Genomic DNA, 57671 nt, shown 5'->3' with positions numbered 1-57671 from the left:
CTGCGCTATAAATCCGATGTGGAGATTCCGGAGCATATGTCCGATGATTTGAAGAAGTGTGCGGATGTTATTGCGGAGACCGATCAGGAGATGCAGCGCATCGCAAAAGAACTGAAAGTGCTGTAAAAGGAGAAATTATGCAATACATACCCATTATAACCCTGGTTCTGGTGGTAATCCTGCTGGGACTGGTCATTGCTCTGCTGACCCGCAAGCCGGAAAAGCCGGAGCTTCCGCAGCAGATTGACCCAACCGCATCCATTACTGCGCTCGGCACGCTCGTGACGCAAAACCTGCGCGAAGGCCGGGAAGCACAAAGCAATCAGCTTTCCGCGATGGACAAGAGCCTTGGCGACAAAATGAGCGGTCTGACCGATCAACTCGGTCGGTTTGAGACGCGTCTGCAGGGCTTTACGGCGGAAACAACGCAGAATCTGACCAATATCCGCGAAACCGTGGACAAAAACCTGCACACCTTCACGGGTGAGACTAAACAGAATCTGGAAATCATCCGCAGCACGATGGACAAGAATCTGCACACGTTCACCGGCGAAACCAAACAGGATTTGGAAACTATCCGCGAAACGGTAGATAAAAACCTGCACACCTTCACGGGTGAGACCAAGCAGGATTTGGAAAACATTCGCGTTACAGTGGATAAAAATCTGCGCGCCATGCAGGAGGACAACAACAAAAAGCTGGACGATATGCGCCAGATTGTAGACGAAAAGCTGCAGAAAACACTGTCTGAGCGCATGAACGAGTCGTTTAAGCTGGTCAACGAGCGTTTGGAGCAGGTTTACAAGGGTCTCGGTGAGATGCAGACGCTGGCACAGGGTGTCGGTGATTTGAAGAAGGTGCTCACCAATGTCAAAACCCGCGGCATTGTGGGCGAGATTCAGCTAGGCGCGATCCTCGAGGACATTCTCGCGCCCGAGCAGTACGAAACCAACGTGGCGACCGTGCCGAACAGCCGCAATGTGGTCGAGTACGCGGTCAAGCTGCCCGTTGAGGACGGCAGCTTTGTCTGGCTGCCGATTGACTCCAAGTTCCCGGGAGACACCTACGGGGCGCTCCGTGATGCGTACGAGGAAGGCTCGCGCGAGCAGATTGACGCATGCGTCAAGCAGCTGATTGCCACTCTGAAATCCGAGGCAAAGGACATTCACGACAAGTATCTCGCACCGCCGCATACGACCGAGTTCGGCATCATGTTCCTGCCCTTCGAGGGACTGTATGCCGAAGCTGTCAGCCGCGGCATGGTGGAGATTCTACAGCGGGACTACCATGTTAATCTGGCAGGTCCGAGCACGATGGCAGCGCTGCTGAACAGCCTGCAGATGTCGTTCCGCACGATTGCGATTCAGAAGCGCTCGGGTGAGGTCTGGAGCGTTCTGGGTGCGGTCAAGACCGAGTTTGACAAGTTTGAAGCCTGCCTGACGCAGACGCAGAACCGACTCGATCAGGCGAGCCGCGAGCTGGATAAGCTGGTCGGTACGCGCACGCGCGCTATCCGCCGCAAGCTGAAGGGCGTTACCGAACTCAGCGAGAGCGAAACGCAGAAGGTTCTGGATATCGGCACCGATTCGGAAGAAGAGTGAGCGCTGAGCGGAAAGAGATTCTCAACCGCTTTCTCGGCAAAAGAAAACACCGCAGAGCAAGGCTTAATAGTGATAAAGTACTATTTAGCTTTGCGAGGGGCAGAGAACGGTGTGACCACAATGGTCACGCCGTTTTTCTGCGTCCAGGGGTAGATTTCGCAACGACTCCATCCCAAATTTTGTGTGTCCACAATCTCTACTACGCCGCAATCTAATTTCCCTCGCTCTATCATTTTGCATTACCTATTTCATTTACCTCATATACGAGAAAAAGCCCAGCTTTTGCTGAGCTTTTCGACTCTCGTACTTCGTGCGGCAGCACGCATAAAATAGAATTTGCGGAGCAAATTCATAAATTCCGAGAGCATGTATCTCGGAATTTATACAAGGGAAGAAAAAATGTGCCTGCAAGGCGCGGTTTTTCTTCGGAATTCGATCGAAAGCGTGGTTTCGATCGAGAGGCTGCTCGGAAAACGTTAGTTTTTCGACAGCCTCCGGTTATTTCGTTTGAAATAACCGGTTTTTCTTATTTTCCGATTCTGTTAAAAGTTTTTGTTCCGATTTGCGAGGGGCAATATACAGATACTGCCGCCGTATCGGCGTATGAGCCGAATATCTGACTTTAACCCCCAAAGAAACCCTATCTGTCCAACAACAGACAGGGTTTTCTCACTGTTACAGCACCTTTTTTTGCCGCCCGGAAGCTTTGACAGATTGAGCGTAGTCGCGGCCAAGCACGGCGCTGCACAGCTCTACCACGGCTGCGACCGGTGCATAGCAGAATACATCGTCGAAGCCGGTGCCGCCCTTTTCAATACCCATTTCGCGGTGATAAACACCTATCTTGGTGTGATAAGCGGCGTTAAACGCACCGACCGAGCAACTCATCGTCTCCGCAAGAGACACCTCGTAGTAAGCGCAGGCTGCAGCGTGAACTTCATGCCCGGCTTGAATTTATCCTGATGCTTCGCGCCAACCTTGACGATATCGCCCGCGAACTCGTGACCCATGACGGCCGGATGCTCAGCTACATCGGGATGCACGCGCTTGTGCTCGGTGCCGAGGATGGCACACTTGTAGGTGGACATACAGATGCTGTCGGATACGACCTTGACCAGAATCTCATCATCGCGGATTTCCGGCAGTTCAAAGGCATCCAGACGCAGGATCATTCGCAGCATGCAGACGTACATCCCTTGCTTTCATAATAAAACTCTCCTTCACCATATCTTAAAACACGATAGATTTCAACAATTACAGCTTGGAAAAGCGTACCTTCGGAAGCAGCGCCTCGATAACCGAGCGCTCGGCGGCCTGTGTGCCGCTGCACATGACATTCGCGGCTCCGGTTGCAGTCGAGAGACGGACCGCGTTCTCCTCGCTCATATCCTGCGACTCGGCATACGCCAGCGCGGCCACCACGCTGTCACCCGCACCGACCGTACTGCCGACCGGAACCTTGAGTCCCTCAGCGTAAATCGTGCTGCCCTTGCGCAGATACAGCGCACCGCGGCCGCCCAGCGAGATAACCACCCGTTCGATACCGCTCTCCAGCAGCTTTTGACCTTCTGCGGTCAGTTCTTCGATGGTTTCCAGTTTTCTGCCCGCCAGACGCGACAGTTCATCATCATTCGGCTTGATGAGGTACGGCGCGGCCTTTAAGCCTTCCGCCAGTAAAGCGCCGTCCGCATCGAGGAACACCCGCGCACCTGCGTTTTTGCATGCGCTCGTCCACACGCGGTAGGTATCCTGCGGTGCGCCCTTCGGCAAGCTGCCCGCCAGCACCACAATGTCGCCTGCATGCACCTCAGCCAGAAGGTCGTTCAGCAGCGCATCTAAATCTGCATTCGTGACGGTCAGACCCGGCTCGTTGATGTCGGTATTCGTGTGGCCGATCCGGTCGATGATTTTGATATTCGTGCGGGTCTGCCCCTCAACGAACCGGAACTGCGTGGTGAAATTCTCGTTTTCGAGCAGCTTTTCAAGCGCTCTGCCGCTCTCACCGCCCAGAATGCCGACGGCGCGGCTCTCGCCGCCCAGCTTGGCAATCACTTTGCTCACGTTAATGCCCTTGCCGCCGGGATCCGTGCGCATTTCCGTGATGCGGTTGACCGTGTCAAGCGCAATACTCGGAATTTCTACCGTTTTATCCAATGCGGGGTTGAGTGTTACCGTATAGATCATGGAATGACCCCTTCCATATATTTGAAACTATTGAAACAAAAGCTATACTCAAAATAGCAACAGTCCGTATAAGCGTCAATCTGTTATTTCAACAAATAATCCCTTTCGTTTTTGTAAGGAATCACAAGAGCACATTCTCTCTGTAAATTCTGTTCTGCGTGCAAAAGGAACGGCAATGCAGATGAAGTGCCCCAAAAAGTTAGACAATCTTTTGAAGTAAAAATTGTTCAAGCTGCCGAAAGGGCTTGTTGGCTGTGAACCGCAGGCAGCAAGCCCTTCGATTTTGCCTTGATTCTGCGGTTGTTGTAGTAGTCCGGATAGTCAATGAGTTCCTGCTTGAAGTGCTCCATGGACTGAAATTTTTGCAAATACAGCAGTTTGCTCTTGAGCAGCCCGAAAAAATTCTCAATCACAGCGTTGTCTAAACAGTTGCCCTTCCGGCTCATGCTTTAACGGATACCCTTTTTCACGAAGCATCCATTGGTATTGCTTGTGCTGGTACTGCCAACCCTGATCCGAGTGCAGGATTAGATTTGTGTTGTCCGGAATTTTTGCAAATGCCTTGTCCAACATCGTTGTCGCCATGCTTAACACAGGTCGATCCGAAATCGTATAACTGACCAAATCACTGCTGTGCAAGTCAAGAATGGGCGACAAATACTGCTTTTCCCCGAACAGGCTGAACTCCGTCACATCCGTTACCCATTTCAGATTTGGCTTCCGCTGTGATACGGCGATAGCTGTACCTCGAGCATCGTTTCGACCACCAGTTTCTTGAATTCTGGTGTGTATCGTTTGTTCGGTACTCCTTTTGACATTAAAATCACCCCATCTATTAGATAGTATATCACACTGTCTAACAAATGGGGTGCTGTTCAATAACCTCTCCTGACTTTTCCTGTTCTGAACGCAAAGGGTCTCCCGCCAAATGGCGGGAGACCCTTTCTCATTTTATCGGCTTATTTACCGGTCTTTTCACACAGCTTCTGCATGATAACAGCTACCTGTGCACGGGTGGCCGTCCCCTGCGGGTCAAAACGGTTGCCCGATTTGCCGCTCAGCAGACCAGCCTTCTGCATTCTGGTTACAGCGTCCTTCGCATAAGCGCGGATGCTTGCGCTGTCGGCAAATGCAGCTGCACTGCCGGTTTCCTCTACCTTGGTGCCGGTGGCGGTCAGGTAATTGTCCATGATAACCGCAGCCTGCTCACGGGTGATGAGCGCATTCGGATTGAAATGCGAAGCGTCCACGCCGGAAACGATCTTATTGGCTGCTGCCCAGTTGACGTATGCGTTGTAGTACATTTTGCTGTCTACGTCGGCAAACTGGCTCTGGGTGTTGTACGCGGAGATATCTGCGCCTGCCATACGGCCAAGTACGGTGACAAACATGCCGCGGGTCATGCCCTCGTTCGGGGAGAAGGTGGTTGCGGTCGTGCCGTTGAACAGCGCCTTATCGGTCACATATTCGATGGCATCCTTTGCCCAGTGGCCCGCGATGTCGGTAAAGGTGCTTACCGTACCCTCAACGACCTTAACATTCTTGCCCACGGTGCCGTAGTCGTCGTAATCCACAGAGTAATCGTTGAATACATCATCGGATTCGTAGCCTACTGCATCGGTGAAGGTGCCCTCGTTCCAGTCTGCCAGCGTTGCCCAAGTATTGGCATTGCCAGCCTTGATGGAATACGAGTTGATAACCGGAATATCGGTGGACTTCTCTGCAACAGAAGAGTTCAGTACGGTAGTAACGCGAACATACTTTGCACTGCCCAGTGCGGAAATATCAACCGTGTTCTTGCCGTTCTTCAGCTCTGCGGACTGGGAAGCCTTTACGGTCTTGCCGTCGTCCGAGGTCTCAACGGTTGCGGTTGCAGAAGCCGCGCCGGTGATCTCTGCGTTATAGGTAAACTGTGCTGCACTGCCGGTCATTGCGCGCCACTCAGTGGTGTGCGTGCCCTTGGTGACGATATTCTCCGGTGCGTAATCCAGCCATACGACCAGCTTGTCGCTTTCCGGACCCTTTGCAGTCGGATTTGCGTAAATCTGCTTGTTCTCCTCTGCGGTCAGCTTGGTGGTGTAGAAGCGGAGCTGGCCGATGTCGCCCGTCAGCATGGTGTGCGTCTTGCCGCGGCCGCGGTCTGTCAGCAGATGACGGTGGAATGCAAAGCCGGAGTACATGGACTTGCCTTCCCAGTTGCGGATCTCAGAATCAAAATTCGGTGCATCGGTGTGACCGCTTGCCTTGGTATCCTCGTAGCTGTCGCCGCCGGTTGCACGATCAAAGCCGCCGGTGTACTGTACCCACTTGCCGAGGGTAACGCCGCCGCCCATATTCTCGTCGTCGTTCCAGAAGTACTCGCCGTTATCGTTGTTGAAGCCAATGCCATAAGTAACCATGCCGGTCTTGCGGACTGCCATGCGGAACAGGTAGTTGGTGCCGTAGCTGATGGAAGCGCCCTTCATCAGCAGCGGGTTGTGGTCCCACTCATCGCCCGTTGCCAGACGATCGATGTTTGCCCAAACCATGCCGGTAACGCCGTTGTCTACCACATAGTTCTTGTTATCCGGAATTTCCACATAATCGTCCACGCCGTCCAGAGACAGACCCCAGCCGCCGTTGTACTTAACGAGCGTCGGATTGCCGCGGATGATGCCGTCGTTGCCCTTGCCGGACTTATCCTTTACGATCGGGGTGCCCTGCATGGAGCCGAGCACGGCAACGGTCTTCTCTGCCGAGTTGCCGACCTTGACGGTATAGCTGCCGCCTGCCGGTGCCTTGTAGGCAAACTCAACCGTGCGGGTCTCGCCTGCCTTGAGCGCAGTCTTCTGCGAGGTAACGGCTGCGCCGTTGATGTACAGCACTGCCTCTGCGGTGCCGTCCTCATTGCCGATGTTCTGCACATCCGCCTTGGTGTAGATGACATCGCTGGTCGGCTCGCTTACCGTGCCGCTGCCAAGCTGCAGGCGCAGGTTGCTGTAGGTGTAGGTTGCCTTGCGGAAGGTAACATTGACGGTCTTGGTGTAGCTGTCCAGCTTGAGGGTATGCGTGCCGAGTGCGGAAAGCGTCAGCGGTGCGCTCAGCGTTGCGGACTCGCCGGGATTCAGACCGACAACACGCTCCTTGCCGCTCTTGCCGAACTCATACAGCCAACGGTCGGTGCCGTTGTCCTTGACACACATGGAGGCGGTTGCCAGACCCTTGCCGACATTGGTCACCTTTGCGGATACCGTGACAGTGCCGTTGGACTGAACGGTGTCCGGGGTGATGGAAATATCGCTGTACGCCAGCTTGGCGCCGTCCTTGGACAGCGTAACCGTCTCAAATACCTTCTCGCCGTCGCTGCTCAGACCCAGGTTCTTATAGGTCAGCAGACCGTCCTTGACGGTTACTTCGAGCATATCGCCCTTGCCGGTTGCAAGCAGGTTGGGATAGTTGTCGTTTAGGCGCTGATCCGGCTTGCCGGTGTCGATCTTGCCGTCGCCGATGCGGGCATCGCCCTGGGTTACATACAGGGTATCCGCGCCGCGCTTCGGGTCAGCAGAAGCATAGCGGGAATACAGATGGGTATGGCCGCTGAACATGATATTCACGTTGCCGTTCTCCACGATGGAGGGAACGTACTTGCGGGTCAGGTCATCCTCGAACGGATGGTGCATGGTAACAACGCGGAAGTCAGCCTTCTTGGCATTGTCGGTTGCAAGATCAGCCTTGAGCCAGTCGAGCGACTCGTTTACAACGGCCTTGGTTGCCGCATCTGCCTCGCCGCCGCCCGCAGTGGAGTTCAGCTCGAACAGGGACCACGGGTTGCTGTCCAGCATATCGAAATGCACCGGACCGCAGTCAAACGCTACGTTGCGTCCGGTCTCGTTGGACTTATACTGCTCCTTCTGCACCTTGGTGACATACTCATCAAAGTAGACACCGTAATCGTGGTTGCCGCTGTTGTAGATGACCGGCACATTGTGCAGGAACGAGCCGACATTCTGGAACCAGTACGGGAACTGATCCTTCTGAGAGCCGGTGCCCTCTACCATATCGCCGGTATGCAGGATAAAGTCCGGATCGAACTGTGCGATCACGTCGGAAACCTTAGTTGCCGTTTCAAAGCGATGGCTGTCGCTGACAACCACAAAGCGGATCTCATTCGAATTTTCGGGCAGCGTGCGGAAGTGACCATCCATAGTCTGTCCGTCCTCGGTCTCAACCTTGTAGGTATAGGTCGTACCCGGAGTCAGATCGGTCAGGCGGGCACGATACATGTGCATGCTCTCACCCTTAAACTTTTCGCCCTCCTCTACCGGAACCTCGAGCGTTTTCTTGTCCGCATCGCTCGTACCGTAGGTAATGGTGGACTTCATCGGTTTATCCAGTTCCCAAACGACAACCATGCCGTTTGTTTTCGGGGTCATCAGGTACGGACCCGTCAGGAAGGAGCCGGTATCCGTCCTTCCGATTGCGAAAGCAGTGCTCGGCACCAGTGTTGCCAGCATCACGGCCGACAGCACACCGCTGAGCAGCCGCCGCATACGCGAAGATTTTTTAGCCATTTTCTTTTCTCCTTTCTCTTCACGGTACGGCTGCCGCCATACCGCCGCGTCTATGTTAAACCTTTTAAGTTAAGGCAATACCGCATAATTGAACAAGAGTGATTTGCGAGTAAATTTTGCGTACTGACGAGGCCCAGTTTTGCGGTAATACTTGATGTATTACCGTGAAACTGCAACAAAGTCAGGACACAAAATTTCCGCAAAGCACCGCGGCAGTGCGACCGGAGCCTGCACAAGGAGCCGCCGCTTTAATTGTGCGGTGTTGCCTTAAGGTTCGCGCGCTGTAAATATGCGTGTCGAAGTACGAAATCAGCCGCGTGCGGTTCTCGCCTGCCCACTCCAGATCGTAGGTGATGAGCTTGACCTCGTCCAGCGACGGCAGTCCGTCCGCTGCGCGGGCGGTGCTGTTTGCCGGAAGACGGCAGCTTTTCGCTTCGATGTAGCATTCCTCTCCGCGGGAAGAGGTCAGCCAGTCGATAAAGGTGCGGGCGTTTTCGCGCTCCTGCTCCGGTGCACCACGCACAAGCGCGCACGCGCCGATCTCATAGCCGGTGCCGTCTGCCGGACTGCGCACCTCAATGGGATAGCCATCCAGCGCCGCACGGAAGGCGTCGTGCGAGAACACGATACCGACGGCGTATTCGCCGTTTTTTACCCGCTCTGCCGGCTCCACACCCGAACGGGTGTACAAACCGACGTTTTGGTCTAATTTTTGAAGATACTCCCACGCCTTGTCCTCGCCGCGCATCTGCACAAGCGTTGCCAGCGTGGTATACGAGGTACCCGAGCTTTTCGGAGTTGCCATCACAATCTGCCCTGCCAGTGCAGGCGACAGCAAATCGTCCCAGCAGGTCGGCATCGGCGTTCCCGTCCGTGCAAACCAGTCGGTGTTGCAGGCGAAGCACAGCGTGCCGATGTAGATCGGATTCCAAACGCCCTGCTCATCCTGATAGGCTTCGGGCACATCGGTCAGCTCGGGACTTTGATACGCCTCCAGCAGACCGGCCTCTCGCAGCTGAATATAGTTATCCGCCGATCCGCCCAGCAGCACAGAAGCCTGCGGGTTGTCCCGCTCCTGCTCGAGCCGCGCGGTCATTTCTCCGGCAGGAAGATGAATACAGTCCACGGTGATGCCGGTCTCCTTGCGGAAGGCACTGCAGTACAGCAGCGTTTCCGACTCCGGCAGCGGACTGTAAACGGTAAGATGGTCATATTTCGGTGTTTCTGTCCCCTCCTCCATCGCATGATTGTGCTCCTGCGGTGAGGGATCGTTCTGCTGCTGACCCGTACAGCCGCAGAGCAGTCCGGTCAGCAGCAGAACAACAGGAAGAAAACATATTCTTTTCATAGTTTCCACCTCGATACAAAAGGCGGGCAGCTTTTCTCTGCCCCTATACTATAACAGTTTAAGCGGCTTCGCTCTACCGTCCATCATCCGATAAAATTTTACCATTCAAGAAGGCCGTTCCTGAACGGTGAATTTCTTACGATATTATTTTAGGCAGTACCGCATAATTAAGCAAGAGCGATTTGCGAGTAAATTTTACGGACTGACGAGGCGTGGTTTTGCGGTAATACTTGATGTATTACCGCAAAATCACAACAAAGTCAGGGCACAAAATTTCCGCAAAGCGCCGCAGCTTTAATTGTGCGGTATTGCCTCATCTCTCTTCCGACCGGCTGCGGTACTCGCGCGGCGAAACACCGACGTGCTTTTTGAACAGATAGCTGAAATAGTGCGAATCCTGATAACCGACGTCGAACGCAATATCGCTCATGCGGCTGTTGCCCTTGGTCAGCAGATGCTTTGCCGCCTCGATGCGGACAGCGGTCAGATATTCGACAAAGGTCTGACCGGTCTCCTGCGAAAACACGGTGGAAAAATGGTTCGGACTGAACCCGACCTCTGCCGCCACCATGTGCAACGAAATACCGCTGTCCGCATAATTTTCGCGGATAAACTCCTTTGCACGGCTGATCTCCGCGCTGTATCGCACATTCTGATGGCGATAACACAGACGAGTCATGCGGCCGAGCACCTCGGCGGCACAGGCCTTTGTGCCCTCGAGCGTCGCCGCCTGACTGAGCACCGCCTGCGGATCCTCCGGAGGCGGAATGCTGCCTGCCTGCACCTCATCAGCCAGCTGAGAGGCCGTGACGAGCAGATTCATCAGCAGATAATACCGGTACAGCACGCTCTGCATGTCCTGCGCCGCAGAGTCGCCGAAATAACCCTCGACAATACGCGGCACGTCCTCGGGAGCGGCATGCCGCAGCTTGTCCGCCAGTGAGCCGCCTGCCGAGAAATCGAACTCGTGCTGCACACCGGCAAAGTCCGTACTGCCGAATACGCCGTTGTCCGCACATGCGGAGGCCTGCAGCAGTGTATCCTTCGCTGTGCGGTAGCTTTCCGGCAGGGCGCTGACACGGGAGATCGGTGCGCCGATCGCGCACAGCGCGTTCCAGCCCAGCACCTGACAAAGCTCGTGCCGCAGGTTCTGACAAAACTCGTAGGCGGTTTCGCGCACAGCTTCCTCGGTCTCTCCGCGCAGCAGGAGCACCAGCCGGCGGCTGCCGCGGAAAAAGGCGCAGACCTCGCTTTCCTCGCCGCACAAACGCTCGGTCAGCGCGCGCACCTGCTCCTGCACGGCATTTTCCGGCAGACGCACGATGCTCACCAGATACTGCTTTGCTGTCAGCAGCAGCCCCCAGCGTTCTCCCTGTACAGCCGCCTCTGCAGTCGGCACGCTGCCCGAGAGCAGGTCGTTGAGAAAATGCTCACGCAGTACATCCTCCTCGCGCTCACTGCGGCTGTTTGCGCCCGCCGAGCGAAGCTGCTGCTGCTCCTGCTCAATCTGCTCGGCAATCTGTCCGAGCGTTTCGAGCAGCTGCGCCGAGCTGACCGGCTTGAGCAGATACGCATCCGCGTGCAGCGAAACCGCCTTCTGTGCATACTCAAATTCATCGTGTCCGCTGAGGAACACAATACGCAGCCATGGCATGGTGCGCCGTACAACCTTTGCCAGCTCCAGACCATCCATAAACGGCATGCGGATGTCCGTAATGAGCACATCCGGCTTCATTTCCATCAGCATAGGCAGTGCCATTTCGCCGTCCGGCGCCTCACCTGCAAATAGAAAGCGTCCCTGCTCCTTTTCAATGCAGTTGCGGATGCCGTCCCGGATGATCTCCTCATCATCCGCAATGAATACACGCATCATAGCGTTTTCCCCTCCTGTTCGTCCGGTACGGTGAAGCTGATGCGTGTGCCGTGCCGGTATTCACTCTCAATCGTCAGTCCGCAGCCGTAATACAGCCGCAGGCGCTGTTCTACATTGCGCAGACCGTAGCCGCCCTTGCCGTCCGGGTCAAGCGGTGCGCCATTCTGCAGCGAGGTCCGTACCTCGGCAAGACGCTCCGGTGTCATGCCCATGCCGTTGTCCTCCACGGCGAAGTACATGCCTCCTGCCTGCCTGCGGCCGGTCACGGTGATCTGTCCTCTGCCGCGCCTGCGCTTAATGCCGTGATAAATCGCGTTTTCAACCAGCGGCTGCAGCACGATTTTCAGCATATACCGCTCATGCAGCGCGGGATCAATATCAATCGTATACCGCATGATGCTGCCGTACCGCACCGACTGAATCTGCAGATAGTTTGCAACGTGCTGTTCCTCGCGCTCGACCGTGATGTAATCCGCGCCGCGGCTGAGCGAGATGCGCAGAAAGCCGGTGAACGCCATCGTCATCTCGACAACCTCGCTGTTGCGGCCCTCTTCGGCCAGCCAGACGATGGTTTCCAGCGTATTGTACATGAAATGCGGCGTAATCTGCGCCTGCAGCGCCCGCAGTTCAGCTTTTTTAACGGTCTTTTCCTGCTCGACCCGCTCATGAATGAGCGCCCCTAGCTGCTCCGCCATTGTATTGAGATCGCGTGTCAGCAGATGCAGCTCGTCGATCTCGGTCGGCGGGACGCGCTCGGTCAGCTCACCGGCGGCAATGCGGTTGGCAAACTGCTCCAGCTGCCGCAACGACGCGCCGATCGCACCTTCCAGATTGTCGGATGCCCGAATAGTCAGCCAGACCATCACGCCGACCAGCACAATGAGTGCAAGCGCTGCCGCACCCAGTCCGTGCTGAATGCGGGCGTTGAAACGGCCCATGCGGGCGATCTCATTCTCGATATAGCGGTCAAGCATGCTGCCCGCCAGATGGCCGACGCTGTGAATCTCGCGGTACAGCGATTCGTTGCGGCTGACTGCGGCACCGGCGTCCATCTGCGTTTCCAGCTGATCAACGTAGCTGTCGATCGTGCGGATGGCGCGCAGCGCCGCGTTGAGGTACTGTGCCTCGTCCTCTCCGGCACTGTCCAGCATATCGTTCAGTTCCCACAGAGCGCTGTCGATCAGCATCCGCTGCCGTCCATCCTCGAAGGAAATACGGCCAGAAACCACGTTCCACACCTCATCCGGCAGGTCCTGCACCAGCACAGTGCGGACCTCGGAGGCACGGGTCGTCAATGCAATATCCGCGCCATAGCGCTGTGTCAGCACAACCAGCAGACCGGCCAGCACGCACACCGGTAAAATCATGCAGACCACACTGTGCAGCAGCGACCGCCGCAGCAAGCCGTGCAGGCTGTGATGGGATTTACGCATCGGCTGTTCCCTCCTCCGTCAGCACGGCGGTGTCCGCCAGAGCGATATAGGGTTTCCACGGTGCCTTCGCAATCTGCTGGGCTGCGTCTGCGGTCAGTTCAGCCAGCTGCGTATCATCCAGTGCGCCGATTACGGCAACCTCCCCCTTTTTCTGCAGCGCGCGCAGCTCTGCACCGCCGCCAAACGCACAAATCAGCACATCCTTGCCCGGTTTACGGCCGTGGCTGTGCAGATAATCCACCGCACCGAGCGCCATCGCGTCATTCTGGGCGAAAATATAGCCGATTTCGTCCAGATGATCCTCCATCTCCTCCAGTATTTCGCAGCCGCGCGAGCGCATGCCGTCGCCGCACAGGCTGTAGGTTACGGTCAACCCGTGTTCCTCCAGAGACGCGCGGCAGCCGCGTGCAATCTCTCTTGCGTCCGAAGCATTTACCGTGCCGTAAAGCTCCAGTACACCGTCCCGCGGCATGCGCTGCTGCAGAAGCGCATCCGCCGCCTGCTCGGCGAGCGACGCATAATCAAATCCAATATGCTGCAGCGGCACATCATCCACGCCGCGTATCGCGCGGTCTATCGACAGCAGCGGCACGGAGGCGGATTTTGCTTCGCGCAGCACGTTGTCCCAGCCGCTTTCCACCAGCGGCGTAAATGCGATTGCGTCCACCTGATACACGATCAGCGCACGCACGGCTTCAATCTGCGCCTCCTGCGTGCGCTCGACCGGCATTTCCAGCACTTTGAAGCCATGTTCCTCCGCCGCATGTACAAGCGCTTCGGACTGCGCTTCGCGCCGGTCATCCTCTGCCGCCGTGGTGACAATACCGAGCACCGGCACATGGGCATTCTCTTTTTCCGGCTGTGCCAATCCCTGCAGCAGCCGCAGCATCACAACTGTGCAGAGCAGCAGCAATGCCGCCCCTTTCCATCGTTTCATGGTTTTCTCTCCGTTTCTCTTTCTCTCCTGAATGATTTAATCATATCACACTTTGGAGGAATGAGCCAAATGTATTTAACCATAGTATAAAAACTATCCAAATAAGCGCCTATGATATTGTGCATATTTCCTCACTTGGGCAGAGGAATATCTTCCGGCGCAGTCGGATCTACTTGCATTAGCTGTTGATATGCGGTATAATATCAATAAGTAAAAGATAAGAATGTGCGCAACGCGCACGAAAAGCCTCGGTGTTGCAGCACCGAGGCTTTTCTATTCCATTAGAGCAGGCGGCTTAAACCTGAGGCTCACTGCCAGTTACCGCTTTCCGTCCAGCCATTTGCAAATATAGTAAGCAACTACACTTGCCTCAACAGAAAGTAAAAAAGATAAGAAAATATGCACAACGCACACCCCCTTTCTCTACCTTTATGGGGGGCAGTAGCACTATCAGTATATCATAGCCGTAGCGAATCGACAAATACCGACAAAAGGAGCGCAGATTGCAATCATCTGCGCTCCTTTTGCACCTGTATTACCGATCATCTTTTTTTGTCGAAATCTCCGTCTGCTCGGCTTCGCGCGCCTTCCTGCGCCGACGGCGCAGGACCGCAACAGCGCCGCCTCCGGCAGCAGCCAGCAGGAGCACCGGCCAGAACATCACCGCACCGACGATGAGCGCGCGAACCGCGTTAACCAGACCGCGTGTTCCGGTCTTAGCCGCCTGCGCGAGCTGTGCGCCGAAGCCGCTGCCTTCTGGCGTTGCGGTCAGCGTCTGAACCTCTTTCAGATCCACATAGAAGGTCGAAAATCCGACCAGATCATCGTAATGACGCTTAGAGCCGGTCAGCGAGTCGATCTCGTATTCGCAGTCGGCCAGCGCGTTCTCGAGAGAGATAATATCCTCCATCTTATCCGCCTGATCGAGCAGCGCCAGCAGCCGCTCGTGCTTGGTGGTCAGCGTTGCCAGACGGGTTTCGATATCGGTATACTGCTCGGTCACGTCCTCGCTCGAACGCGAGCTGTACACCACATGCACGCTGCTGCCGAGCTGCTCGTAAAACGCCTCAAACTTCTCCTGCGGAATGCGCAGGACATAGCTTGCATGTCGGCTGCCCGCATCGCCGGAAAGACTGCTCGATTCAAGATAGCCGCCTGCATCCGCTGCCATTTTCTCAATATCCGCAGTGGCTTTGTCGAAATCCTGCGTTTCGAGCGTCAGATTAGCGTTCAAAATCAGCTTGGCGTTCTTTCTCACCGCAGAAAAGTCCGCACCGCTCTCAGCGGTATCTGCCGACGCTTCCTCGGTCCAGCCATTCATGTCACCCGGCATACTGCCGCTGTCACCGGCTGCCGCCGATGCCGAATTGCTGACGCTTGCTCCGCAGGCGGAAAGCAGCAGCAAAAGTGCAAGGAACAGGGGGAACAATCGTTTTTTCATAACAGACACCTCGTTTCTTGAGCGGTGCGGCGCACGGCCGCTGTATTTTCTCTTGTTACTTGATTAGACGAGATGCCGTGCGATTTGGTTCCCTCTGTTCTGTATATCAATCAAACGATTTTTAATACCGCATTCTATTGAAATCACGGTCGATTTTGCGTCTTTCTCTTGCAACCCTGTCGTTCTTCACCTATAATAGAATATAATAACCGAATAAATATTCAGCAAACCAGGCGAAAGCCTGCGGCGCAAAGCTAAGAAGCCGCTTTCGCAATGACTGCGAAACCGACTTCACAGGGCCTGTAAAATGGCAGCCAGCTGCCTCGTTTGAGATGCACAGATGCATTACCGATGCAGCAGTGCATCTTTTTTCTTTTACAGAGAAATGCCGGACGCATTCCGGCTTACGGAGGGGAATATGAACAAAATTACAACCAGACTGAAACGGTGCGGCTGTCTGCTGCTGTGCCTCTGCCTGCTTATGCCGCTGCTGCAGGGCACAGCCGCCGCTGTGCAGGATTCCTCTGTCGTGCGAGTTGCATGGTATCCGGATTCCGCCTACAACATCACCTGCGAAAACGGCGAACGCAGCGGCTATGGCTACGAATATCAGCAGTCCGTCGCCGCATATACCGGCTGGACCTATCATTACATCGAAGCAAACTGGCCGGATTCACTGAACATGCTGCAAAAGGGCGAAATCGACCTGATGGCCGGCGTATCCTACGCCGAGGGCCGTGCCCAGACCATGCTGTTTTCCGATCTGCCGATGGGCGAGGAAAAATATTACCTGTATGCAAATCTCGCCGCTGCCAACATTTCCGTATCCGATTTGACCACCCTGAACGGCAAGCGCATCGGCATGCTGTCCGAAAGTATCGCGACCACGCAGTTCTGCGAATGGGAGACGCGCCACGGTCTGCACACCGAGCATGTGACCATCACCAGCGACGAGGACGCAGCCGCCAAGATCGCCAGCCGCGAAATCGACGGTTTTATCTCGGTCGAGAGTCCCCAGTGGCAGAAATACGGCCTGTCCGCGATCACCTCGTTCGGCAGCTCGGATGTTTACTTCGTGATCAGCAAAAGCCGTCCCGACCTCAAGGAAGCGCTCGATAATGCCATGCGCCGTATTGCACACGACAAGCCGTTCTATCAGGATGATCTGTATCAGCGCTATCTGTCTGCCCAGTCGGTCGAGCTCCTCTCGACCGAGGAGCAGGACTGGCTCCGGCAGCATGGCGCCATCCGCATCGGTTTTCTGAATCATGACACCGGTATCAGCACCTTTGATATCCAAACCGGTGATGTTACCGGTATTCTCACGGATTATGTCGTATATGCGACGAATTGTCTGGGGGATAACGCCTTGCATTTCGACCTGCACGGCTTTGACACGCAGCTTGAGCAGCTGCAGGCACTGCAGAACGGTGAGATCGACCTGATTTTTCACACCAGCCAAAACCCGCGTGCCGCCGAAGAGAACGGTCTTGCACTGTCGAACACCGTCTTGAGTTTCAGTCAGGCGGCGCTTACCACGAAGAACTATTTTAATGAGCTTGAGCCAAACACCGCTGCCATCCCCAAGAACGATTTTTCGCTCAAGCAGTACCTTTCCTATAATTATCCCAAGTGGACGATCCTCGAATACCCTTCAGCGAATGACGCGATCAAAGCCATGCGTACCAGCCGTGCGGACTGCTATGTAATGCGTGCCGGTCAGCTGCCGCGCTATATAAAGGACAAAACGCTGTACCGCGTGTTTCTCACACAGCCGAGCAAGACCTCGTTCGCTGTACGGCAGGGCGATACGGCTTTGCTGTCCATCCTGAACAAAACGCTCAAAACCATGCCTTCTTCCCTGCTGACCGGTGCACTTGCCATGTACGACAGTGCGCCCGAAAAGGTCACCGTTGCGGACTTTGTCAAGGACAATCTGACCACTGCCTCTGCTGTGTTCATCCTGCTCTCTCTGCTGCTGTTCGGTCTGTTCCGCAAGGCCCGGCAGTCCGCCAAACAGGCGCAGGAGCTGAACCTCAAGCTGCAGCAGAGCCAGACAGAACTGCAGGAGGCGCTCACGCAGGCCAAGGCTGCCAACGCCGCCAAAACAACGTTCCTGAACAACATGTCGCACGATATCCGCACACCCATCAACGGCATCATCGGCATGCTGACTATCATTCGCAAAAATAAGGACGACCACGCGCGCGTGCGCGACTGTCTGCATAAAATCGAGCTGTCCTCTCAGCTGCTGCTGTCTCTGGTGAACGATGTGCTGGATATGGCTCAGCTGGAAAACGGCACCGTCATTCTGCGGCGCGAATCCATGAATCTGGATGAAGTCTGCGGCAGCATTACCAATTCGGTGCTGTTTCAGGCGGAAGCCGCCGGTCTTACCGTCACCGGTGAGCATGACGATTTTTCCGGTATTTACGTCCGCAGCAGTGCGCTGCATCTGAAAAAAATCCTGATGAATCTATTCACCAACTGCGTGAAATACAACAAGCCCGGCGGTTCCATCCATATGCAGATGCACATGCTCGAACGGACGGATGCGAAGATCACCTGTCAATTCATCATCGAGGACACCGGTCTGGGCATGTCCGAGGATTTCATCAAAAACCATCTGTTCAATCCATTTGAGCAGGCGGACGAGTCCCCCCGCTCAAGCTATATGGGTACCGGACTCGGCATGTCTATCGTGCATCAGCTCATCGAGCAAATGGGCGGCACCATTTCGGTGGAGAGCAAACTCGGTGAAGGCAGCCGGTTTACCGTCGTACTGCCGTTTGAACTCGACCGTGACGCGACCGCAGCAGCAGCTTCGACGCAGACACCGTCAGATATTTCCGGCGCGCGGCTGCTCGTTGCCGAGGATAATGAGCTCAACATGGAGATTGCAATCTTCCTGCTGCACGACAGCGGTGTGCAGACCGTGCCGGTGCAGAACGGCAGGCAGGCGCTTGCAACCTTCCGAGACTCCGAGCCGGGCAGCTTTGATGCCATTCTCATGGACGTGATGATGCCTGAGATGGACGGTCTGGAGGCTGCAAAAGCTATCCGGGCACTCGACCGGCCGGACGCGAAAACCATTCCGATTATCGCCATGACCGCCAACGTCTTCAAGGAGGACCGCGAGAAGTGTCTCGCCGCAGGCATGAACGCGCATCTGTCTAAGCCGCTTGACGCCGAGGCGATGAAACGAACCATCTCCGAGCAGCTGAAAAAGCGGAAGTAAACACAAAAAGCGGGAGAAACCTTTGGTTTCTCCCGCTTTTACTCTGCAAATCTTACTCAATTTCCTCGTCGTGCTCCATGGCTCTGACAAGCGGCGCCACCATCTGCTTCTTCCGGCTGACAACGCCGGGCAGGACGACCGAATGCTCGCCGCAGTCGGTCTTGAAGGCCGCACGAACCAGCTGCTGCGCGCCCTTGCCGACGTAGAGCAGCTCTGTCTTTTCCTCGATAATGTTGGTCAGCATAGCGAACAGCATGGACAGACCGCTCGATGCCAGGCAGCTTTCCATGTACTCGAGCATTTTATCACGGATGCCGGACAGCTCGTTCTCACTGACACTCGTCACCTGCGAAATCGCAATCTTCTGATTCTGCGCCTGGAAATACTTGAAATCCATGTGGAACAGCTCATCCATCGAGCGATCAAGCAGACGCGAGCTGGAACGGAACATTTCTGTTGCATACTGCTTGATGTCCAGACCGACGATTTTCGCCAGCTCTTCTGCAGCCATGCGGTCAAGCGGCGTACACGTCGGCGAGCGGAACATCAGCGTGTCCGACAGGATTGCCGAGCACAGCAGACCCGCGATTTTCGGCTCGATCTCCACGTTGTGCTCATGGTACATCTGCGTGATGATGGTCGCGGTGCAGCCGAGCGGCTGATTGCGGAAGTAGATCGGTCCGCTGGTCTCCACCGAGTCAATGCGGTGGTGGTCGATGATCTCAACAATATTGGTCGAACGAATGCCTTCGGCGGCCTGATCGCGCTCGTTGTGATCGACCAGAATGACCGACGGACGCTCCAGATCCAGCAGGTTGCGCTGTGAGAACATACCGACGTATCGTCCCTGTTCATCCATCAGCGGGTAATAGCGGATACGCTTTTTGGAAACCGTGCGCTTTACATCCTCAACCGTTTCCTCCGGCTCGAAGGTGATAAGACCCTTTTTCCGCATCACATGCCGCACCGGAACCGCCTGACCGATAACCTTGACACAGGTGTAGGTATCATACGGGGTGGCGATGATGGAAACGCCGTTCTCCGAGGCCAGCTTTCGGATGGTGCGCGAAACCTTGGAGCCGAGACCGATGACTATGCAGCCGGCGCTCATCTCAATGGCGCACAGCTGGCTTTCGTAACGGTTGCCGAGAATGACCATATCATTTTTGCCGATATAGTCCTCGAGCACGTCCGGATTAGCCGCCGCAACGACCACACTGCCCTGCTCAAACCGCTGGTCAATGTCGCCAACCTCGAGCGTGCCGTCAAGCACATCGACCAGATTGCGATAGCTGGTCTTGGCCTCCGCCAGCGCATTGGCGTCCTGATCCTCGATGTAGAAGCGCGCGATGTCGCCCAGCGTCAGCAGACCCTTCAGATGGCGATCCTCATCGACAACGGCCAGCGTCTGAATATCATTTTCGTTCATGTAATCCCATGCACGGTGCAGCGACAGCTCCTCGCTGATGCCCGGCACCTCGCGGTACTGCACATCGCTCAGGCGCGGCTCAAACGACTTGATGTAGCGCGGCGGCTCCACGCCGAAGCGTTCGAGCACAAATTTGGTCTCCGCATTGACGTGACCCGCGCGGCAGGCTATGTATTCTCCGCCGGTCAGCCTGCGCTTGAGGTGCGCGTAGCAGATTGCAGAGCAAATGGAATCCGTATCCGGATTGCGGTGTCCGATAACAAAAACTGGGTTCATGCACTGATGCTCCTTTATGTGATAAGGGATGGCTCCCCTTCGGAATCCGTTTGATGGAATGAAACCTTGTGGTTTGATTGTATCATTTAACCGGGGAAATCGCAAGGTATGGAAGAGGAATCCGACTCAAAACCATCTGCGGCCGCACTGCGTAGGCGATGGAGCTGACAGCACGGATTCCGCCGCTGCACCGAAAATCCTGCCGAAGTCCGCTTCTCCGTCTGCTCGCCTACCTTTTGAAAAACCGAAAATCGCAGCAGTCACCGCCGCAGCCCAGCGTTTTTGTGCGCGAAAAGCCGAGCTTGCGCAGTCCGCCGTAGGTCACATCATCCACGTCGCAAAACAGCGGACACAGCTCCGGACAGCCGTTTTCCTGGCACGCCGTGTGCCAGAGACACTTGGTAATCGACGCGGAAAAGTGCGTTTTGTCGTGTTCCTGTGTGCTCTCCCACAGGTCGGAGGTACGCATGATTTTGAGAAAACAATAGCTGTAAATCCGATAAAATCCCGGCACAAACTCCATTTTCACCGTGAAAGCGTGCTTTTCTGCCGCCACCCAGTCCATCATGTACGTCCGCATGTGCGTAAAGGTTTCCTCCGCAGGCAGCTCTGCCTGCAGCACCTTGTACAGCGCAATGCGCGGCAGAATGGTCTGCACCAGTGTTTTCATCTGGTTTTTGGACCTGTTTGCTGCGGTTTTGATTAACCTATCCAGCATTTTTTCCTGTCGTGAAAACAGCGAGCCGCCCCTGCTTCCGCCGAAGGTCTGTACCAAAAACTCCTTAATTTGCTTTTGCTGTTTGCTTTGCATAATTTCTTCATCTCTTTGCTTTTGCGGGATTCCAGTGTCAATCGTTAGTTAGTTCATCCTAACTATATCACACCGGCTTTCAATATGCCACCTTAATATACGAAAACCCTGCCGTTAATCGACACGGGATTGCTTTTCGCCAGTCTCGTTTGCTTTGTTATTCCGCGCAGAAATACGCAGTCTGCAGTTTCCCAGGGTGCTTATACCGTACCACTCTCGTTCCGCGAGCATGGCAAAAATGGAAAACTACCTGCAAAAAATTGAAGGAAATAGAAAGAAAGGAGCATCTGGGCAAGTACAGCAGACGTGACAAGGAGAACCTGCAGATTGCAGAGAAGGTGGAACAGCTATCTATGCAGCATCCGGACAAAGGCTATCGCCGTATCCGAGATGACATCGTTGATATCCTGCTCAGTGAGCCGGCACTCGACAGCAAGGCATCTGCTCTGTCCACCGAAGCGTTTCGGTGGGATCGGTTTGGATAATCTTCCAAAATCATTCGTACACCAAGACAATCCCATTCCTGCATCGTCAGCCTTTTGTCTCCCCGTGCGCGATATTGTCCGCAAATTTCATCCATATTGTTAAAACTGCGAAAAATGCCTTGCATATTCCACACAAAAAGTGCTATAATCATTGCGAAAAAATAAAAAGGAGGCAAGCCCTATGGACAGTTGTGACAGACGAAATGTACATATGACGATGGATACAGACTATGCTGCTGTTTCGAGTGTCCGTAAGCATCCTCTTTTGAAATAAGCGCTGAGCCTTGCTCCATCGTGATGAACAAGTCCACAACTGATGTTTGTGTCACTGTATCTGTTACGGTGGATTTTTTGTGCTCTTTTCCGGGCACAGAAGGAGGCTGATTATGAAAAAAGCAACATGGAAAAAAACATCTTTTGCCGAGAAAATCGTTGAGATCATCCGCACCTCCCCTTCGATCAATGAGATGCGGGAACAGCTGCAGGATTATCACGACAACGATATCGCACAAAGCCTGCAATGCCTAAACCGCGCGGAACGCAATCTGCTGTACAGCGCACTTGATGCGGAATGGCTGGCGGAAATCATCTCCTATCTGGATGATCCGGCGGAATACATTGATGAAATCGGCATTGACAAGCTGGCCGAAATTCTGAACGAAATGGATGCGGACGACGCGGTCGATCTGTGGGAGAACATCGACGAGAGCGTAAAAGTAAAGCTGCGCCCGATGATCGATGACGAAACCAAGTCAGCCATCCTGCTTATCAATTCCTATGACGACAGCGAAGTCGGCAGCCTGATCACGACCAACTACATCTGCATCAAGCAGAACCTGACCATTCGGCAGGCCATGCACGAGCTGGTAAAGCAGGCCGGTGAAAATGACAACATTGGAACGATTTATGTAGTCGATGATAAAAACCGCTTCTGCGGTGCAATCGACCTGAAGGATCTCATCGTTGCCCGAGAGAACGTTCCGCTGGATTCCATCATCAGCTACGCGTATCCGTATCTGCTCGACCACGAGAAAATCTCAGAGAGCATCGAGAAGATCAAAGATTATGCCGAAGACTCCCTGCCGGTGCTGAATAAGGATAGAAAGATCATCGGTATCATCACCGCACAGGACGTTGTCGAGGCCGTGGATGACGAGCTCGGCGAGGACTATGCAAAGCTCGCCGGTCTGTCCGCCGAGGAGGATCTCAACGAAACCACCAGGGAAAGCATGAAAAAGCGCCTGCCGTGGCTGATCATCCTGCTGTTCCTCGGCATGGGCGTTTCGACCGTTGTCGGTGCATTTGAAGGCGTTGTAGCCGTGCTGCCGGTCGTTATCTGCTTCCAGTCGCTAATTCTCGATATGGCCGGCAACGTTGGTACGCAGTCGCTGGCGGTTACGATTCGTGTGCTGATGGATGAAAACCTGAGTGCTAAGGACAAGCTGCACCTCACCTTCAAAGAAATGAAGGTCGGCACCTGCAACGGCGCGCTGCTCGGCATTATGGCGCTTGTCTTTCTCGGTGCATACATAGCGCTGTTCAAGGGCTATGCCATCGGACATGCGTTCCTGATCTCCGGCTGCGTTGGCATATCACTGCTTGTAGCGATCGTGATTTCCAGTCTGGTCGGTACGCTCGTGCCGATCCTGTTCCATAAAATCAAGGTAGACCCGGCGGTTGCGTCCGGTCCGTTGATTACGACGATCAACGATCTGGTTGCCGTTGTAACATATTACGGTCTGGCATGGATTCTGCTGATTCAGCTTTTGCATATTGTTTGAGTGAAAAAACACCCTCTATATCGAATGATATAGAGGGTGTTTGCTATCTGTTTTTGCTTTTAATCGTGCTTTCTGCGGATACCGAAGTACGCCAGTCCCATTGCGGACAGACCGCACAGAGCCGCCCACAGGCCGCCGATATCGCCCGTCTTCGGAACGCTGGACGTCGGAGTCTTGCTGTCGGGAATGTTCACTGTCTTCGTTTTATCCGGCGTCTTGGTCTGTGTTTCCGGCTTAGTCGTCGGAACCTTGCTGTCCGGGATGTTCTCCGTCGGCTTCAGCGGATCAAGCGGCGTAGGCTGATCCGGAATGTCAACCGGAGGCTTCGGATCGGGATCGGGAGTCGGTTTCGGGTCCGGCTTGTGGTGACCGCCGCCGCCACCGCCGCCGCCGGATCTCTTGCTGTTGGTGATGGTAAAGCCATCTGCCATGCTGCCGGAAATCGAGGTATTAAAGCCGTCAACGGCCTCCTCTTCGACGGTATAGGTGTAAGCGCCGTCCAGATTTGCAAAGGTGTACGACCAGGTCTTGCCGTCCTTGTCGGTGGATCTTTCGCTCAGAAGCACCGTACCGATTGCGGTTCGCGTGCCGTCCTTCGCAATGCGGATAAGGTTTACGGTAACAGCGGTCGGATACGCGCTTGCGCCGCTCCAAACCTTGTGTACGGTGAGGGAAACCGGATTTTCCAAGGTGTCCTCACCCGGAATGATCACTTCGCCGTTTGTGCCGACACCGCCGCCGCGTTCTGCGGTATTGCCCATAATCTTGAGCGGTGCGGTTTCAGCCAGTGCCTTGCTCTCTGCGGAAACAACAGCCTTGAGACCGTAGCCATTGGTCGCACCGGAAGCCGGCTTAACCGGGGCACCCGGATTCGCTGCATCGTAGCGGTCGCCTCCGAAAGCACCGTAGTTTTGATCACCCGCGCCGATCGAGGTATCGCGGTACCAGGTTACCAGTCCGCCGCCGTACATCTTGCCGCTGAAGCTGGTGGAATACGTCTCGTTCCACTTAAGCAGGAATGCCGCATCATCAGCAGATTTGCCTGCCGTGTTGCCAAATACAGCTGCATCCGTGCCAAGGCTTACCGTGCCCACCGGGCAGGACCAAATGCCGCCGCCCTGAATGGCTGCCGTGTTTGCGGTGATCAGCGCATTCTTAATAGTGATCGACCACGGTGCATGGCTGACGTAAACGCCGCCGCCCTGTCGACGCGCTTTATTGTTCACGATATTGCCGCCTTCGAGTACAACGCGGTCTCTGCCGGACCAGCTGTATACACCGCCGCCGCAGGATGCCGTATTGTTCGAAATCGTGCCGCCGGTCATGTGGAACCGGCCGCCGCCAACCGTGTCATTCTCGCTCAGAACGGCCGTTGCAACGCCGCCGCCCATGCCGTTGGTCTTGTTACCGGTAATCGTGCCGTTTGTCATTTCAAATGCTGCGTTACCCTCTACGAAGACACCGCCGCCGCCTGCATTCGGCTTCTGAATTGTATCGGAAGCGACTGCCGTGCTGTTGCCGGAAATCGTACCGCCGGACATGGTGAACGTGCCGTTCTCACGCACGCATACACCGCCGCCGCGCTTTGCCGTATTGTCGGCAATCGTGCCGCCGTTCATGGCAAATTTGCCGCCGTTCTTCACATAAACCGCGCCGCAGTTTGCGGAGGACGAAGCGGAAATGCTGCTGAGCTCGCCGTTCCCCATGGTGAAGGAGCCGCCGTCTACCGTAATCGCACCCATGTTCGAGCCGCTCAGGCTCATGCGGGTAATCGTGCCGCCGTTCAGCGTCATTGCGCCGTTTACCTCGGCAAACGAGCCTTTAGCGATGCGGAAGCAGGAGAAATTGAAGCTGCCGTCCAGAATCAGTGCCGCGTCTTGCTCCACGCGGAAAGCCGGACCGGCGAAGCCGTTCTTGAACACAACCGAAAGGCCCTTGCCTTCATCGGTCAGCGTGATGGTCTTGCCGGACGGAATCGTAACCGTGCCGTCTATAATGAAGCTCTTGTTTGCGGTAATGGTGGTGTTTCCCTCTGCTGCCGCGTCAACGGCCTGCTGCAGCGTGGTTTCTTCGCCTTCGCGGATGTTTTTTCCATCGACAGTGACCGCAAACTTTACAGCAACACCGGCAGGAATCGTCAGCGGATTCGAGTCAATCGCAACATCTGCCGAGCATGCTTCAATATAGAAGTAGGTGATATTGGTATCTTTGTTAAATGCCTTACTGCCGATGGTCTGCAGCTGGCTTTTGCCCTTGCCCTGTTCGCCAATCTGCACGGAAGTCAGCTTGGCGCAGGTGCTGAATGCACCGGCCGAGATGGTCTGTACGCTGTCGGCAAGCTCCAGCTTTTCGATACCGGTTTTCGTGAAGGCTGCCGTACCGATGGAAACAACCCCTTCAGGGATAATCAGCGTGCCGGAAAGATTCGGACAGTTGTAGAATGCGTAGTTTCCAATATTTTTCAGCGCGCCTGGGAACATAACACTGCTGATGGCAGTGCCGCGAAATGCATAAGTACCCAGAAAATTCAGCGCATTCGGCAGAACCAAATCGCCCTCAATCTTGACATCCTTAAACGCATTATTTCCAATCGAAGTAATCGAATTCGGCAGCTGTAATTCTCCGGTCAGACCGCTGCCGCTGAATGCGCTTTCGCCAATCGACGTAACAGAATCCGACAAGTGCAGCTTGGTCAAACCTGCACACTTGCTGAACGCACTCTTGCCGATGACCGTGATATGAGACCAGTCAACGCCGGTAATTCCGGTGCTCGAAAATGCGTTTTCCGGAATTTCGGTAATGCTTTCCGGCAAAACGACCGTGCCGGTGATACCGGTCGTATTTGCGAACGCGCGGATACCCAGAGACTCGAGCGCATCAAAGGTATGCTCACCCAGCTCCAGCGAGAAGGACTTCATATTATTGAAGGCTTCCTGTCTAATGCTCGTCAGTGCGGAGAAATTCAGGCCTTCCAGCGTAGTCAGCGAAGAACAGTTCATAAATGCCTGAATACCGACAGAAGTGACCTTGGACAGATCAGCGACCGAAGTCAGCGCCGAGCATGCCGTGAACATATAGTTGCCGATTGCGGTAATATTATCCATGCCGTCAACAGTCGTCAGCGACTTCTGACCGCGGAAGGCATACTCGCCGATTTCCAGCGGCAGACCGCCCAGATCAACGGTTTCCAGTGCGAGACTGCGGTGATTTGCCCAGTCAAACGCATGCTCCTGAATGCCGACAACCTTGTATTCCTTATCGTCATAGGTTACGGTTTCCGGAATAACCAGCTTGGTCACGCTGTCTGCGCAGCCGGTAACAACGGCATCGCCCGAGGAAACATCATACCGGATGCTGTCCTGCGTAAACGCGGTGACTGCATACGCCGCAACCGATACCTGCTCGGCAGATTTTTCTTCAGCAGGCTTCTCCTCTGCCGGAACCTCAGCCGCAGGCGCTTTCTCCGCCGGTGCGGACGGTGCCGTCTCGGCCGGTGCTTCAGGTGTACTCGGCGATGCAGACTCGCCCGGTGCAGACGGCTCGCTCGGCACAGACGGCTCGGCATTCTCGCCAGTGCTCTCTGTCGGAGCGGGGCTGCTCGTGTCCGGTGTGCTTTCTGTATCGCTATCCTCTGCTTCCGGAGCGGATGCTGCGGGATCGCCGCTCTCGGAGTAACCGGTGTCGGTGCTGCCGTCTTCCGCTTCAGCCGCAAATGCTGCAAAAGTACCCGTACTGAACGTCAGATTAAGCGACAGCAGGATGGCCATCAGCCTTGTAAACTTTTTGCTCATACTACTCAGTCCTTTATCATGAAATCAGGAAATATATCCTCCTCGCCGGTGGTCCGTATCCGCGACAGACGAGGTGTTTTCTCTGTATGGTATAGCTTACCATACAGGGGGTACAAAAAAAGGATATATTTTGGCAGAAAGCCTTCCATACTATATCGACAAAACGTAGAAATTATTGCTATGCGATTGTACAATGTGATGAAAAGCACGGTCAGTCATGTGAAAACAATCAAAATCTGCACGAAATATCCAGTATCAGCGCATCTGACAGATATAATTTTTTCTGTCAAACGAGGAAATATATCCAATTTTACAACTTAAATCAGATATACTATAATAATATGCAAAAAACGAGGTGAGCGTATGAAGCCCCAAATACGGACTGTGATACTGTTTTTTCTGACAGCGGTGTTTGCCGTCAGCGCATTCATGCTGGTGCGCCAAATGACGAGCTACCGTGCAGGCGATGAAGCCTACGCTGAGGCTTCCGAGATTGCCGCGATACCCGAAGTGGCGGAGGTGGAAACCGTTCAGCAGCCGACCGAACAGCCGCAGCAGGAAACGCAGACCGAACCCGAACCCGCTCCGTCTGCCGACCCGTATGCACAGGCGCTGGAGCAGATGGACCTGCCCGCTCTGCAGCAGGTCAACAGTGATGTCATCGGCTGGATTGCCATTCCGGGCACCGAGATTTCCTATCCGCTGGTGCAGGGCACGGACAACGACTATTATCTGACACACACCTGGAACAAAAACAGCAGCGCAGTCGGCGCGATTTTCATGGACTGCCGCTGCTCTGCCGATTTCAGCGGCTTTAACACCATCGTGTACGGTCACCGGATGAACAACGGCTCGATGTTTGCCGCGCTGAAGCACTACAAAAAGCAAGATTTCCTGCAGGCACATCCACAGGTATATGTGACCAATGCAAGCGGAGCCCATGCGTACAGAATCTATGCGGCCTACGAGGCAGCGCTTGACGGAACCGCGTATTACAGTGCGTTTTCCGACGAAACGATCAAAAAAACCTTCATTGACGAAGGCATTTCCCTGTCGGTGATCCGCACCGGCGCAGTACCGACCGTAAACGACCATATCCTCACGCTTTCCACCTGCACCGGCAACGGGCATGCAACCCGCTGGGTAGTGCAGGCGGTCATGGAATAAAAAAACATCCCACTTGCTGTGCTTCAACAAGTGGGATGTTGTTATATGCTCCTATTCTTCCTCGTCCGCCAGCTTGGCCACGCGGACAAATTCATCCATTTCGCGTGTGCGCCATTTCTCCTTATGGCTGAAAATCTGGCGGTAGAGCGAAATATAGCAGTCCTCGACCGACAAACGGATCAGCCTTCCCTCTTTTACGCTGTTCTCGACTGCGTACCACGGCAGAAAGGATACACCGCGGTCAATCTCAAGCATGCGAATGAGCAGCGAGGTATCGCCGCACTCGAGCGACGGTGTAAGGATGGTCCGCCGTGCGGCAAGACGGCGGTTGAGTACACGGCGATAGTTATCCTGCTCGGTAAGGAAAAAAGGCTGCGTGAGCAGTTCCTCAATCGTCAGCTCTTTTCCGCCCAGCTCCTCGTGCAGCGATGCAGACGCCACAAATACGATTTCCTCGCGCTGCTCCATCAGCTTGTTCCAGTTGTTGCTGTACAGCGGCTCATCAAGCACATAGATCATGTCCAGCTCGCCGCGTTCCATATGCTCAATCAATTCTTCCGGCTCACCGACCGTGATGCGGATAGACACTTTCGGGTTGAATTTGCGGTACAGATGCAGCACCGTCGGCAGCTTGAGACATGCAAGCGACTCAATCGTGCCGATATGCAGCGAACCGCGCAGCTCTGCCGTGGATGTGACCGACATGCGCGCCTGATTGACCTGATTCATCACATCGCACGCGTGGCTGAGAAAACGCTCGCCTGTGTCGGTCAGCGCGATACGCTTTCCCATGCGGTCGAACAGACGTGTGTCCAGTTCCTCCTCCAGCTGGCGTATCTGCACCGTTACCGCCGACTGTGAGTAGCCGAGGCTCTCTGCTGCGCGTGAAAAACTCTTAAACTGTGCTACCCGAATAAAGGTTGCAAGCTGCCGAAGCTCCATGGATTTCCCTCTCTCCCCTATATTATCAATATTTTGAATCGAAATGATAAAATATATGAATTTGACTTAACCCATTAAACAGAATATACTAAATCTGCAAAGAGGTCAAGAAAGAAATTGGAGGTTTACCACCGATTTTTTATTTATCCTTTTTACACAAAAACCGCGTCCTATTTTACAGCATTTCGCCTAAAATAAGCGGTTCTTTTTGTGTCCGGAGGCAAAAATCTCGGCAGACTTCCACGGCAGCAGACCAAAGAGGGGTCAACAAACGGTCTGCGCCGCAAAGGGTAACATCGCATAACCGAACAGGTGCACTTTCTGCAAAGTGCCGCAGCTCAAATTGTGTGGTGCTGCCCGCAAAAAAGGAGGAAAACGAAATGAAAGAAAAGAAAAAATTCAAACTCGGATTACTGCCCAAGCTCATCATCGCCATTATTGTCGGCATCCTGTTCGGCCAGTTCCTGCCGGAAGGCTTCTGCCGCTTTGTGGTAACGCTCTCGTCGTTCTTCAGCCAGTTCCTGTCGTTTATCATCCCGCTGATGATCCTCGCGTATGTTACCATGGGCATTGCTAACCTCAAGAGCGGCGCGGGCAAGCTGCTGCTCATCACGGTTGCCATCGCCTACTGCTCGACCCTGATCGCAGGCTCGGCTTCGTTCTTTGTAGCCGACACCCTGTTCCCGCACTTCATGAGTGCGGACGCGCTCGACAAGATCGCCGCAACCGCAGGCAACTCGCTGGAGCCGTACTTCAGCCTGGAAATTCCGGCGCTGATGAACACGCTGTCCGCTGTTGTTACGGCGTTTGTGCTCGGTCTGTGCATGTCCAGCCTGCGCGGCAAGACCATCGGCGACACGCTGTATAACGGCGTTTCCGACTTCTCCGGCATCATTGACTGCGTACTGCACAAGGTCATCATTCCGCTGCTGCCGCTTTACATCTGCGGCACGTTCACCGATATGACCAAGTCCGGCAAGACCTTTGCCATCCTCGGTATTCTGTGGAAGGTATTCATCGTTGTTATCATCATGCACCTGATCTGCATCTGCATCCAGTTCGTAATCGCAGGTCTGGTCAGCCACAAGAACCCGTTTACGCTCATCCGCAACCAGATTCCGGGCTACGCAACCGCACTGGGCACCCAGTCCTCTGCGGCTACCATTCCGGTCAACCTGCAGTGCGCTGAAGCAGACGGCGTTTCCTCGGAAATCCGCAACTTTACGGTTCCGCTGTGCGCGAATATCCACATGGCAGGCTCGATGATCACCATCACAGCCTGCGCTACCGCAGTCTGCCTGATGAACCAGCTGCCGATCTCCATCGGCACCGTTATCCCGTTCATCATGACCCTCGGCATTGCCATGGTGGCGTCTCCCGGTGCGCCGGGCGGCTCTATTATGACCGCCCTGCCCTTCCTGTACATGATCTTCGGCACCGAGGCCGGTGACCCGAGCGGCCCGATCTGCGCTATTATGGTTGCGCTGTACATCACGCAGGACTCGTTCGGCACCGCTTGCAACGTCTCCGGCGACAACGCGATCGGCGTGATCGTGGAGACCATCTACCGCAAGTTTATCTGCAAATCCTCCGCTCAGTAAGGAGAATCCCCTATGTCCTTTATCAGTGTTTTTGATGTGCTGGGACCGAATATGATCGGTCCCTCCAGCTCCCATACCGCCGGCGCAGCCGTTATCGCGTATCTGGCGCACAAGATGATCGCGCCGCCGCTTAAAAAGGTAGATTTCACGCTGTACGGCTCATTCTCCAAAACCTATCATGGCCACGGCACTGACCGTGCGCTGCTCGGCGGCATCATGGGCTTTTCGACCGATGACACCCGCATCCGCAATTCGTTTTCGATTGCGACCGAGCGCGGTCTGTCCTACTCATTCACGCCGTGTGAGACCGAGACCGATGTCCATCCGAACACCGTGGACATCCGCATGGAGAACGCCGCCGGTCAGGTGATGACCATCCGCGGCGAGTCGCTCGGCGGCGGCAAGTGCCGCATCGCGCGCATTAACGGCGTCGAGGTTGACTTTACCGGTGAATACAGCACGGTCATTGTCGTTCAGCAGGACAAGCCGGGCGTCGTGGCGCACATCACCAAGGTGCTCAGCGACAAGGGTGTAAACATTGCGTTCATGCGCCTGTTCCGCGAGTCCAAGGGCAACACCGCTTACACGATCGTCGAATCGGACGGTCATTTCCCCGAGGGCATTGAGGAACCGCTCAAAAACAATCCCAACGTCCACGATGTCATGATCATCGAACCGTAAGGAGGAGAGCAGATTATGGATTTCAAAAACGCATCCGAGCTGCTTGCACTCTGCACGCAGCAGCAGCTCCCCATCTCCGAGATCATGCGCCGCCGCGAGTGCCAGCTGGGCGAAACCACGCGTGATGAGGTCACGCACCGTATGAAGAAAGCACTCGAAATCATGCGCTCATCCGCGCTGACACCGCTCAAAACGCCGGTCAAGTCCATGGGCGGCCTGATTGGCGGCGAGGCAAAAAAACTGGCGCAGCACGCGGCCAAAGGCCACTCCATCTGCGGGGATGTGCTGCACAAAGCAGCGCAGTACGCGATGGCAGTGCTTGAGGTAAATGCTTCTATGGGTCTGATTGTCGCAGCACCGACCGCAGGCAGCGCCGGTGTTCTGCCGGGTATGCTGTTTGCCCTGCAGGACCGCTACAACATCTCGGATGAACGGCTGATCGACGCCCTGTTCAACGCCGGTGCGATCGGCTACCTCGCCATGCGCAACGCAACCGTTGCAGGCGCGGTCGGCGGCTGTCAGGCTGAGGTCGGCATCGCTTCCGCAATGGCGGCCAGCGCAGCTGTCGAGCTCATGGGCGGCAAGCCCGAGCAGTGCCTTGACGCGGCCTCCACCGTGCTGATGAACATGCTCGGTCTGGTCTGCGATCCGGTCGGCGGACTGGTCGAGTATCCGTGCCAGAACCGCAACGCGGCAGGCGTAGCCAACGCACTCGTTGCCGCTGAGCTCTCGCTCGCAGGCATTCACCAGTTTATCCCGTTCGATGAAATGCTCGATACCATGTACGCAGTTGGTCGCCGCATCCCCATTGAACTGCGCGAGACTGCCCTCGGCGGCTGCGCTGCCACACCGTCTGCATGCGCGAAATGCGGACTGTGCTCTTAAAGCAACACCGCACAATTAAAGCAGCGGCATTGCCATAAATCAGATCATATCGATACTCTTTTTCGCAGGACATTCCCACCCCTCGGGAATGTCCTTTTCGCATTTCATTTGCCAAATGAAATGATATAATGAAGCATCTCTATGAGTAATGCCGGATGGAACCGTGCAGGATGTTGCAAAAATGGTACACATCGCACAAAATATCAGCTTCTACGAGCAGGATTACTACACGCCGTCCAACGATGGCTTCAAGGTGTTCCGCACGCCGTTCGGCAACGTCATCTGCTTCGACCGCCATGTGCAACCGTGTCGGCACAGAAGGCGAAATGCAGTTTGCCGGTGAATCGCTCGTCATTCATCCGAGCGGCAAGGTGCTTGTTAAAGCAAACGACACTGAGCATCTGCTCATCTGCGATATCGATCTGCAGGATGTGCAAAAAATCCGCAGGAATCCGGACTATCTGTCGCTCCGCAGACCGGATATGTACGTCATATAAGCCAAAAATCCCTCCCGATCATAAACCGGGAGGGATTTTTGTATCATTTGATTATCACTGATACTCCGCATTGAGGAACATGGACTTGATGGCGACAACCTCATCGTATTCCTCCTGCGAGACGGTGACATCCGCATTCAGCGCCTTCAGGTCAGCCTTCACAACGTCGAGCGCCTGCGCAGCGGTCACTGCGCGGCCATCCATGACGGCACGCTGCATGCGGCGCAGCACAACCGGATGTGCATAGCGAGCCGGCAGCGGGAAATTCAGATAGTCCGCAAGGTAAGCCTGCATTTTCTCCTGTGCCTGTGCATCATTCTGCATGATGGAGGCACGGTTGTTGCGTGCTGTCGGCAGGACGCTGAAACCTGCAAACGTGAATATCGCGGCAAGGCCGAACAGCGTAAAATAAATCGAAAACGAGCCGTGACGCATGAAGGAAACGATACCGTAAGCCAGCGCCGCAAATCCAAGCAGTGTGATCGCCATAGCGGCCCAGCGGTAGCTGCCGTTCGTACACTGAAAGTTCCGGCGGCGTTTTGCGGCTGCGCTCAGTCGTTCGGTCAGCTCAGGACGGCGCTCCAGATAGTCGATTGCGTTATCGAGTGCCTGCACGGTTTTCTCCGCCTGTGCGCTCATCGGCGGACGATTGCGCTCCTCTTCCTCCCGGCGGGTCTGCTCCTCGGCAATGCGCCGCTCGGCCGCCGCGCTGACACACGGAATAGACGGGTGCTCAGCTCGGATAACGCTCAGGAAATCATCGACCTGCTGCTCGTACTTGAAATTGCACACCTTCTGTCCGCCGTCGAACTCCACGACCAGATAGGACAGCGTGGCGAAAATGCCCTTGCCGGAAAAGCCGCCCTTGCTCATCGCAACGCGCTTGTACACACGCGTTACCATGGAAAACGGAACATAATACCGCCGGTCAATAAAAAAGCTGTTCAAATAGAGGGCATGCTTGCCGATGCCGCACGGACCGATTTTCCGACAGGTTTTTTTATCCTCGGCAAGCGACGCGTCATCAATGCGCCCCGCGCTGAGCGGATAAGGTTTCAACATTTTCCGTCACCCCGCAATTATCGTTATGGATGGCCGCAGCCGACCGCACAAAGGAACGGCCGGCTGCAGCAATGCTATTATATTCAAGCAGATTTCTTTGCGCCGCGCTTCTTGGTCGCACGGATGAACAGTGCGAGCAGCAGTGCCGCGAATACAATGCCGATCGGGTACGCCACTGCGGTATTGTAAATTACCGTGCCGTCCGCTGTCTTGCTGTTCAGCAGGCTGCCGAGGCACTCCGGCGCGAGGATGAAATAGGTGCAGGAAACTGCACTCATGAACGTAGCCGGAACAGCTGCCATCCAGAAGTTCTTCTTCTCGGTGAACAGGTACATAGCTGCTGCCCACAGAACGATCATAGCGAGCGTCTGGTTGGTCCAGCTGAAGTAACGCCAGATAACCGAGTAGTCAATCAGACCGGTCGCATTGCCGATGCCGAGGATAGCGCCGATACCCAGTACCGGGATACACAGCTTCAGGCGGTTTGCGTACGAACCCTGATCCATGTGGAACCAGTCGGACAGCGTCAGACGAGCGGAACGGAATGCGGTATCACCGGAAGTGATCGGGCAGACAACAACGCCGATCATGGCCAGAGCAATACCAACGCCGCCCATGGTCTTGGAGCATACATCGTAGATCGCTGCGGACTGACCACCTGCCAGCGCTTCCGCCAGACCGGTGTTGAGACCGCCGGTGACCTCATACAGAGCACAGCCGGCTGCCGCCCAGATCAGTGCGATAATGCCTTCGGCTACCATTGCGCCGTAGAATACGAAGTGACCCTGCTTCTCGTTCTTCATGCAGCGCGCCATCAGCGGCGACTGCGTGGAATGGAAGCCGGAAATTGCACCGCATGCAACCGTGATGAACATGAAGCTCCAAATCGGCGTGCCGGACGGATGCATATTGTACAGGTGAGACCAAATCTCCGGAATGGTGTAATTCGGATTGGTGAAGATACCGATGATAACGCCGACCGCCATGATGATCAGGCACATGCCGAACAGCGGGTATATCTTGCCGATAATCTTATCGATCGAAATAAAGGTTGCAATAAAATAGTAAACCAGGATGAGGATCAGCCAGAACAGCGTGGTCGAAAGCACGCCGGACACACCGTTGCTCTTGCACAGCGTAACGATCAAACCGGCCGGGCCGACTGCAAATACCGTGCCAACCATGATCAACAGTACAACTGAGAACACACGCATGATATTCTGCATGGTGTGACCGAGGTACTTGCCGGTAACCTCTGCGATGGAGGCGCCGTCGTTTCGCTCACTGATCATGCCGGAGAAATAATCGTGTACGCCGCCAGCAAAAATGGTACCGAATGTGATCCACAGGAATACAACCGGACCCCAGAGAGCGCCCTGCAGTGCACCGAAGATCGGACCAAGGCCGGCGATGTTCAGCAGCTGTACCAGAAACAGCTTCCACTGCGGCATGACAACGTAGTCAACTTTAATTCCTCTTTTCCCTTTCGGCAATCCCTATTATGAACCTATGATATAAAAACCACAAGGACAATATGTTATAATTTTAACAAGAAAAATTTGCCGAAATTTGTTTCCTTTAGAAAAAAACTATCAGCGCAATAAAATCCCCCGACCAATGGCCGGGGGATTCGTTCGCCCTTATAGGAAAGTATTTACTTTTCCAGTTCGGTCCAATCACGAGTTTCGCGCAGCTTGCTCCACTTCTCGTGCTTGTTTCCCTTGATGTCGTAATAGTGGCTGTTCGTAGCCTCCTGTACGGCCAGGTAATACCATGCGGAAGTATCGGAGTTGTCGCTCCACTTGATCATGTTGTTGTGCAGATCCTTTGCAGTCTCCGGAAGGCGCTTGAGGACGCGGTTTACGAGCGTCATCGCCTCGGCACGGGTGATCTTGTTATTCGGACGGAAGGTGCCGTCGGTATAACCGTTGATCCAGCCGTTGTTGGAAGCGGCGCTGATTTCGTTCTTTGCCCAGTGGGATGCAATGTCGCTGAAGTCAACAGCAGTCGTGTTGGCCTTGTCGTCAAAACGAGCTGCGATCGCAGCGAACTCCGCACGGGTGATCGGCGCATTCGGATTGAACTTGCCGTGGCTGTCACCCTTTACAATGCCCATAGCGCTCAGCGTAGAAACTGCGTGGTTGTACCATGCACCGGCTGCTACGTCGGAGTAGCTGTTGGTCTTCGTAGAGTTTGCATTGCGGGTCTCGTCGGTCAGCAGACGGAAGAAGATGGTTGCTACCTCAGCACGGGTAATGCCGTTCTGCGGACGAACGGTGCTGTCCGGATAGCCTACGATGTAAGCATAGTGGTCATCGCCGTTCAGACCGGTCGGTACATTATCCGGAATGGTAACGGTAGGCTTGCGGCCGCCGCCGCCACCGCCGCCGCCGGAGGAGGATTTTTTCGCATAGGTATAGGTGAAGACGGTGTCCTTCTCAACCTTTGCATTACCGACAGGAGTCGTATCCCAAGAACCAGCACGGTAGCCGGAGTTCGGCTTGTCACCCACGGCCGGGATACGGGTGATCGGAACCACAACGTATTTGAGCTCATCGCCGTTTTTATAGTCCTTGAACGGAACGTAAACAACGATGTCAGCGTTGCCGCCGTTGTTCCACTCGCCGTTTACAACCTTGAATGCAAGACGGTACTCCCATGCGTCCGGGGTGCCATTGCCGGTCTCGTCCGGCTTCTCACCGCCCTTGACGTCAAGGTAGTAGTACAGGTCGATGGTAACGTCCTTGGTCAGCTTTTCAAGGTTATCGGTAACCTTGGTCAGACCCGGAACGTAAACGTAGGTCTTGCCGTCAACGGTCTGGTTTACCGCATCATTCTTGTAAAGCTCAGCAACCAGTGCATACTCATTGCCGGTCTTGGTCTTACCGTTCTCTACCTTAACCTCAACGTCCTTCTCGTTGTAGAAGTGCTTGTTGATGGTGTAATGCTGCGTATTCTGTGTAAAGAAGCCTTGGATGATAACGTTGCTCTTGATTTCAAAATCCTTTGCAGCTTCGCTACCGATCTTCCAGCCAGAGAACGTATGGCCTTCCTTAACAGCGTTGCCACGAATCTTTACCAGAGTGCCGTAGTTATAAGTCTCCTCGTCACCCTGCTTCTCGCCGTCAACGTAGTAGGTTACGGTATACTGGCGGGTAATCGGCTTAAATACTGCGATGTAAGTTACGTCCTTAACCACTGCGATAGTAGTCGGGTCAACCAGTGCAGTATCTGCGGTGCCTGCCAGCTTCCAACCTGCAAACTCGTAAGTATACTGCGCGTCAGAAGCCTTGCTTGCCTGATCCTTCGGGTCCTTGGTCGGCTTGTTGTTGTAAGCAACCGTCTGAGTATCGAGAGCATTTACAGCGTTATCAGCATTCTTCCAAGTTACGGTGTACTGGCGGGCAATCGGCTTAAAAACTGCAATGTAGGTTACGTCCGCAGTAACTGCTTGTTCCTTCGGATTAACCAGTGCAGTATCTTCAGTGCCTACCAGCTTCCAACCTGCAAACTCGTAAGTATACTGCGCGTCAGAAGCCTTGCTTGCCTGATCCTTCGGATCCTTAGTCGGATAACCATTGTAGTTTACCGCCTGAGTATCGAGAGGATCTACAGCGTCATCCGAGTTCTTCCAAGTTACCGTGTACTGGCGCGTTACCGGCTCGAATACCGCAATGTAGGTTACGTCCGCAGTCACTGCGCGTTCCCTCGGATTAACCAGTGCAGTATCTGCAGTGCCTGCCAGCTTCCAACCCTTGAACCTGTAATCATACTGAGCGTCAGAAGCCTTGCTTGCCTGATCCTTCGGATCCTTAGTCGGATAACCATTGTAGTTTACCGCCTGAGTATCGAGAGGATCTACAGCGTCATCCGAGTTCTTCCAAGTTACGGTATACGGATTCGGAATCCACTTTGCATACAAATACAAATCGGACATCAGAACAGTAGTCGTATCCGAAAATTCGTTGGTGCATGCTGCTTCGGTATACCAACCACCAAAGGAGTAACCCTCCGGAGCCTCAAACGTATTACTGCCACGAATAGTATAGGTGTTGCCACTCGTCTCGTTATCTACGATAGGATCCTCGTTCTTTCCAGAAATTCCATTAGTGGTATAGTTGGGATAATAAGTGACATTAACCGGAATGCCCTTGAGATAGCCATCAACATGGATATCCTCTACTCTCCCCCAGCCATAGCCCCAACTCTGGTCCTTAATGGTATACCATACAATGGTAACACGATTCGGATGAAACGTGAAATTCGTGGTATCAAGCAGAGACTTTCTGGTGGTCTCATCAGTATTGGTGTACTTAGCATAGGTGCCATCATCATTCCAGTTGCCCGGAGTGAAGAAACCGAGATCTTTCGGTTTTTCCAGATATGCTTCGTCAACGCCATGCTCTATGTCAGTGATCGATTTATCACTTGTCTGTGCCAATGCCGCCATACCTTCTGCGGTCACAAAACCTTTGTAACCAGTACCCGCATTCAGACCCTTTACGCCACCGTCACTGCCCGTGATACCGGCAACCCTGTCATCGCTGCTCGGCAGATAGTTTTTCTGACCTTGGTCAGCGTTGTTCTTCGGCGTACCACACTTCGGCAGAAGTACGAAGTACTTGGCTGCCTTCGTCTGATACCTTGCGCGGTCGATTTGAACCTCCTGCACGCTAATTGTATCCGTCGGAGAATTGCTTACTGCATCATTATTCTGAGAATCATTTTCATTGGAACTGCTATTATTGCCAGTCTCCTCGATGTCCGTACCGCCGGACGGTGCCTGTGCAGGATCCGGATTCTCAATCTGTCCTGCCTGTGCAGTATCCTGAGGCTCAGTCTGTCCTTGGGTCTCAGCATCGGGAGTTTTTTGAATGGTGTCTTCTGCGGGAGTACTGTCAACAACCGGCATCTGGTCTTCCGGTGACGGAAGGGTGGTGATGCCTTCATCGCCGGCCAGCGCCCAGGTCGGGCACATGGTCAGCGCCATGATAGTCGCAAGTGCTCCTGCGAGCAGACGTTTACGCATATTCTTTTTTAACATAGGAATACCTCCTTGGTCAGCGTGCATGCTGATCGAGAGGGATTGCAAATGTATTTCTGGCAACCGGCTGCCATGCGGAAAGAGACTTTCCGTTTAGGCCCCTGGCTTTGCGAGACCGGCTTTCACCGATGGTGCCTTTGTCTGTACAACTTGCTCCTCAACGAGCCGCACAGATCATGTGTTTGTGGGTTTGCGATAATCTCAGAATGCAGTGCAGTTTCAACCTCCAAATAAAATACCCCCTTTACAGCGCGCATAGCTCTGCAAGGGGGTACAAAGTACCTTCGGCAACCGGCTGCCATGCGGAGAGGAAAAAACCTCCGTTTAGGCCCAACTGGCTTTGCGACACCGGTTTTCACCGGCTGTGCCTTTGTCTGTACCTGTATCCCTTTACGGAAGTCATGCACAGAATTTTACGATCTTTTCTGTCGGCAGGCACGCCGGACTGCATACACAGCCCTTTGCCTGAGCCGGACAGAAATTCTCCGGATCCTCTTCTTTAGTATACCATAAATGTCCGCGAATAACAAGCAAATACTGTCAAAGCGAAGAAGAGTTTCAATCCGGAATCGTTTTTTATGCAAGAAATCGCCGCTGATTGGGCATAAACATATCCCATCAGGGCCATTTGCATACAAAATAAAATGAAAAAGTGTTAAGCCGCAGCTACTGCAAGCGCATCGCTGGTGTTGGTGTAGGTCAGCGGAGATACACAGTCATGCAGGGTTTTTGCGTTCTTCACGCTGCGGGTAACCGCGTAGGTCAGGTCGATCTGATACCACTTGCCATTCAGGTTTACCTTATTCCAAGCGTGGTAGCTGGAGCCGGCGTAACCCTTGGTCAGTGCGCACGGGATGCCCTGGCTGCGGCACATTGCTGCAAACAGCGAGGAAAAATCGTAGCAGATACCGGTGGTGCCCTTCAGGGTAGCGGCGGTATCCGGGATGTACTTGGTGATCTTGCCGCTGGTGATCTCATTCGCCAGCTTGTTATCATAAGTATAACGGCTTGCCATATAGTTGTAGATGGCGATAACCTTAGCCTCGTCGGTCTTAGCGTTCTTGCAGAGCTCAGTAGCCTTAGCGGATACCGTATCACCCTTGGAGAACTGAACCTCAGAAGTGGAGACCAGATACGGAGCGTAGCTGTCCTTAACGGTTACGTTCATGGACTTGGACTCGACCTGCTGATAGGACGTACCGGAAACGTTGCGGTACAACGTTACGGTGTACTTGCCGTTGCCCTTATCGAGAGAGAAGGAAGCATCCTTGCCACTCGGGCAATCATGGAATACGGTCTTGCCGTCGTTGTACTGAATACCAACCTTGAGCCTTGCACTCGAGGAGTAGTTTACGGTAACATAACCGTGGGTGGAATTACTCATATCCACAACATCATTTACTGCTGCTGCGGTAACGCCCATCGAGAGGGCGACTGCTGCAAAAACTGCGCATGCAATACGAAAAAGCCGCTTCATATCCGGCGATCTCCTTTCGGTAACTGGCTGCCAGCCCTCTCGATGAGGGGTAAGGCCCTATAGCTTTGCGTCGCCACCTTTCGGTGGGTTTGCCATTATCGTTTGAGATGCGGTCAAAGCGACTGCATCATCTTCTTTTATCCACACTATAGCGCATCTATCGTGTTTTGTCAACAGGGTTTTACAAAAAAAGAAGAAATTATGACACGTTGCCGCAGAGTTACCGAAACTATGACATTTCCCCCGTTTCTCCCGCTCTTATCGCAGCGATTTGTCCGGGAATGCAGCTCGCTCCGCAGCGTGAGATGGCGGCAAAAAATCGGTAAACAGACGGCGGCAGGGGTATTCCCCTGCCGCCGCTTTCCATCAGTTGATTTGCTTATTTGCTGCCGTACAGTCTGTACAGGAACGTGACAATCTGTGCTCTCGTGCAGTTGTTATGCGGACCGAACAGACCGTTTCCGATGCCGTCGGTGATGCCCTTCTGCTCTGCCCATGCTGCCGCATCAGCGTAGTATGCATCGGCAGGTACATCGGTGAAGGCCGCACTGCCGCTGACCGCCGGACTGCCTGCCGCACGGTACAGGAGCGCTGCGCCTTGTGCTCTCGTGCAGATGGTGCCGGGTGCAAACGTTGTATCACTCGTGCCCTCGGTAATGCCGTTCTCAACCGCCCACAGAACTGCCTTTTCGTAATAGCTGCCGGAAGGCACATCCGCAAACGGATGGTTTGTGCTCTTCGGCTCGGGCGAGCCTGCCGCGCGCCACAGGAAGGTTACAATCTGCGCTCTGGGGCAGGCAGCGTTCGGAGCGAACAGCGTGTCGCTCATGCCGCCGGTAATGCCCTTCTGCGCCGCCCAGAGGACTGCGTCATAGTAATAATCCTCCGCGTGCACATCGGTGAAGAAGTTGAGCATGGTGTTGTCGTCCATAAAGACCGCCTTCACCGTGACCTTGCCCGCCGGCATGACGAAGGTGTACTTGCCGCTGCCCTTGTCGGTCAGTTCGAGCGCCTTGCCGTCCTTGTCCAGCACGGTCAGGCTTTCGAGGACGTAGCCCTTGTCGGGGGTTGCCGTGATGATCACAGTGTCGCCCTTGGATGCGGATTTGGGAGATACGGTGACAGTGCCGTGCTTTACATCATCTACAGATACCGAATAGCTGGGTGCGGAGAAGCCGCCGCCTCCGCCGCCACCACCGCCGCCGGACGAGCCGCCGCCGGAGGTGGAGTCTGTGATGCGAATGATGATCTTCTTTTCCACGATCACATTGGTGTCTGCGTTGACCGCAGCACAGATCAGGGTCATCGTGCCATCCTGATCACCGAAGCTGAGTGTATTTCCGCTGATAACGGCGTGCGTATCATTCTTTTCCATCGTCCATCGTACAGAAGCCGGATAGGCCGCCAGCTCTTCCGGAGTAAAGGCCTTGCCGAACTGATCGAACGTCGTTACCTTAGCTGCAGACAGATCCAGCGTAGTGTTTTTCCGAACGGACGATGGAATTCCGTCTGCGGTGATCGCAGTCAGCCGTCTCGGGGCATTGACCGTCAGCGTAATGTGGTTACTCTCGATGTCGCCGAAACGGGCATAGATCTCGGTAGAATCTTCTTTCAGTGCCTTGAGCGTTCCGTTTTCGAGCGAAACCACATCCGGCTTGGAGGTAACCCATTCAAAGCTGCCGCCGGTCATTTCTCTGCCATACTGATCGTATCCGGCAGCGGTAAACTGATCTGCAAGAACCGCATTTTCATCCAGCCGCAGGACAAAACCGTCCTTCATGTCGGCGCGGATTGTCTTGAGGGTCGGCTGCTGCTCGACCTTAACAACGACATTCTTTGCAGTCTTGCCGGCAGAGGCAGAGGAGGCTTCCAGAATCACATCCGCATAGGAGGCATCCGGGACACTGCCAACCGCAACGAGCAGTTTTCCGTTTTCAATCGTGGCATTGGTCTGATTGGTGTCTGCCAGCGTCCACTCGATGTCCGACGGAATTCCACAGGGATTGCCGTGCTGATCGCGCGCCAGCAGCGGAATGCGGGACAGATCATACTCTGCGCCCTCTACTGCGGCGGGAGCGCCGTCATTATAATACAGCTCATTCAGATACGGCTTTGCCGTCACCTGTACGGGCAGCGGCTGTGCCGTCCGATAGACCGTTTCGCCCTGCTCGTCCTGTCCGACCGGATAATACAGGGTAACCGTATCCGTGCCGACTACAAGACCGGTGATTACGCTGCCGCTGATTTCGGCATAGCCCTTATCCGAGACAAGCCGCCACTCGAACCGGTCATCTTGGAGCGTCATGTCCTCGCCGTACTGATCCTTGGCCTCCACATCGAGCGTGCTCAGGTCAAAGGTGTTCGCCGTATCGTCGTTATAGATCAGATCGGGAATCGTGCCGTTTACGGTCAACGTATCGAGCTGCCGCTCGGGCAGAACCTGCAGCGGTACACGGTTGGATTCCGTGCCGTTCACTACGGCATAAATCTGATAGGTTCCCGGCGCGGTAAACTCGATGCTGCCCGTGGTTTCGTCAACCGTAATGTCATCGTTTGCTTCTGCATACCACTTGACCTTGCCGGTTACATCAAAATCGTTGCCGTCCTCGTCCTTAGCGGCCACGGTCAGACCCTTAACGTCGGCGGTGTTGCTGCCGTCATTGAAGTAGAACGGCTCAAAGCTGCCCTCTACCGTAACCGAGGAAAGCACAACCGGCAGGATGGTCAGTTCAATCAGCTCGCTGTTGAAATCATCCGTTGTTTCGATCGTATCCTTCGGCTGATAGCGCAGGAACAGCTGTGCTCCGTCATTCGGCTTGAGCGCATTGAGGACGGGGTAGCCGTTGCGGTTTGTCGTGACCTCGGCATACTCCGAAGCGTCGTTCAGACCTTCGTCCACGACCGTCCATTCGCCGCTCAGGCGGGGATTGAAGCCGTACCAGTCCACGTCGTGTTCATTCTTCGCCTCGACCTTGATGCTGTCCAGACGCAGGCTTTGCTGCTCGTACAGAGAAACCTGTTCGGTATCAGGCACCAGACGATCGAGTGCATAGATTGGGTACACCTTCTGCGGGGTGATGACAGTGTTCTTGGAGGTGTAGTGGAACGAACCGAAGTACGGCGCAACCGGCTGACCGGAGCACAGCTGATCGGCTGCCGTCTTGAATTCGCCCTGATACAGGGTGTTCATATCCAGACCATCGGGGTCGTAGCCGGAGACATCCCGGTTCTGGATGCGTGCATCCAGATCCTCGATTGCACTTCTGCCGTTCCGACCGAAGGTATACTGCTTAAACTCCTGTCCTTTCCATCTATCTGCACTGGTGCCATTCACTTTGGTTACATGATAACCGGTAGCTGAGAGAATCATGGTCTTATATTTGATGTACACCGCGCCGGTATAGGGGATGGTCGTTTGCAGGTCGGTCACATCGATATTGATGTCAATGCCCGTATGTGCCGGCAGCGGTACGGAGATGGTATCCGTAATAGACTGCGCGTAGGACTCCTCCTTGCTGCTCTCGTAGGTCTTTTCCATGCCGTAGGAGTAGGAAAAGCTCTGCTCTACCTTGGCAGTGGGCGAAAGCGCGGCCAGAACGGGCACGCTGAATTCAACGCCTACCGTGGTCTCCTCGGTCCAGTTCTGCGAATAGGTATTGGAGACCGTAGTCGAGGTAGTGGTGCTCTTTTCATAGGTATAGCTCTTCTCGACCGTGTTTTCAAAGTCGTTGCGGTTTTCTGCCGTTACCTTGTAGCTGTCCGAGCTGCCGCCCAGATTAAACCGGTAGCCCTTCTGTTCGAGCGACGCCGTTGTGTCATCCGTCTCGATGGAAGGCGTTTCAAACCGATTCGCAATACCCTGAATTTCAAAGTCGTAGAACGCCTGCACATAGTAGCCGTAGCCGGTACTTACATAAGAGTGATGGTCATCGCGTTCCTTCTCCGCTCTGGTAGAGACATAATAAACCGGGGTTTCTTCTTCCGGAAGGCTGTTCAAAACACCCGAGCCGCTCAAAATCGCACTCTGGTCAACGACGCTGCTGACAGCATCCCGCAGGCCCTTGGATGTATACTGTACCTTTGCGTAATCTGCCGCAGTCAGAGCGGTATACGGCTCATGATAGCCGTGTTCATTGTTGTCGTTATAGTACGTTTTTGGCAAAACATTGTTTGCAATGCCCGCCCACTGCTCCGCAAATTCGGGGCTCTTGATCATCTCCTGCAAAATCTGCTCCTGTGTGCCCGGCAGATTGTAGGTGTCCGAGGCATCAAAGATCTCCCAGTCGTTTTTTGCCGTCACGGCTGCCCCGGCTGTTGGGGGCAGCATCCCTATACACATTACCACCGCCAGAAATGCGCTCAGCCCTCGCCGTCGTATCATCTGCTTTTTACTCATACCATTTTCCTCCTTTTCTGTGGTGTTCCTGCTCGGCCATGGAAAACAGCTCGTTATGGCTCATCTCCACATCGCCAAAGCGGACAAAAATGCCGTTTGTCACCGCGCTGTTCCACACCTGCGGGTCGGAAAATGACCGGAATCGGAATTTATCCAGATAGGGCTTCATATCCAGCAGCAGGCGGCTGCCGGAGATAAAATCGACCTGCAGAACGTGGTCGGTCAGCGGTTTGACTGACTGAATGTATTTCCGGTCCAAATGCGTACCTCCTCTCGCCTACACAAAATAAAAGGTTCACCGTACCTATAGGATACGGTGAACCTTTCCAAAAAACCATTCACAAGTTGTTAGTTTTTATCCGCAAGCAGGTCGAGCAGCAGCTTGCGCTTCGCACGCGGCTCTCCCTCTATCTGCAGCTTGGTGTAGATTTGATTCACATACTGCCGGATACTGCCCTCGGACAGATACAGCTTTTCCGCGATCTCGCGGTTGTTCAGCCGCTGTGCCATCAGCCGGACAATCTCATATTCCCGCTCGGTCAGCGCAGACAGGGCTTCCGGACGGTCAAATCCGGCCTTTCGCCGCTCTGCGGCTTCTCCCAGTTCGATGATCTGTGCAACCGTTCCGGTTTGCAGCCGCTCTGCCAGCAATGGCTTGAGATAGCGATAATTCTCCGCAAACGGGATGACAAAGCCGTCCGGTTCCGCATCGGTCAGTGCCCGATCGAGCTGCGCCTGTGCCTCCGCATGCTTACCCAGCATTTCATACGCCGCTGCCGTCTGGATTCGGATATGCATCGCAACCAGTGCATAGTGCATGCCTTCGCACACAGCAAGCAGCCTTTCGCTCCGGCCGACAACACGGGCGTAGTCGCCCTGTGCCAGACCGACCTGATTTTCGATCATCTCGATCATCGGCTTGCCCGGTGCAAGTGTATGCACGGTTGAAAGCCTGTGCGCACGGAAAACCTCCGGAATTTTATCGGTTTTTCCAAGCAAAGCGTAATAATACGCCGCAATCGCGTTCCATAGGTTCAGCCAGGAAGCATTGTGCTGCCGCAGCAGCTCCGCGTGCCGCTCAGCAAGCGTGCAGTGATACTTCATCTCCGCAAACAGCGACAGCCGCCACGCCAGAAAATCACAGCACAGCGCCATATTGGCCTGCCCGTTGTCCTGAATCCGGGCGCACGCGCTTTCGAGTTCGATATGTGCATCCGTCAAGCGTCCCTGCAGGAACGCCGCCTCGGCACGCATGATGGTCTCGGCACCCTGACCGTGATTGCCGGTGATTTTATAATAGTGCGGCATGCACTCGTCCATCTCGGCAAGCTCGCTCTGCAGCTCGCCCGGTGCGCGGTAAAACATCATCAGCACGGACGGTGAACCGAAGGTCCAGCCGCCGCCGGACTGGATGCTGATCGCCTTCCGCGACATCTGCGCGCTGGCACTCCGGTGCAGGCGGCTCATGGCGCTGATATCGTTGTAGCAGAGAAAACTCATGATCAGGTCGCATTCTCCCCGCAAATCGCCTTTTTCCTGTGTGGAAAGTGCTGTATTTTCGGAAATCGCCGTCAGCAGCAGCTCCTTCAGCTCCAGCATTTTCGGGATATTGCGCCAGTTGAACATACTCCGCATAAGCACCAGAATCGCCAGCGGATGACTTTTGAGCACAGCTGCCGGGCATTCGTCCAGCGCTGCCAGCACTGCCTTCGGGTGCAGCGAGGAAAGCAGAATGCCTGCATCCTTCTGCAGCGTGCGCAGCATCGCATCGTAATCGCCGTTTTGCCGGTACTCGGTCATGGCATGCAGATACAGCCGGTGATCCTCATACCAGATGCCGAGCCGCCCGCGGTAGACGGTCTGCCGTTCCTTCGGCATGGACAGGAAGGTGTGCAGTGCGCATTCCTTCATCATGTGATGAAACCGGTAGGTCGCGCCGTCCGGCAGACGCTTGACAAACGCATTCTGACCGGTCAGCGCGGCAAGCAGGTCCTCGGCGTGCGCGTCTGCCATGACGAACTGTGCCATTTCGACCGTGAATTCGTCGGCAAGTCCCATCACCGCAAGAAATTCCCGCTGCTTTTCGGGCAGCGGATCGATCATCGCAGCCGTAAAGATGGATGAAATATCCGAATTCGGGTCCGGCAGCACACCGTGCTCGGAAAACATCCGCAGATTCAGATAAACCGCCGAGAACCATCCCTCGCTGTAATACAGCAGCGTATCTATCTGCTCGTCGGAAAGCGCGGTTCCGCACCGATTGGTGTAGACCGCCAGCTCGGTATGGTTAAGCCGAAGCTGCGCCGTGCCGATCTGGTACACCTTTCCGCCCAGTCGGACAAGCTCTGCCGCCGGCAGAAACAGGTCACGGCTGGCTAAAATCAGATGAACATTAGGCGGCAGCCGTCCGGCCAGCGCACACAGGAATCCGGGTGCGCGCTTGTCGGTCAGCAGGTGAAAATCGTCAATAAAAATATAGCAGGACTTCTCACCGGTCAGCGCATGACACAGATCGTCGATCAGAAGTCCGCCGCTGGCTCCGTCGGTCGGACAGTCGTACTCCCGCAGAAAGGCAAAGCCTGCACGCGCAAAGGCATCCTGCACACTTTTCCAGAAAATCGCAAGATTGCCCGAGTACACACTGATGCGCACAATGTACGGCGCTTCGGCTCTGGCACGTTCCGCGAGATACCACTCCACCGCCGTCGTTTTGCCGTAGCCCATGGGGGCAACCACGGTCGTCATGGCACAGCGCGAGATTGGCCGCAGGCTCTCCTGCAGTCGCTCGGATATGTAGATCGTGTTCAGATTCCATTTCGATTTTGGCATGGCGCACCTCCGAATACTGTAATGTGCTCTCCTGTCCGTTATACTGTCTAAATTATACGGGATTTCAGAGCGGGTGTAAACCGTGTATGCTGTTAAGGCAGCGTGCATATATGCCCTAAATTTGCGCGTCAAGCCGCTTTTCCAACCGGCAGTGTTACCAGAATAGTCGTTCCCGTATCTGCGCTCTGTTCAACGCGCACTGTGCCGCCATGCAGCCGGACAATCTCCTGCACGAGCGCCAGTCCCAGTCCCACGCCGCCCATTGCGCGGCTGCGCGACTTATCCACGCGGAAAAACGGCTGAAAGATGCTGTCCCGGTACTCCTCGGCAATGCCCGGGCCGGTATCGCGCACGCGGATTGCCGCCTGACCGCCTTCCCGCTCGACAGATACTTCCACCGAACCGCCCGTGCGGTTGTACTTGATCGCGTTCTCTGTCAAATTGAACAGCAGCCGATACAGCAGCACATCACTGCCGACAAGCTGCACGTTTTCGCCTGCTTGCGTCAGTGTAATACCGTTTTTCTGTGCCAGCGGTGTCAAATCGACCAACACCTCCTCAACCATCGGTGCAAGGTCGATACGGTCGGTGCGCGGCACCGACCGCAGGTCGCTCATCTCAAGCAGGGTACGCACAAGCGCACTCAGGCGCTCAACCTGCTCCTGCTGAAAATGCAGCAATTTCGCAGTTTCTTCGCTCATCTGCCGATGTTCCGCCGCAAAGAGCTCCAGCCTTGTCTGCATCAGCGCCAGCGGTGTCCGCAGCTCATGGGCGGCGTTGCCCGTAAACTGCCGCTGTGCATCGAACGACTGCGCCAGCCGGTCCAGCATGCCGTTCACCGACTCGCTCAGCTGCCGGAACTCGGCAGTCGTATCCTCCGGCAGACGGGTGTCCGTCAGGCTTTCTTCGTTGATTTGTTCGGTCTGCTGTGCAAAATCCTTCAGCGGCTTCAAAGCCTTTCCGCTGAAGAAATACGCGATAATGGCACTCAGCAGTGTCACCAGTGCGGTGATGTACCAGCCTATGCGCTCAAAACGCACCTTTTCTTCATTGACCTGCTGCGAAAAGTCACTGAAAAATGCCTGCATATTCTCTTTGGGTATCTGAATGGTCATTTCCTGCTGGTTTTCCGTCTTGTATTCCACCACAAAGCCGTTCAGCGCATCCATGCTGCCCGAGCCTGAGTAAAACAGCAGCAAATTCAGGCTCACACACGCCGCTGCGATGAGCAGCGCGGTCAATATCGTAATGCGCCACTGGACAGAAATTCGTTTGCTCATTCGCCCGCTCCTATCTCGTAGCCCTGACCGATCTTGTTGCGGATCGGGTCGTATCCCAGTGCCGCACGCAGTTTTTTCCGCAGCATGGAGATATGCACACGGATGGAGTTGCTGAAGCTGTCCACGCTGCTGTCCCACACATGCTCGATCAGCTCCTCCTGGCTGACGGGCCTGCCGCGGTTGAGCAGCAGATATTCCAGAATGCCGCTCTCCTTGCGCGTGAGCGAAAGCGTCTGTCCGGCTGCCGTGGCCGTGCGGCTGCGGGTATCAAACGTCAGCCCGCCGCACCGCAGGCACACGTCCTGCTGCACAAATCGGCGGCGCGTCAGGCTGCGCACACGCGCTTCCAGTTCCTCTAAATGGAACGGTTTGGACAGATAATCGTTCGCACCGGCATCCAGTCCGTCAACCTTGTCGGATATTTCACTGCGCGCCGACAGGATGAGCACGCCGGTCTCCTGATCATGCTCCCGCAGAGTACGCAGCACCGTCATACCGTCCACCTTAGGCAGATTCAAGTCGAGCAGCACCAGATCGTATTTCTCTACCGCCAGCAGCTCCAGCGCCGCTTCTCCGTCAAAGCAGATATCCGCCTCATAGCCGGACAGACGCAGTTTTTTTGCAATGTCCTCACACAGATCGCGCTCATCCTCTATCACCAAAAGACGCATGGTCCTTCCTCCTTGCCGTTTCGTTACCTTTATTATAGCAGATACGGATAAAGTTTGTGTTAATGAAACTGTCAAAAAACTTCATTTTTCCGAGCAGCCTCTGAACTTGCTTCGCAAATTCTATTTTATGCGCGCTTCCGCGCGAAACACTGTATTCTCGAAAAATTGACTTTATCGACAGACTGTATGGCACTCTCACAAAAAATTTTCCGCATTTCCAGCCTGTTAACAAAGATTTTATGTCGTCCGCTGTATACTGTTTACAACAACTGTGAGAGGAGCACGACTATGCCGCGTTACAAAACCGCCGCTCAGCTGGTGCTGCTGCTGAGTGCTATTGCGATGATCCTTCTGGGCATCCGCCTCGGCGAAGCCGAAACCGTATTATCAAAGGCGATCCGCCTGTGTATGGAGTGTGTTGGCATTGGATAAGAAAAAAATCCCCTTTTTAGCCCGCTTTCGCGGCTGGATACAGGCGGCAGCCACCCTGCTGACCAATATCCACCTGCCGAATTTTGTACAGGGCAAACTATATCAGGGAAGCGGCAAGACCGTCTGCGTGCCCGGACTCAACTGCTATTCCTGCCCCGGTGCAACCGGCGCGTGTCCGATTGGCGCGTTTCAAGCGGTGATCGGCTCATCAAAGTTTAAATTTTCCTATTATATCACCGGAATCCTGATTTTATTCGGTGTCCTGCTCGGACGGTTCATCTGCGGTTTTCTGTGCCCATTCGGTTGGTTTCAGGAGCTGCTGCACAAAATCCCCTCGCCAAAGCTGTCCACCAAAAGGCTGAAGCCGCTCCGCTATGTAAAATATGCGGTGCTGCTGATCATGGTGGTGCTGCTGCCCGCACTTGTCACAAACGAACTCGGCATGGGCGATCCGTTCTTCTGCAAGTACCTGTGTCCGCAGGGCGTACTCGAGGGCGCATTACCGCTGTCGGCGGTCAATTCCGGTATTCGTTCCGCGCTCGGCGCGCTGTTTACATGGAAAGCAGCCGTTCTGCTGACCGTTATCGTGTGCAGTATTCTGTTTTACCGTCCATTCTGCAAATGGCTGTGCCCGCTCGGCGCCTTTTATGCCCTGCTGAACCGCGTTTCACTGTTCCAAATGCAGGTGGATACGCATAAGTGCGTATCCTGCGGCGCGTGTGCCAAAGCCTGCAAAATGGATGTGGATATCACGAAAAACCCCAATCATGCCGAGTGCATCCGCTGCGGCATGTGCATGAAAGCCTGCCCGACCGGTGCTATCTGCTACCGCTACGGTCTGGGCGATAAAACCCAAACGACTGACAAAGGAGAAACTATCTAATGAAAAAGAATCGACTGATCGCATTTGCCCTGTCCGTAAGCCTGCTGCTCGGCGCATCCGCCTGCGGCAAACCGGCAAAAACCGTCTCCGAGCTGATAGCGGAGGAAAACGCCATCCTCGACCAGCACCAGGAACTGTGGACAACGGCTCTGAATTCGCTCGACAAGGACAATCTGTCGCAGAGCACCCAGAGCACCAACTACGCTGATGTACTCGATCTTGCGATTAAAAACGTCAAGGACCAGCTCTCGGACGAGGACTACAAGACGCTGACCGACGATGCCGCCAAGGTCCGCAAGCTGGAGGACCAGCTGCAGGAACTTCCGCCCGAGGAAGGCACCACCGCATCCGACGACAGCACGTTCCCCGCTTTCGAGGGCAAAGACCTGGACGGCAACGCCGTGGACAGCAGCTTGTTCGCTGACAACGCGTTTACGGTCGTGAATTTCTGGTTCAGCGGCTGCAAGCCGTGCGTGGCCGAACTTGGTGATCTGGACAAGCTGAATCAGACCGTCAAGGCTCAGGGCGGCGAGGTTATCGGCATCAATACAGAAACGCTCGATGACAATGCGGATGCCATTGCCACCGCAAAACAGATTCTGCAGACCAAGGGGGCATCCTACCGCAACATCACCTTTGCATCCGGCAGCGAGGCCGGTCAGTTTGCACTGAACACCACGGCATTCCCGACCACCTATGTTATCGACCGGAACGGAAAAATCGTCGGTAAACCGGTACTCGGCGGCATCACGAACGAAAGCAGCATGAAGCAGCTGCAGGAGAATATTGATACCGCGATTGCAAACGACGGAAAATAACACCCACGGGTAACTGCCGCTGCAATCCGCATCATAAACATACACAGCGCAGATTGTGCTGAGAAAGGCAACGGAGATTAGCAGGGCCAGGTAAACGTAAACGAAGCCGCAGACGAAAGTCTGCGGCTTCTGTCTGTCAAAAAATCAGATTGGCGTTTTGCGTTTCGTGCGGTAGCACGCATCAAATAGAATTTGCGAAGCAAATTCATAAATTCCGGGAGCATGGTCCAGACCACCCTCTCTTGCCGCTATGCGGCAATTCACCTTGTGTATCTCGGAATTTATACAAGGGAAGAAAAAATGTGCCCGTCAGGGCGCGGTTTTTCTTCGATTTCGCTCGAAAGCGTGGTTTCGAGCGAGAGGCTGCTCGGAAAACGTTAGTTTTTCGACAGCCTCCGAAGCCGCAGACGAAAGTCTGCGGCTTCTGCGTGCCTGCGGAAATATCCACGAAGATATGCACAAACCTGTGGATAAATTTGAGGACGGAACTTTTCCTCGTTTCTCCTATATGGTATACTAAAATTATACAAGCGAAAATCGCAGGAAAAAGAGAAACACGAGGGATAAACATGGGACTGTTTTCAAAACCGGAGGTTGTGATTGCGAAAGAATCCAGCAACGCAAAGGAGTATCTGCGGCAGCTGGAAGAGCTGGCGGAAAAGGCAACCGGAGAAAACGCGAAAAAAATCGCAAAAGAGATTGCCGTGGTGAAAGCCGGCATTATCGGTGAGGATAATATTCTGTTTGAGCTGAAAAACAGCGGTATGGATATGGTTGTGCTGCACGATTTGTATATTGAAAGCGTGTCCGGTGCCTCGGCACAGATTGACTTTCTGGTACTGACTCCAAAGATTAACTTTGTGTTGGAGTGCAAAAATCTGTTCGGCAATATCGAGATCAACAGCAAGGGCGATTTTATCCGCACAATTCGCTGCAGCGGTCGGTACTATAAAGAGGGAATTTATTCGCCGATTACGCAGAATCAGCGGCATTTGCAGGTGCTCAAGGAACGAAGGAGCGAAAATGACGGCAAACTCCTTGCCGCATGGAAGAATTACTTGTTTAAGGACTTTTTTAGGGGATTAGTCGTGCTTGCCAACCCGAAAACTGTTGTCAACGACCGATATGCGAAGAAAGAGGTCAAGGAACAGGTCATTCGAGCAGACCAGTTGATTGAAACGATAAAACGAGTGAATAAGGCGTCCAAGGAATCGGCTTCTTCCTTGAAAGATTTGAAGGAGATGGGTGAGCGGTATCTGCTGATGCACATTGAAATGCCAATCACCTATATCGAAAAATTCAAGCAGGAGGAGCTGGAAGACCAGCCTGCCGCCGAGCGGCCTGCACCTGCGCCGTCGGAGGGAAAATGCTGTCCGAAGTGCGGCAAGCCGCTTGTCATGCGGGAGGCCAGACGCGGCACACATATCGGCGAAAAATTCTGGGGCTGCACAGGATTTCCTCAATGTCATTTTATAAAGAAAATCGTGAAAACCGAAAACAAATAAACAGAAAAGCGGCATGACTTGCATCAAAGTCATGCCGCTTTATGGTTACTTAAAACACAAACGCCTCGCTCTGCTCGATCTCAATCCCGCAGTCCGCGATAACCGTCTGATACTGCGCGTAAACTTCGGCTTCCATGCGCCACGCGATGCCGCATCCGGCGGACAATCTGCGCGGTACCGGCACCAGCCGGCCGGCAATACCGTTCTGCTTGCAGAATGACTCCATCTCCATGGCAGCATCGGTGGTGTGGAAGGTGAGCACCTGATACGGCTTTTTCTCTCGCATTACGCCTGAAAAACGATCTCGAAGCACCCGTCCGGACGCACGGTCGTCTGACCGGACTTGTTCTCATACTCGAGCATTTTCTCGATATTCTTGCGGGTGTGTGCCTCGTCACCGAGCACACGGATCAGCTTCCCCGGGTGATCCTGCATCGCGTCCATCGCCAGCAGAACCGGCTCCGGACAGGACAGACCGCGAACATCTACTTCAACATATTCAGCCATTGCACATTCTCCTTTTCCGACTTACTTTGCTGTCTTTTTGCGGCGCAGATTGGTGCCCGCAATGACAAACAGCACGATAATGCAGACGATCACGGCGATTTTGCCGGCTGCCGCCGGACCGCCTGCGACTGCAGGCTCGGTTTCGGTTGCCGCCTTGGCAGCCGCGCCGACCAGACCGAAGTTATGCGCGAATGCCGCACCGATCAACATACCGAGGAAGGTGACCGCGCTGTCAGACGAACCCTGACCTGCCAGAATGAGCTGACGCAGCGGGCAGCCGCCAGCCAGCACAGCCGCAAAGCCTACAACATACATGCCAAGAATGTTCCACAGGTGCTGGGAATGCGCGATCGGCTGACCGGAAAAACCGAGGTGGAAGCTGCCGGTTGCCGCATTGTAGACTGCCATCACTGCAAACAGGGCCGCGATAATGCTGATCAGGTCGAAGTTCTTCATCAGAATGATGTCGCGGATGCTGCCTGCAAAGCACATACGGCTCTTCTGCGCGAGCGCACCGATGATGAGCGCAACCACCAGAGAAAGGATGATCGGCGCATGCTTGCTGCCCGGGCCCTCGGTGCTGACCGCGTAAGCGCCGGTCGCTACGCCGATTACGAGCAGCGCCGCCAGCACAACCGGCAGAACGGCACCGCCGACCGGCTTGGCCTCATACGCACGGCCGAGTGAGAAACCCTTCTTGAGAAAGAACGAGCCGGTCGCTACACCGCCTGCAAAGCCGATAAGCGCGACCCACGCATTCAAGTCACCGGCGGCCATGCGCAGCACCATTCGGAGCGGACAGCCGAGGAATACGAGGGCGCCAATCATCATCGCAGCGCCCAGAATAAAACGCACCATCGGCGAGGAACCGGCGGTGGACTTATACTCCTTGGTCAGCAGCGCCAGCAGGAACGAGCCGCAGACAAAGCCGACGACCTCCGGACGGAAATACTGCACCGGAGCCGCAGTGTGCAGCTTGAGCGCGCCCGCCATATCGCGGACGAAGCAGGCAACACAGATCGCCATGTTGGCAGGATTTCCGTAAATTGCCAGAAGCATCACCAGCAGCCCGATCACCGCACCGGACACCGCCAGCTTCCATGTCTTGTCAAACAGTTTCATGATTTTCTCCTTTTTTGTGAAATGAGGGAATTTTATGCTGTATTCAGTATATCATGCGGTGTTTTCAATGTGAAATTGATTCTATTGATAATTTGATTGAATCTATTGATATAATCTATAAATACAGCTATAATGGAGAAAACGAAAGGAATGCCGCCCATGGATATTCGTCAGCTGGAAGCCTATGTCTATACCGTGAAGTACCGCAGTTTTTCACTTGCTGCACAGAAGCTGTATCTGTCGCAGCCGACCGTCAGCGCGCACATCTGCAATCTGGAAAAGGAGCTGCATACACAGCTGCTCAAGCGTACGACAAAAACGCTCTCGGTGACACCGGCCGGTCAGACGCTGTATAATTATGCCGCAGAAATCCTCGATTTGCGGCACAAAGCCATTCTGGAGCTGTCCAACGAGCAGGAAACCATGCTGCATATCGGCGTATCGTCCGTGCCGTCGCTATATCTGCTGCCCGAGCTGCTGGCAGCGTACCACGAGAAGGCCCCGGAGATCCGGTTCCGCACCAGCTGCTCGGACAGTCTGGATGTGATAAGCAAGGTCGCAGACAGCACCTGCGATATCGGTCTGGTCGGCACAAAGACCGCAGAGGCCAACTGCGAATTTCTGCCGGTCACCTCGGACGAGCTGGTAATCGCCGCACCGAACACACCGCATTTCCGTGCCTATCAAAGCCAGTCGGACCCGCTGACAGCGCTCCTGCGCGAACCGTTCCTGCTGCGCGAGGACAACTCGGGCACCAAGCAGGAAACACTGTATTTCCTCCAGAATCACGGCCTGTCGCTTGATGAACTGAATGTCATTGCCGTCATGGATGACGCGGCAGCGCTCAAGCGTTGCATCGCACTTGGCATGGGCATTTCCATTCTGTCGCGCGCAACTGTGCAGACCGATGCACAGCAGGGACGCCTGCTGCTGTTCCCCCTCGGACGGTCAGCGTTCCTGCGCCGGCTGTACATTGTGTATCCGTCCATACGGCGTATGTCCGAGCAGGCTATTCACTTTCTGGATTTTATGAAAAGGTATTATCGGATTGGATAACAGCCGTGCTGTCCGGTTTGATATAGCCAATCGGGCAGGAGGCTCTCCTGCATAGAAAACCGGTCGGTTCTATCCGCAAGGTCAAAACGGACAAAGCGGATTCCTTAAGGCAACACCGGATTATATGGAGGCGGGAAAGGCATCCATTCTGTGTTCCTGTGAACCGGCTGCAGCAATGGTATTTGGCTTTTTCTTGTTTAGAGAAATTCCTGCGGTGCTTTCGATTACAGAACTAATCATTATACCGATCGCACTTGCTATGCTCGTACTTTCTAATAAAAAGCCGGAAATTGTGGAGGAAAATGATCATGTCAAAAGATGAGTATTTGATTACCGATGCGCCACTGAAAGCGCTGACGGTTTTTGCCATGCCGATGATTCTCGGCAGCTTTTTTCAGCAGATATATAATATGGCCGACTCCATCATCGTTGGTCAGTTTGTCGGCTCCTCCGCTCTTGCGGCGGTCGGCGCCTGCGCTGCCCTGACCAATGTTTTCATTTGTGTGGCGCTGGGTGCCGGTGTCGGTGCCGGCGTGCTCGTAAGCCGTTATTTCGGCGCCAGAGAATATGGTAAAATGAAAACCATTGTATCTACCTCCCTGATCAGCTTTTTACTTCTGAGTATCATCCTTGGCGTCTTTGGCTTTTGCTTTTCCCATGCGATGATGAGCGGATTACAGACCCCTGCCGATATTCTGAAGGAGGCAGTACTGTATCTGCGGGTCTATTTCGTAGGTTTTCCGTTTTTGTTCATGTACAATATTCTTTCTACCATGTTCACTTCCATTGGTGAATCAAAAATTCCGTTGGGACTGCTGATCTTTTCATCAATCCTGAATATTGTGCTGGATCTTTGGATGGTAGCCGGTCTGGGACTTGGCGTGTTCGGTGCGGCGCTTGCAACGCTGATTGCGCAGGGCATTTCGGCTGTGTTTTCACTTTTGATTTTCTTTTATCGGATGCGGCGGTATAAGAGCAGCTTTGTCTGGTTTGACGGGCAGGAGCTGCGTTCGATGCTTCAGATTGCTGTTCCATCGGTTCTTCAGCAGTCTACCGTATCCATCGGTATGATGATCGTACAGGCGGTGGTAAATCCCTTCGGCACACAGGCACTCGCGGGATACGCGGCGACGATGCGGGTGGAGAACGTCTTTTCTCTGATTTTTGTGTCCATCGGCAATGCGGTTTCGCCGTATGTTTCCCAGAACCTTGGCGCAAACAAAACCGAGCGCATCAAAAAAGGCTACCGCGCAGCATTGGTGCTGGATGTATGTTTTGCTGTTCTTGCCTTCCTTGTCATTGAAACGCTGCACACGCAGATTTCCTCGCTGTTCCTTGGAAAAGACGGAACCGCCCTGGCTTATCAGGTGTCCGGGGATTATATGAGATGGATTGGTTTCTTCTTTGTCTTTATGGGCATCAAAATGGCGACCGATGGCGTTCTTCGCGGACTCGGAATCATGCGGCCGTTCCTCATTGCCAATATGGTAAACCTTGCGATTCGCTTGTCCGTGGCGTTGATCTGTGCACCGCGTTTTGGTATTGCATTTGTCTGGCTTGCCGTGCCAGCAGGCTGGCTTGCCAACTTCCTGGTTTCCTATGCAGCTCTCAGGAAATCCTGGCCGACTGAAAAAAGTG

The 57671-nt window shown here is 54.4% G+C and carries 42 protein-coding genes, 1 pseudogene and 3 riboswitches (2 of these 46 running past the window's edge); of the genes and pseudogenes, 17 read left to right on the top strand and 26 right to left on the bottom strand.

The window, feature by feature from the left end; genetic code table 11:
* Together DW724_RS10935 and rmuC are read left to right on the top strand one after the other, a co-directional pair.
* Positions 1-126 carry the 3' end of a GTP pyrophosphokinase gene (locus tag DW724_RS10935; RefSeq protein WP_118761489.1) on the top strand. Its footprint begins 540 nt before the window's first position, so 126 of the gene's 666 nt are visible here — the last part of the coding sequence; the start codon falls outside the window, past its left edge; it ends in the stop codon at positions 124-126.
* A gap of 11 nt (positions 127-137) precedes the next feature.
* A complete protein-coding gene (gene rmuC / locus DW724_RS10930) occupies positions 138-1601 on the top strand; it encodes a DNA recombination protein RmuC (protein ID WP_243105739.1) in 1464 nt (487 codons plus the stop codon).
* 675 nt (positions 1602-2276) lie between these two features.
* Here rmuC and DW724_RS16440 read toward each other — a convergent pair.
* From DW724_RS16440 to DW724_RS10880, 10 genes and pseudogenes are all read right to left on the bottom strand, one after another.
* The gene (locus tag DW724_RS16440; protein ID WP_442861281.1) at positions 2277-2489 is read right to left on the bottom strand and encodes a hypothetical protein; all 213 of its coding nucleotides are present in this window, start codon (positions 2487-2489) and stop codon (positions 2277-2279) included.
* Positions 2486-2782, bottom strand: a complete 297-nt coding sequence (locus tag DW724_RS10925; protein WP_243183967.1) for an alcohol dehydrogenase catalytic domain-containing protein — start codon at positions 2780-2782, stop codon at positions 2486-2488. Before DW724_RS10925 ends, DW724_RS16440 begins: the two co-directional genes overlap by 4 nt.
* A gap of 73 nt (positions 2783-2855) precedes the next feature.
* Positions 2856-3785, bottom strand: a complete 930-nt coding sequence (pfkB, locus tag DW724_RS10920) for a 1-phosphofructokinase (protein WP_118761488.1) — start codon at positions 3783-3785, stop codon at positions 2856-2858.
* 227 nt (positions 3786-4012) lie between these two features.
* Positions 4013-4505: pseudogene (locus tag DW724_RS16065) on the bottom strand (IS3 family transposase); the annotation flags it as partial.
* Positions 4506-4744: 239 nt separating this feature from the next.
* Entirely contained in the window at positions 4745-8335 is a 3591-nt protein-coding gene (locus DW724_RS10905; RefSeq protein ID WP_118761485.1) for an S-layer homology domain-containing protein, read from the bottom strand.
* Positions 8336-8516: 181 nt separating this feature from the next.
* On the bottom strand, positions 8517-9683 hold the full coding sequence (locus tag DW724_RS10900) for an ABC transporter substrate-binding protein (protein WP_118761484.1): 1167 nt from the start codon (positions 9681-9683) through the stop codon (positions 8517-8519).
* 313 nt (positions 9684-9996) lie between these two features.
* Positions 9997-11556, bottom strand: a complete 1560-nt coding sequence (locus DW724_RS10895) for a response regulator (RefSeq protein ID WP_118761483.1) — start codon at positions 11554-11556, stop codon at positions 9997-9999.
* A complete protein-coding gene (locus DW724_RS10890; RefSeq protein ID WP_118761482.1) occupies positions 11553-12989 on the bottom strand; it encodes a sensor histidine kinase in 1437 nt (478 codons plus the stop codon). Before DW724_RS10890 ends, DW724_RS10895 begins: the two co-directional genes overlap by 4 nt.
* On the bottom strand, positions 12982-13926 hold the full coding sequence (locus DW724_RS10885) for a substrate-binding domain-containing protein (RefSeq protein ID WP_118761481.1): 945 nt from the start codon (positions 13924-13926) through the stop codon (positions 12982-12984). The genes DW724_RS10890 and DW724_RS10885 overlap by 8 nt, the downstream gene beginning before the upstream one ends.
* Positions 13927-14461: 535 nt before the next feature.
* On the bottom strand, positions 14462-15367 hold the full coding sequence (locus DW724_RS10880; protein WP_118761480.1) for a DUF4349 domain-containing protein: 906 nt from the start codon (positions 15365-15367) through the stop codon (positions 14462-14464).
* A 418-nt stretch (positions 15368-15785) separates the two neighbouring features.
* On the opposite strand from DW724_RS10880, the gene DW724_RS10875 reads away from it, so the two are divergent.
* Positions 15786-18605: an ATP-binding protein gene (locus DW724_RS10875; RefSeq protein ID WP_158580283.1), complete on the top strand. Its 2820-nt coding sequence runs from the start codon at positions 15786-15788 to the stop codon at positions 18603-18605.
* Positions 18606-18657: 52 nt separating this feature from the next.
* Here the strand turns inward: DW724_RS10875 and DW724_RS10870 are convergent, their stop codons facing one another.
* Positions 18658-20310, bottom strand: a complete 1653-nt coding sequence (locus DW724_RS10870) for a putative manganese-dependent inorganic diphosphatase (protein ID WP_118761478.1) — start codon at positions 20308-20310, stop codon at positions 18658-18660.
* Between the two features lie 229 nt (positions 20311-20539).
* Positions 20540-21121, bottom strand: a complete 582-nt coding sequence (locus DW724_RS10865; protein ID WP_118761477.1) for an L-2-amino-thiazoline-4-carboxylic acid hydrolase — start codon at positions 21119-21121, stop codon at positions 20540-20542.
* A 260-nt stretch (positions 21122-21381) separates the two neighbouring features.
* Here DW724_RS10865 and DW724_RS10860 point away from each other — a divergent pair, with 260 nt between their 5' ends.
* Both DW724_RS10860 and mgtE read left to right on the top strand, forming a co-directional pair.
* Positions 21382-21606: a hypothetical protein gene (locus DW724_RS10860; protein WP_118761476.1), complete on the top strand. Its 225-nt coding sequence runs from the start codon at positions 21382-21384 to the stop codon at positions 21604-21606.
* A 386-nt stretch (positions 21607-21992) separates the two neighbouring features.
* Positions 21993-23387 (top strand): magnesium transporter, encoded by a 1395-nt coding sequence (gene mgtE, locus DW724_RS10855; RefSeq protein ID WP_118761475.1) that lies wholly within the window; start codon positions 21993-21995, stop codon positions 23385-23387.
* A gap of 59 nt (positions 23388-23446) precedes the next feature.
* On the opposite strand, the gene DW724_RS10850 is transcribed toward mgtE, so the two are convergent.
* A complete protein-coding gene (locus DW724_RS10850) occupies positions 23447-27178 on the bottom strand; it encodes a leucine-rich repeat protein (protein WP_118761474.1) in 3732 nt (1243 codons plus the stop codon).
* A gap of 363 nt (positions 27179-27541) precedes the next feature.
* Here DW724_RS10850 and srtB point away from each other — a divergent pair, with 363 nt between their 5' ends.
* A complete protein-coding gene (gene srtB / locus DW724_RS10845; protein WP_118761473.1) occupies positions 27542-28345 on the top strand; it encodes a class B sortase in 804 nt (267 codons plus the stop codon).
* A 51-nt stretch (positions 28346-28396) separates the two neighbouring features.
* On the opposite strand, the gene DW724_RS10840 is transcribed toward srtB, so the two are convergent.
* A complete protein-coding gene (locus DW724_RS10840; protein ID WP_118761472.1) occupies positions 28397-29287 on the bottom strand; it encodes a LysR family transcriptional regulator in 891 nt (296 codons plus the stop codon).
* 380 nt (positions 29288-29667) lie between these two features.
* Between DW724_RS10840 and DW724_RS10835 the strand changes: the two genes are divergently transcribed.
* The 5 genes from DW724_RS10835 (at position 29668) to DW724_RS10820 (ending at position 32951) form a co-directional block, all read left to right on the top strand.
* On the top strand, positions 29668-30888 hold the full coding sequence (locus tag DW724_RS10835) for a dicarboxylate/amino acid:cation symporter (protein ID WP_118360609.1): 1221 nt from the start codon (positions 29668-29670) through the stop codon (positions 30886-30888).
* Between the two features lie 12 nt (positions 30889-30900).
* Positions 30901-31569: an L-serine ammonia-lyase, iron-sulfur-dependent subunit beta gene (gene sdaAB / locus DW724_RS10830; protein WP_118360608.1), complete on the top strand. Its 669-nt coding sequence runs from the start codon at positions 30901-30903 to the stop codon at positions 31567-31569.
* Between the two features lie 15 nt (positions 31570-31584).
* Complete coding sequence (sdaAA, locus tag DW724_RS10825; protein ID WP_118479881.1) at positions 31585-32454, top strand: L-serine ammonia-lyase, iron-sulfur-dependent, subunit alpha; 870 nt, start codon at positions 31585-31587, stop codon at positions 32452-32454.
* Between the two features lie 181 nt (positions 32455-32635).
* Positions 32636-32797, top strand: a complete 162-nt coding sequence (locus DW724_RS15635; RefSeq protein WP_158580281.1) for a hypothetical protein — start codon at positions 32636-32638, stop codon at positions 32795-32797.
* Positions 32781-32951 (top strand): nitrilase-related carbon-nitrogen hydrolase, encoded by a 171-nt coding sequence (locus DW724_RS10820; RefSeq protein ID WP_243105738.1) that lies wholly within the window; start codon positions 32781-32783, stop codon positions 32949-32951. The genes DW724_RS15635 and DW724_RS10820 overlap by 17 nt, the downstream gene beginning before the upstream one ends.
* A 54-nt stretch (positions 32952-33005) precedes the next feature.
* Here DW724_RS10820 and DW724_RS10815 read toward each other — a convergent pair whose 3' ends face one another.
* The 9 genes from DW724_RS10815 to DW724_RS10775 form a co-directional block, all read right to left on the bottom strand.
* A complete protein-coding gene (locus tag DW724_RS10815) occupies positions 33006-34013 on the bottom strand; it encodes an ATPase P (RefSeq protein ID WP_118761470.1) in 1008 nt (335 codons plus the stop codon).
* Positions 34014-34096: 83 nt separating this feature from the next.
* Positions 34097-35506 (bottom strand): carbon starvation CstA family protein, encoded by a 1410-nt coding sequence (locus DW724_RS10810; RefSeq protein ID WP_256372143.1) that lies wholly within the window; start codon positions 35504-35506, stop codon positions 34097-34099.
* 161 nt (positions 35507-35667) lie between these two features.
* Positions 35668-39057: an S-layer homology domain-containing protein gene (locus DW724_RS10805; RefSeq protein ID WP_158580279.1), complete on the bottom strand. Its 3390-nt coding sequence runs from the start codon at positions 39055-39057 to the stop codon at positions 35668-35670.
* 55 nt (positions 39058-39112) lie between these two features.
* A riboswitch (cyclic di-GMP riboswitch) is annotated at positions 39113-39203 on the bottom strand.
* Positions 39204-39340: 137 nt separating this feature from the next.
* Positions 39341-39436: riboswitch (cyclic di-GMP riboswitch) on the bottom strand.
* 276 nt (positions 39437-39712) lie between these two features.
* Positions 39713-40534: a transglutaminase-like domain-containing protein gene (locus DW724_RS10800; protein WP_118761467.1), complete on the bottom strand. Its 822-nt coding sequence runs from the start codon at positions 40532-40534 to the stop codon at positions 39713-39715.
* A gap of 15 nt (positions 40535-40549) precedes the next feature.
* Positions 40550-40638: riboswitch (cyclic di-GMP riboswitch) on the bottom strand.
* 275 nt (positions 40639-40913) lie between these two features.
* Positions 40914-44930: an S-layer homology domain-containing protein gene (locus tag DW724_RS10795; RefSeq protein WP_118761466.1), complete on the bottom strand. Its 4017-nt coding sequence runs from the start codon at positions 44928-44930 to the stop codon at positions 40914-40916.
* Positions 44923-45189 (bottom strand): hypothetical protein, encoded by a 267-nt coding sequence (locus DW724_RS10790; RefSeq protein WP_117490145.1) that lies wholly within the window; start codon positions 45187-45189, stop codon positions 44923-44925. The genes DW724_RS10795 and DW724_RS10790 overlap by 8 nt, the downstream gene beginning before the upstream one ends.
* 89 nt (positions 45190-45278) lie before the next feature.
* Entirely contained in the window at positions 45279-47759 is a 2481-nt protein-coding gene (locus DW724_RS10785) for a LuxR C-terminal-related transcriptional regulator (protein WP_118761465.1), read from the bottom strand.
* 128 nt (positions 47760-47887) lie between these two features.
* Positions 47888-49039, bottom strand: coding sequence for a sensor histidine kinase (locus DW724_RS10780; RefSeq protein ID WP_118761464.1), 1152 nt, complete (start codon positions 49037-49039; stop codon positions 47888-47890).
* Entirely contained in the window at positions 49036-49710 is a 675-nt protein-coding gene (locus DW724_RS10775) for a response regulator transcription factor (RefSeq protein ID WP_118761463.1), read from the bottom strand. The genes DW724_RS10780 and DW724_RS10775 overlap by 4 nt, the downstream gene beginning before the upstream one ends.
* Before the next feature lie 288 nt (positions 49711-49998).
* Between DW724_RS10775 and DW724_RS10770 the strand changes: the two genes are divergently transcribed.
* The 4 genes from DW724_RS10770 to DW724_RS10755 all read left to right on the top strand — a co-directional run bounded on the left by DW724_RS10770 (position 49999) and on the right by DW724_RS10755 (position 53348).
* Positions 49999-50142, top strand: a complete 144-nt coding sequence (locus DW724_RS10770; RefSeq protein WP_117490152.1) for a CD1871A family CXXC motif-containing protein — start codon at positions 49999-50001, stop codon at positions 50140-50142.
* On the top strand, positions 50135-51025 hold the full coding sequence (locus DW724_RS10765) for a 4Fe-4S binding protein (protein ID WP_243105737.1): 891 nt from the start codon (positions 50135-50137) through the stop codon (positions 51023-51025). Before DW724_RS10770 ends, DW724_RS10765 begins: the two co-directional genes overlap by 8 nt.
* Positions 51025-51843, top strand: coding sequence for a TlpA family protein disulfide reductase (locus DW724_RS10760; protein WP_118761461.1), 819 nt, complete (start codon positions 51025-51027; stop codon positions 51841-51843). Before DW724_RS10765 ends, DW724_RS10760 begins: the two co-directional genes overlap by 1 nt.
* A 569-nt stretch (positions 51844-52412) precedes the next feature.
* A complete protein-coding gene (locus tag DW724_RS10755; protein ID WP_118761460.1) occupies positions 52413-53348 on the top strand; it encodes a nuclease-related domain-containing protein in 936 nt (311 codons plus the stop codon).
* Between the two features lie 49 nt (positions 53349-53397).
* Here DW724_RS10755 and DW724_RS10750 read toward each other — a convergent pair whose 3' ends face one another.
* The 3 genes from DW724_RS10750 to yedE are packed head-to-tail and all read right to left on the bottom strand — an operon-like array spanning position 53398 to position 54977.
* Positions 53398-53634, bottom strand: a complete 237-nt coding sequence (locus DW724_RS10750; protein WP_110435623.1) for a DUF3343 domain-containing protein — start codon at positions 53632-53634, stop codon at positions 53398-53400.
* Positions 53634-53855 carry a sulfurtransferase TusA family protein gene (locus tag DW724_RS10745; protein WP_118284744.1) on the bottom strand — a complete coding sequence of 74 codons (222 nt, stop codon included), beginning with the start codon at positions 53853-53855 and terminating at the stop codon, positions 53634-53636. The genes DW724_RS10750 and DW724_RS10745 overlap by 1 nt, the downstream gene beginning before the upstream one ends.
* Positions 53856-53876: 21 nt before the next feature.
* Entirely contained in the window at positions 53877-54977 is a 1101-nt protein-coding gene (yedE, locus tag DW724_RS10740) for a YedE family putative selenium transporter (RefSeq protein ID WP_118761459.1), read from the bottom strand.
* A 159-nt stretch (positions 54978-55136) separates the two neighbouring features.
* Between yedE and DW724_RS10735 the strand changes: the two genes are divergently transcribed.
* Together DW724_RS10735 and DW724_RS10725 are read left to right on the top strand one after the other, a co-directional pair.
* A complete protein-coding gene (locus DW724_RS10735) occupies positions 55137-56033 on the top strand; it encodes a selenium metabolism-associated LysR family transcriptional regulator (RefSeq protein WP_158580277.1) in 897 nt (298 codons plus the stop codon).
* A gap of 302 nt (positions 56034-56335) precedes the next feature.
* Positions 56336-57671, top strand: partial view of an MATE family efflux transporter gene (locus DW724_RS10725; protein ID WP_442861280.1) — the 5' portion only. The gene runs 38 nt beyond the window's last position; 1336 of the gene's 1374 nt are visible here — the first part of the coding sequence; it begins with the start codon at positions 56336-56338; its stop codon lies beyond the right edge, outside the window.

The organism is Butyricicoccus sp. AM27-36 (genome assembly GCF_003480945.1).
GTDB lineage: Bacteria > Bacillota > Clostridia > Oscillospirales > Butyricicoccaceae > Agathobaculum > Agathobaculum butyriciproducens.
Note: the sequence above shows the minus strand (reverse complement) of the source record. Positions and strands in the feature narration are given on the sequence as shown.

Excerpts from the sequence above, each read along its gene's own strand:
- DW724_RS10780 (WP_118761464.1), bottom strand. The coding sequence starts at position 49,039 with ATGAGCAAACGAATTTCTGTCCAGTGGCGCATTACGATATTGACCGCG.
- DW724_RS10895 (WP_118761483.1), bottom strand. The coding sequence starts at position 11,556 with ATGATGCGTGTATTCATTGCGGATGATGAGGAGATCATCCGGGACGGC.
- DW724_RS10840 (WP_118761472.1), bottom strand. The coding sequence starts at position 29,287 with ATGGAGCTTCGGCAGCTTGCAACCTTTATTCGGGTAGCACAGTTTAAG.
- DW724_RS10805 (WP_158580279.1), bottom strand. The coding sequence starts at position 39,057 with ATGTTAAAAAAGAATATGCGTAAACGTCTGCTCGCAGGAGCACTTGCG.
- DW724_RS10820 (WP_243105738.1), top strand. The coding sequence starts at position 32,781 with ATGCAGTTTGCCGGTGAATCGCTCGTCATTCATCCGAGCGGCAAGGTG.
- rmuC (WP_243105739.1), top strand. The coding sequence starts at position 138 with ATGCAATACATACCCATTATAACCCTGGTTCTGGTGGTAATCCTGCTG.
- DW724_RS10745 (WP_118284744.1), bottom strand. The coding sequence starts at position 53,855 with ATGGCTGAATATGTTGAAGTAGATGTTCGCGGTCTGTCCTGTCCGGAG.
- DW724_RS10880 (WP_118761480.1), bottom strand. The coding sequence starts at position 15,367 with ATGAAAAAACGATTGTTCCCCCTGTTCCTTGCACTTTTGCTGCTGCTT.
- mgtE (WP_118761475.1), top strand. The coding sequence starts at position 21,993 with ATGAAAAAAGCAACATGGAAAAAAACATCTTTTGCCGAGAAAATCGTT.
- DW724_RS10875 (WP_158580283.1), top strand. The coding sequence starts at position 15,786 with ATGAACAAAATTACAACCAGACTGAAACGGTGCGGCTGTCTGCTGCTG.
- srtB (WP_118761473.1), top strand. The coding sequence starts at position 27,542 with ATGAAGCCCCAAATACGGACTGTGATACTGTTTTTTCTGACAGCGGTG.
- sdaAB (WP_118360608.1), top strand. The coding sequence starts at position 30,901 with ATGTCCTTTATCAGTGTTTTTGATGTGCTGGGACCGAATATGATCGGT.
- DW724_RS10865 (WP_118761477.1), bottom strand. The coding sequence starts at position 21,121 with ATGCAAAGCAAACAGCAAAAGCAAATTAAGGAGTTTTTGGTACAGACC.
- DW724_RS10905 (WP_118761485.1), bottom strand. The coding sequence starts at position 8,335 with ATGGCTAAAAAATCTTCGCGTATGCGGCGGCTGCTCAGCGGTGTGCTG.
- DW724_RS10755 (WP_118761460.1), top strand. The coding sequence starts at position 52,413 with ATGGGACTGTTTTCAAAACCGGAGGTTGTGATTGCGAAAGAATCCAGC.
- DW724_RS10890 (WP_118761482.1), bottom strand. The coding sequence starts at position 12,989 with ATGCGTAAATCCCATCACAGCCTGCACGGCTTGCTGCGGCGGTCGCTG.
- DW724_RS10885 (WP_118761481.1), bottom strand. The coding sequence starts at position 13,926 with ATGAAACGATGGAAAGGGGCGGCATTGCTGCTGCTCTGCACAGTTGTG.
- DW724_RS16440 (WP_442861281.1), bottom strand. The coding sequence starts at position 2,489 with ATGAGTTGCTCGGTCGGTGCGTTTAACGCCGCTTATCACACCAAGATA.
- DW724_RS10795 (WP_118761466.1), bottom strand. The coding sequence starts at position 44,930 with ATGAGTAAAAAGCAGATGATACGACGGCGAGGGCTGAGCGCATTTCTG.
- pfkB (WP_118761488.1), bottom strand. The coding sequence starts at position 3,785 with ATGATCTATACGGTAACACTCAACCCCGCATTGGATAAAACGGTAGAA.
- DW724_RS10760 (WP_118761461.1), top strand. The coding sequence starts at position 51,025 with ATGAAAAAGAATCGACTGATCGCATTTGCCCTGTCCGTAAGCCTGCTG.
- DW724_RS10870 (WP_118761478.1), bottom strand. The coding sequence starts at position 20,310 with ATGAACCCAGTTTTTGTTATCGGACACCGCAATCCGGATACGGATTCC.
- DW724_RS10900 (WP_118761484.1), bottom strand. The coding sequence starts at position 9,683 with ATGAAAAGAATATGTTTTCTTCCTGTTGTTCTGCTGCTGACCGGACTG.
- DW724_RS10770 (WP_117490152.1), top strand. The coding sequence starts at position 49,999 with ATGCCGCGTTACAAAACCGCCGCTCAGCTGGTGCTGCTGCTGAGTGCT.
- DW724_RS10800 (WP_118761467.1), bottom strand. The coding sequence starts at position 40,534 with ATGAAGCGGCTTTTTCGTATTGCATGCGCAGTTTTTGCAGCAGTCGCC.
- DW724_RS10750 (WP_110435623.1), bottom strand. The coding sequence starts at position 53,634 with ATGCGAGAGAAAAAGCCGTATCAGGTGCTCACCTTCCACACCACCGAT.
- DW724_RS10785 (WP_118761465.1), bottom strand. The coding sequence starts at position 47,759 with ATGCCAAAATCGAAATGGAATCTGAACACGATCTACATATCCGAGCGA.
- DW724_RS10850 (WP_118761474.1), bottom strand. The coding sequence starts at position 27,178 with ATGAGCAAAAAGTTTACAAGGCTGATGGCCATCCTGCTGTCGCTTAAT.
- DW724_RS10815 (WP_118761470.1), bottom strand. The coding sequence starts at position 34,013 with ATGTTGAAACCTTATCCGCTCAGCGCGGGGCGCATTGATGACGCGTCG.
- DW724_RS15635 (WP_158580281.1), top strand. The coding sequence starts at position 32,636 with ATGGTACACATCGCACAAAATATCAGCTTCTACGAGCAGGATTACTAC.
- yedE (WP_118761459.1), bottom strand. The coding sequence starts at position 54,977 with ATGAAACTGTTTGACAAGACATGGAAGCTGGCGGTGTCCGGTGCGGTG.
- DW724_RS10775 (WP_118761463.1), bottom strand. The coding sequence starts at position 49,710 with ATGCGTCTTTTGGTGATAGAGGATGAGCGCGATCTGTGTGAGGACATT.
- DW724_RS10735 (WP_158580277.1), top strand. The coding sequence starts at position 55,137 with ATGGATATTCGTCAGCTGGAAGCCTATGTCTATACCGTGAAGTACCGC.
- DW724_RS10925 (WP_243183967.1), bottom strand. The coding sequence starts at position 2,782 with ATGCTGCGAATGATCCTGCGTCTGGATGCCTTTGAACTGCCGGAAATC.
- DW724_RS10835 (WP_118360609.1), top strand. The coding sequence starts at position 29,668 with ATGAAAGAAAAGAAAAAATTCAAACTCGGATTACTGCCCAAGCTCATC.
- sdaAA (WP_118479881.1), top strand. The coding sequence starts at position 31,585 with ATGGATTTCAAAAACGCATCCGAGCTGCTTGCACTCTGCACGCAGCAG.